This is a genomic window from Polaromonas sp., from assembly GCF_030689685.1.
In the GTDB taxonomy this organism is placed as follows: domain Bacteria; phylum Pseudomonadota; class Gammaproteobacteria; order Burkholderiales; family Burkholderiaceae_C; genus Polaromonas.
Genome location: NZ_JAUYEY010000055.1, coordinates 1 through 56092, shown reverse-complemented (window position 1 = coordinate 56092; position 56092 = coordinate 1). Strand labels below are relative to the sequence as shown.

The 56092-nt window shown below is 62.3% G+C and carries 55 protein-coding genes (1 of these 55 cut by a window edge); 35 read left to right on the top strand and 20 right to left on the bottom strand.

What is annotated here, in order from left to right:
* From Q8O29_RS13775 to Q8O29_RS13760, 4 genes are all read right to left on the bottom strand, one after another.
* Positions 1-673: the 5' portion of an NAD(P)-dependent oxidoreductase gene (locus Q8O29_RS13775; protein ID WP_305563710.1), read on the bottom strand. The gene continues 392 nt to the left of window position 1, outside the view; 673 of the gene's 1065 nt are visible here — the first part of the coding sequence; its start codon is at positions 671-673; its stop codon lies beyond the left edge, outside the window.
* A complete protein-coding gene (locus Q8O29_RS13770; protein ID WP_305563708.1) occupies positions 670-1479 on the bottom strand; it encodes an ABC transporter permease in 810 nt (269 codons plus the stop codon). Before Q8O29_RS13770 ends, Q8O29_RS13775 begins: the two co-directional genes overlap by 4 nt.
* A 114-nt stretch (positions 1480-1593) precedes the next feature.
* Positions 1594-2961 (bottom strand): L-serine ammonia-lyase, encoded by a 1368-nt coding sequence (locus Q8O29_RS13765; RefSeq protein ID WP_305563706.1) that lies wholly within the window; start codon positions 2959-2961, stop codon positions 1594-1596.
* A gap of 37 nt (positions 2962-2998) precedes the next feature.
* Positions 2999-3655, bottom strand: coding sequence for a TetR/AcrR family transcriptional regulator (locus Q8O29_RS13760; RefSeq protein WP_305563704.1), 657 nt, complete (start codon positions 3653-3655; stop codon positions 2999-3001).
* A gap of 81 nt (positions 3656-3736) precedes the next feature.
* On the opposite strand from Q8O29_RS13760, the gene Q8O29_RS13755 reads away from it, so the two are divergent.
* On the top strand, positions 3737-4729 hold the full coding sequence (locus Q8O29_RS13755; RefSeq protein ID WP_305563702.1) for an ABC transporter substrate-binding protein: 993 nt from the start codon (positions 3737-3739) through the stop codon (positions 4727-4729).
* A gap of 71 nt (positions 4730-4800) precedes the next feature.
* Here Q8O29_RS13755 and Q8O29_RS13750 read toward each other — a convergent pair whose 3' ends face one another.
* The gene (locus Q8O29_RS13750; RefSeq protein WP_305563700.1) at positions 4801-7752 is read right to left on the bottom strand and encodes a DNA topoisomerase III; all 2952 of its coding nucleotides are present in this window, start codon (positions 7750-7752) and stop codon (positions 4801-4803) included.
* Positions 7749-8273 (bottom strand): TlpA disulfide reductase family protein, encoded by a 525-nt coding sequence (locus Q8O29_RS13745; protein WP_305563698.1) that lies wholly within the window; start codon positions 8271-8273, stop codon positions 7749-7751. The genes Q8O29_RS13750 and Q8O29_RS13745 overlap by 4 nt, the downstream gene beginning before the upstream one ends.
* An 85-nt stretch (positions 8274-8358) precedes the next feature.
* On the opposite strand from Q8O29_RS13745, the gene Q8O29_RS13740 reads away from it, so the two are divergent.
* The 3 genes from Q8O29_RS13740 to Q8O29_RS13730 all read left to right on the top strand — a co-directional run bounded on the left by Q8O29_RS13740 (position 8359) and on the right by Q8O29_RS13730 (position 10734).
* Positions 8359-9081 (top strand): SET domain-containing protein, encoded by a 723-nt coding sequence (locus Q8O29_RS13740; RefSeq protein WP_305563696.1) that lies wholly within the window; start codon positions 8359-8361, stop codon positions 9079-9081.
* A gap of 124 nt (positions 9082-9205) precedes the next feature.
* Complete coding sequence (locus tag Q8O29_RS13735) at positions 9206-10069, top strand: biotin--[acetyl-CoA-carboxylase] ligase (protein WP_305563694.1); 864 nt, start codon at positions 9206-9208, stop codon at positions 10067-10069.
* A complete protein-coding gene (locus tag Q8O29_RS13730) occupies positions 10063-10734 on the top strand; it encodes an SPOR domain-containing protein (RefSeq protein WP_305563692.1) in 672 nt (223 codons plus the stop codon). Before Q8O29_RS13735 ends, Q8O29_RS13730 begins: the two co-directional genes overlap by 7 nt.
* A gap of 108 nt (positions 10735-10842) precedes the next feature.
* On the opposite strand, the gene Q8O29_RS13725 is transcribed toward Q8O29_RS13730, so the two are convergent.
* Complete coding sequence (locus Q8O29_RS13725; protein ID WP_305563690.1) at positions 10843-11775, bottom strand: LysR family transcriptional regulator; 933 nt, start codon at positions 11773-11775, stop codon at positions 10843-10845.
* Between the two features lie 269 nt (positions 11776-12044).
* Between Q8O29_RS13725 and Q8O29_RS13720 the strand changes: the two genes are divergently transcribed.
* The 17 genes from Q8O29_RS13720 (at position 12045) to Q8O29_RS13640 (ending at position 31194) form a co-directional block, all read left to right on the top strand.
* On the top strand, positions 12045-14240 hold the full coding sequence (locus Q8O29_RS13720; protein WP_305563688.1) for an indolepyruvate ferredoxin oxidoreductase subunit alpha: 2196 nt from the start codon (positions 12045-12047) through the stop codon (positions 14238-14240).
* Positions 14237-15781 carry an indolepyruvate oxidoreductase subunit beta family protein gene (locus Q8O29_RS13715; protein ID WP_305563686.1) on the top strand — a complete coding sequence of 515 codons (1545 nt, stop codon included), beginning with the start codon at positions 14237-14239 and terminating at the stop codon, positions 15779-15781. Before Q8O29_RS13720 ends, Q8O29_RS13715 begins: the two co-directional genes overlap by 4 nt.
* 20 nt (positions 15782-15801) lie before the next feature.
* Positions 15802-17091 carry an aromatic ring-hydroxylating dioxygenase subunit alpha gene (locus Q8O29_RS13710; RefSeq protein ID WP_305563684.1) on the top strand — a complete coding sequence of 430 codons (1290 nt, stop codon included), beginning with the start codon at positions 15802-15804 and terminating at the stop codon, positions 17089-17091.
* A 13-nt stretch (positions 17092-17104) separates the two neighbouring features.
* On the top strand, positions 17105-17806 hold the full coding sequence (locus Q8O29_RS13705; RefSeq protein ID WP_305563682.1) for an aromatic-ring-hydroxylating dioxygenase subunit beta: 702 nt from the start codon (positions 17105-17107) through the stop codon (positions 17804-17806).
* Positions 17807-17836: 30 nt separating this feature from the next.
* Positions 17837-19036 carry an ABC transporter substrate-binding protein gene (locus Q8O29_RS13700; protein WP_305563680.1) on the top strand — a complete coding sequence of 400 codons (1200 nt, stop codon included), beginning with the start codon at positions 17837-17839 and terminating at the stop codon, positions 19034-19036.
* Between the two features lie 24 nt (positions 19037-19060).
* Positions 19061-19978, top strand: coding sequence for a branched-chain amino acid ABC transporter permease (locus tag Q8O29_RS13695; protein WP_305563741.1), 918 nt, complete (start codon positions 19061-19063; stop codon positions 19976-19978).
* A complete protein-coding gene (locus Q8O29_RS13690) occupies positions 19978-20925 on the top strand; it encodes a branched-chain amino acid ABC transporter permease (RefSeq protein WP_305563678.1) in 948 nt (315 codons plus the stop codon). The genes Q8O29_RS13695 and Q8O29_RS13690 overlap by 1 nt, the downstream gene beginning before the upstream one ends.
* Positions 20922-21686, top strand: a complete 765-nt coding sequence (locus Q8O29_RS13685; protein WP_305563676.1) for an ABC transporter ATP-binding protein — start codon at positions 20922-20924, stop codon at positions 21684-21686. Before Q8O29_RS13690 ends, Q8O29_RS13685 begins: the two co-directional genes overlap by 4 nt.
* Before the next feature lie 20 nt (positions 21687-21706).
* The gene (locus Q8O29_RS13680) at positions 21707-22408 is read left to right on the top strand and encodes an ABC transporter ATP-binding protein (protein WP_305563739.1); all 702 of its coding nucleotides are present in this window, start codon (positions 21707-21709) and stop codon (positions 22406-22408) included.
* Positions 22409-22469: 61 nt separating this feature from the next.
* The gene (dctP, locus tag Q8O29_RS13675; protein WP_305563674.1) at positions 22470-23438 is read left to right on the top strand and encodes a TRAP transporter substrate-binding protein DctP; all 969 of its coding nucleotides are present in this window, start codon (positions 22470-22472) and stop codon (positions 23436-23438) included.
* On the top strand, positions 23435-23965 hold the full coding sequence (locus Q8O29_RS13670) for a TRAP transporter small permease (protein ID WP_305563672.1): 531 nt from the start codon (positions 23435-23437) through the stop codon (positions 23963-23965). Before dctP ends, Q8O29_RS13670 begins: the two co-directional genes overlap by 4 nt.
* Positions 23962-25284 (top strand): TRAP transporter large permease subunit, encoded by a 1323-nt coding sequence (locus Q8O29_RS13665; RefSeq protein ID WP_305563670.1) that lies wholly within the window; start codon positions 23962-23964, stop codon positions 25282-25284. The genes Q8O29_RS13670 and Q8O29_RS13665 overlap by 4 nt, the downstream gene beginning before the upstream one ends.
* A gap of 80 nt (positions 25285-25364) precedes the next feature.
* Positions 25365-26609 (top strand): MFS transporter, encoded by a 1245-nt coding sequence (locus Q8O29_RS13660; protein ID WP_305563668.1) that lies wholly within the window; start codon positions 25365-25367, stop codon positions 26607-26609.
* 229 nt (positions 26610-26838) lie between these two features.
* Complete coding sequence (locus Q8O29_RS13655) at positions 26839-27087, top strand: GlsB/YeaQ/YmgE family stress response membrane protein (protein WP_305563666.1); 249 nt, start codon at positions 26839-26841, stop codon at positions 27085-27087.
* Positions 27088-27224: 137 nt separating this feature from the next.
* The gene (locus tag Q8O29_RS13650; protein ID WP_305563664.1) at positions 27225-30014 is read left to right on the top strand and encodes a PAS domain S-box protein; all 2790 of its coding nucleotides are present in this window, start codon (positions 27225-27227) and stop codon (positions 30012-30014) included.
* A gap of 243 nt (positions 30015-30257) precedes the next feature.
* A complete protein-coding gene (locus Q8O29_RS13645; protein WP_305563662.1) occupies positions 30258-30695 on the top strand; it encodes an Hsp20/alpha crystallin family protein in 438 nt (145 codons plus the stop codon).
* Positions 30696-30708: 13 nt separating this feature from the next.
* Positions 30709-31194 carry an Hsp20/alpha crystallin family protein gene (locus Q8O29_RS13640; RefSeq protein WP_305563660.1) on the top strand — a complete coding sequence of 162 codons (486 nt, stop codon included), beginning with the start codon at positions 30709-30711 and terminating at the stop codon, positions 31192-31194.
* A gap of 171 nt (positions 31195-31365) precedes the next feature.
* On the opposite strand, the gene Q8O29_RS13635 is transcribed toward Q8O29_RS13640, so the two are convergent.
* From Q8O29_RS13635 to Q8O29_RS13620, 4 genes are all read right to left on the bottom strand, one after another.
* Positions 31366-32502 carry an FAD-binding oxidoreductase gene (locus tag Q8O29_RS13635; protein WP_305563658.1) on the bottom strand — a complete coding sequence of 379 codons (1137 nt, stop codon included), beginning with the start codon at positions 32500-32502 and terminating at the stop codon, positions 31366-31368.
* A gap of 117 nt (positions 32503-32619) precedes the next feature.
* Positions 32620-33381, bottom strand: a complete 762-nt coding sequence (locus tag Q8O29_RS13630; protein WP_305563656.1) for a class II aldolase/adducin family protein — start codon at positions 33379-33381, stop codon at positions 32620-32622.
* Positions 33382-33460: 79 nt separating this feature from the next.
* Positions 33461-34015, bottom strand: coding sequence for a hypothetical protein (locus Q8O29_RS13625; RefSeq protein WP_305563654.1), 555 nt, complete (start codon positions 34013-34015; stop codon positions 33461-33463).
* A gap of 186 nt (positions 34016-34201) precedes the next feature.
* The gene (locus Q8O29_RS13620; RefSeq protein WP_305563652.1) at positions 34202-35542 is read right to left on the bottom strand and encodes a site-specific DNA-methyltransferase; all 1341 of its coding nucleotides are present in this window, start codon (positions 35540-35542) and stop codon (positions 34202-34204) included.
* A 104-nt stretch (positions 35543-35646) separates the two neighbouring features.
* On the opposite strand from Q8O29_RS13620, the gene Q8O29_RS13615 reads away from it, so the two are divergent.
* The 5 genes from Q8O29_RS13615 to Q8O29_RS13595 all read left to right on the top strand — a co-directional run bounded on the left by Q8O29_RS13615 (position 35647) and on the right by Q8O29_RS13595 (position 39588).
* Positions 35647-36552: a DNA adenine methylase gene (locus Q8O29_RS13615; protein ID WP_305563650.1), complete on the top strand. Its 906-nt coding sequence runs from the start codon at positions 35647-35649 to the stop codon at positions 36550-36552.
* Positions 36552-37904 (top strand): HNH endonuclease, encoded by a 1353-nt coding sequence (locus tag Q8O29_RS13610; protein ID WP_305563648.1) that lies wholly within the window; start codon positions 36552-36554, stop codon positions 37902-37904. Before Q8O29_RS13615 ends, Q8O29_RS13610 begins: the two co-directional genes overlap by 1 nt.
* 111 nt (positions 37905-38015) lie before the next feature.
* Complete coding sequence (locus tag Q8O29_RS13605; protein WP_305563646.1) at positions 38016-38396, top strand: VOC family protein; 381 nt, start codon at positions 38016-38018, stop codon at positions 38394-38396.
* Between the two features lie 37 nt (positions 38397-38433).
* Positions 38434-39207 carry a tRNA-uridine aminocarboxypropyltransferase gene (locus tag Q8O29_RS13600; protein ID WP_305563644.1) on the top strand — a complete coding sequence of 258 codons (774 nt, stop codon included), beginning with the start codon at positions 38434-38436 and terminating at the stop codon, positions 39205-39207.
* A gap of 129 nt (positions 39208-39336) precedes the next feature.
* Complete coding sequence (locus tag Q8O29_RS13595; RefSeq protein WP_305563642.1) at positions 39337-39588, top strand: hypothetical protein; 252 nt, start codon at positions 39337-39339, stop codon at positions 39586-39588.
* Between the two features lie 11 nt (positions 39589-39599).
* Here Q8O29_RS13595 and Q8O29_RS13590 read toward each other — a convergent pair whose 3' ends face one another.
* From Q8O29_RS13590 to Q8O29_RS13580, 3 genes are all read right to left on the bottom strand, one after another.
* Positions 39600-40049, bottom strand: coding sequence for a hypothetical protein (locus Q8O29_RS13590; RefSeq protein ID WP_305563640.1), 450 nt, complete (start codon positions 40047-40049; stop codon positions 39600-39602).
* A gap of 111 nt (positions 40050-40160) precedes the next feature.
* On the bottom strand, positions 40161-40658 hold the full coding sequence (locus Q8O29_RS13585) for a hypothetical protein (RefSeq protein ID WP_305563638.1): 498 nt from the start codon (positions 40656-40658) through the stop codon (positions 40161-40163).
* A gap of 137 nt (positions 40659-40795) precedes the next feature.
* Positions 40796-41107 (bottom strand): hypothetical protein, encoded by a 312-nt coding sequence (locus Q8O29_RS13580; protein ID WP_371134241.1) that lies wholly within the window; start codon positions 41105-41107, stop codon positions 40796-40798.
* 163 nt (positions 41108-41270) lie between these two features.
* Here Q8O29_RS13580 and Q8O29_RS13575 point away from each other — a divergent pair, with 163 nt between their 5' ends.
* From Q8O29_RS13575 to Q8O29_RS13560, 4 genes are all read left to right on the top strand, one after another.
* Positions 41271-41825, top strand: a complete 555-nt coding sequence (locus tag Q8O29_RS13575) for a DUF1439 domain-containing protein (protein ID WP_305563636.1) — start codon at positions 41271-41273, stop codon at positions 41823-41825.
* An 87-nt stretch (positions 41826-41912) separates the two neighbouring features.
* Entirely contained in the window at positions 41913-42011 is a 99-nt protein-coding gene (locus Q8O29_RS13570) for a DUF1579 family protein (RefSeq protein WP_305563736.1), read from the top strand.
* Between the two features lie 93 nt (positions 42012-42104).
* The gene (locus tag Q8O29_RS13565; RefSeq protein WP_305563634.1) at positions 42105-43055 is read left to right on the top strand and encodes an ABC transporter ATP-binding protein; all 951 of its coding nucleotides are present in this window, start codon (positions 42105-42107) and stop codon (positions 43053-43055) included.
* Positions 43052-43813 (top strand): ABC transporter permease, encoded by a 762-nt coding sequence (locus Q8O29_RS13560; protein WP_305563632.1) that lies wholly within the window; start codon positions 43052-43054, stop codon positions 43811-43813. Before Q8O29_RS13565 ends, Q8O29_RS13560 begins: the two co-directional genes overlap by 4 nt.
* A 104-nt stretch (positions 43814-43917) precedes the next feature.
* On the opposite strand, the gene Q8O29_RS13555 is transcribed toward Q8O29_RS13560, so the two are convergent.
* Positions 43918-44262, bottom strand: a complete 345-nt coding sequence (locus tag Q8O29_RS13555; protein WP_305563630.1) for a collagen-like protein — start codon at positions 44260-44262, stop codon at positions 43918-43920.
* A 308-nt stretch (positions 44263-44570) separates the two neighbouring features.
* On the opposite strand from Q8O29_RS13555, the gene Q8O29_RS13550 reads away from it, so the two are divergent.
* The 3 genes from Q8O29_RS13550 to Q8O29_RS13540 all read left to right on the top strand — a co-directional run bounded on the left by Q8O29_RS13550 (position 44571) and on the right by Q8O29_RS13540 (position 46765).
* The gene (locus tag Q8O29_RS13550; RefSeq protein WP_305563628.1) at positions 44571-45638 is read left to right on the top strand and encodes a pirin family protein; all 1068 of its coding nucleotides are present in this window, start codon (positions 44571-44573) and stop codon (positions 45636-45638) included.
* A gap of 126 nt (positions 45639-45764) precedes the next feature.
* A complete protein-coding gene (locus tag Q8O29_RS13545) occupies positions 45765-46169 on the top strand; it encodes a hypothetical protein (RefSeq protein WP_305563626.1) in 405 nt (134 codons plus the stop codon).
* Positions 46169-46765 carry a GNAT family N-acetyltransferase gene (locus tag Q8O29_RS13540; protein WP_305563625.1) on the top strand — a complete coding sequence of 199 codons (597 nt, stop codon included), beginning with the start codon at positions 46169-46171 and terminating at the stop codon, positions 46763-46765. Before Q8O29_RS13545 ends, Q8O29_RS13540 begins: the two co-directional genes overlap by 1 nt.
* Positions 46766-46879: 114 nt before the next feature.
* On the opposite strand, the gene gap is transcribed toward Q8O29_RS13540, so the two are convergent.
* Positions 46880-47878 (bottom strand): type I glyceraldehyde-3-phosphate dehydrogenase, encoded by a 999-nt coding sequence (gap, locus tag Q8O29_RS13535; protein WP_305563623.1) that lies wholly within the window; start codon positions 47876-47878, stop codon positions 46880-46882.
* A 78-nt stretch (positions 47879-47956) separates the two neighbouring features.
* The gene (gene tkt, locus Q8O29_RS13530; protein ID WP_305563621.1) at positions 47957-50005 is read right to left on the bottom strand and encodes a transketolase; all 2049 of its coding nucleotides are present in this window, start codon (positions 50003-50005) and stop codon (positions 47957-47959) included.
* 239 nt (positions 50006-50244) lie between these two features.
* Between tkt and murU the strand changes: the two genes are divergently transcribed.
* Positions 50245-50937: an N-acetylmuramate alpha-1-phosphate uridylyltransferase MurU gene (gene murU, locus Q8O29_RS13525; protein WP_305563619.1), complete on the top strand. Its 693-nt coding sequence runs from the start codon at positions 50245-50247 to the stop codon at positions 50935-50937.
* Between the two features lie 25 nt (positions 50938-50962).
* Positions 50963-52345: an aminopeptidase P N-terminal domain-containing protein gene (locus Q8O29_RS13520; protein ID WP_305563617.1), complete on the top strand. Its 1383-nt coding sequence runs from the start codon at positions 50963-50965 to the stop codon at positions 52343-52345.
* Positions 52346-52352: 7 nt separating this feature from the next.
* On the opposite strand, the gene Q8O29_RS13515 is transcribed toward Q8O29_RS13520, so the two are convergent.
* The 3 genes from Q8O29_RS13515 to Q8O29_RS13505 form a co-directional block, all read right to left on the bottom strand.
* Positions 52353-52961 carry a zeta toxin family protein gene (locus Q8O29_RS13515; RefSeq protein WP_305563615.1) on the bottom strand — a complete coding sequence of 203 codons (609 nt, stop codon included), beginning with the start codon at positions 52959-52961 and terminating at the stop codon, positions 52353-52355.
* A gap of 4 nt (positions 52962-52965) precedes the next feature.
* Positions 52966-53289, bottom strand: coding sequence for a hypothetical protein (locus tag Q8O29_RS13510; protein WP_305563613.1), 324 nt, complete (start codon positions 53287-53289; stop codon positions 52966-52968).
* A 104-nt stretch (positions 53290-53393) separates the two neighbouring features.
* On the bottom strand, positions 53394-56092 hold a 2699-nt coding region (locus Q8O29_RS13505), incomplete at its 5' end, for a YDG domain-containing protein (protein WP_305563611.1).

The window sequence follows — 56092 nt, the reverse complement described above, 5'->3', positions numbered from 1 at the left end:
CCGCCAGCACGCCATAACGCAGGTCAATCGCGTAGCTCAGGCGGAACAGACGGCCCGGCGTGTCATGCATCTGGGAGAAATATTCGAAGATGCGCTCGCGCCCGACACAGGAATTGGCGTACTCACCAGGCGGGCTCAGGGCGGAGTCTTCGGCCGAGCCCTGGCTGATGACCGGCACAAAGGGGTAGACGCAGGCGGTGGAAAACGCCACGATGCGCGAGCTCTTGAACGCCTCGGCGACCAGGGCGGGCACATGCGCGTTCATGGCCCAGGTCAGCGGGTTGTTGGCGTCGGCGCCGAACTTGCGCCCGGCCATGAACACCACGTTCGCGCATTGCGGCAAGCCGGCAACGGCAGCGCGATCGAGCAGGTCGCAGCTGATGGTTTTGATGCCGTGTGTTTCCAGCATCTCCCGCACACCGGCCTCGCTGAAGCGCGCCACCGCGATCACGCGGCGCCCGGGCATGGCGTTGCGCGCCAGACGCGCCAGGGTGGGGCCCATTTTTCCGCCCACCCCCAGAATCATCAGGTCGCCATCGAGGCGCGCCAGATCCCGGACCAGATCCAGCGAGGGCGTGGCCAGGTAGTCCTCCAGGGCCTGTTCGTCGGCAAAACTTTCCGGAAATGGCAGGTCCTCCAGCACGGTGGGGGAGGCATGTGGCGTCTGGATCATTGGATTCTTGCGTCCTGGGTGATGAAGTGCCGCTCCAGCAGGAGGACCAGCAGATAAAGCAGCACACCCAGCCCGGTGATGAGCAGGACGGCCATGAAAACGGCAGGGGTGTCGAGCGAGGCCTGCAGCTGGATCATCAGGTAGCCCAGGCCCTTGTCGGACGCAATGAATTCGCCCACCACAGCACCGGCCACTGCAAGGATGGTGGCGACTTTCATCCCCGAAAACACGTAGGGCAGCGACCCCGGCAGCTGGATGTATCGAAACAGCTGCCAGCGCGAACCCTTGAGCGCGCGCACCAGATCAAGCAGCTCGGGTTCGGTCTCATTGAGCCCGCGGATGGTGGTCAGCAGGATGGGGAAAAAGCACAGGCTGAAGGTGATCAGGATGTTGGTTCCGATGCCGTAGCTGAACCAGACAATGACCAGCGGTCCCAGCGCCACCTTGGGAATCATGTTCAGCGTGACCAGCACCGGAAACACCAGCAGCGTGAGCCGGCGGCTGGTGATGAACAGCAAGGCGCACAGGATGCCCAGCACCAGCCCGAGGACATAGCCGCCGAAAATCTCGATCGCAGTGACAGTGGTGTTGCTGAGCCAGCTCAGGTTGGGGTTGGCCAGGGTCGCCAGCACGCGCGAGGGCGCGGGCAGGATGAAGGCCTGGATGGCGAATATCCGTACCACGGTCTCCCAGAGCAACACGCCAGCCAGATGGATGCCCACAATCGTCCCCCAGCGCCGCCACGGCGGTCCGCTGCCGTCCGGCGCGGGCGCCGCCAACACCATGCCATCGAGGGGAGCCTTCATGTGAATTCCTTCGCGCAAGCAGTCATTCGCGAATCATAGATTTGCCGTAGCCGATTGTCAACCAACTAGTTGAAATAACTCCGGATCAGCGCGCACATCAGAGAACGCGCGGGATCAACACTCGATCACGTTGACCGCCAGCCCGCCGCGCGAGGTCTCCTTGTATTTGGTCTTCATGTCGGCCCCGGTCTCGCGCATGGTCTTGATGACCTGATCCAGCGATACCGAATGGCTGCCATCACCGCGCAGCGCGATGCGCGCGGCATTGATGGCCTTGGTCGCTCCCATGGCGTTGCGCTCGATGCAGGGCACCTGCACCAGGCCACCCACCGGATCGCAGGTCAGGCCCAGGTTGTGTTCCATGCCGATTTCCGCGGCATTCTCCACCTGCGCCGGCGTACCGCCGAGGACCTCGGCCAGCGCGCCGGCGGCCATGGAACAAGCCACGCCCACCTCGCCCTGGCAGCCGACTTCGGCGCCCGAGAGCGAGGCGTTTTCCTTGTACAAAAGGGCGATTGCGGCCGCCGTCAGCAAAAACCGCTCCACGCCTTCGGCATTTGCCCCGTGGATGAAGCGCGTGTAGTAATGCAGCACGGCCGGGATGATGCCGGCCGCACCGTTGGTCGGCGCCGTCACCACGCGCCCGCCCCCGGCGTTTTCCTCGTTGACGGCCAGGGCATACAGGCTCACCCAGTCCAGCACCACCAGCGGATCGGCCAGCCCGGCCTGGGGCTCGCTGTTGAGCTGACGCAGCAGGTCGGGGGCGCGACGCTTCAGGCGCATCGGCCCGGGCAGCACCCCCTCCTGGGCGCATCCGCTGCGTACGCATTCCTGCATCACGGTCCAGATACGCGCCAGCGCGGCCGCAGTCGCACTGGCGGGCCGCAGCGCCGCTTCATTGGCGCGCATCAGCGCGCTGACGGACTGGCCCTGCGCCTGGCACAGGGCCAGGAGCTGGTCACCGGTGGTGAAGGGGTAAGGCACAGGCGCGCCTGGCGCCACCAGTGCCTGGGCGCCGTCATCCACCACAAAGCCGCCGCCCACCGAGTAATAGTCGCGTGTGCACAGCACGGCGCCATCGGGCGCCATGGCAAGAAACCGCATACCGTTGGGGTGAAACGGCAGACTCTTGCGGTAATACAGCACATGTTCGGCTTCAACAAAACGAACGCTGTGCGTACCCTGCAGCCGCAGGCGCTGGTCGCTGCGAATCCGCGCCAGCCGGGCATCCACCGTCGACGTATCGACGCGGTCAGGCTCCTCTCCCATGAGCCCCAGAACCACGGCTTTGCCGCTGCCGTGGCCTTTGCCGGTGGCGCCCAGCGAGCCATAAAGCTCGGTTCGCACCGCGGCGGTTTGCCCGAGCAGTCCGCCCTGCGCCAGGCCGTCTACAAAGCGGGCAGCTGCACGCATGGGGCCCACCGTGTGCGAACTGGACGGGCCGATACCAATCTTGAAAACGTCCAGCACGCTGAGGGTCATCGGCTGGCCCGCTCCGCAGTGTGTGCTTCCATGACCGTCATGGCCTCAGGGCGTTGAGCGCGAAGTCGATCACATGGCGGCGGCGCTGCACCAGGGCACCGCGCGAGTCCAGTGCCTTGCCGAAAATCGCCGACAGCGTGTGATTGTTCGAAAAGAAGAAGTAGGAAATGCCGGCAATGGAAATATAGAGGTTGATCGCGTCGAAGTCGGCGCGGAATACGCCCGCCGTCACGCCGCGCTCAAGGGTCGCCTCCAGCATCCCGATGAACGGCGAGTGCATCTTCTGAAGGCGCTCGGACGCCAGGATGTGGCTGCCCTGGTTGCGGTTCTCGTCAGTCAGCAGTGCAATGAATTCCGGATGCTCCGCCAGGTAATCAAAGGAAAAGCCGACCAGCTGGGCCATGGCGTCCATGGGCTCCAGCGCGCCGAGCGACAGCTTCTGCTCTTTTTCGCGAATTTCGGCATACACCGACTCCAGCGCCACCAGGTAGAGCCCCTGCTTGCTGTCGAAATAGTGGTAGACCAGCTGCTTGTTGACACCCGCGGCAGCCGCGATCTCATCCACACGTGCGCCGGCAAAGCCCTTGCGTGCGAACTCCGCCACGGCGGCGGTAGTAATCAGGGCGGCTCTGGCAACGGAGGCATCGCGCCTGGGCGTCAGTGCGGGTTCAAGGGTTTTTACTAAAGTGGCCATATTTGCTTCTCAACCAAACAGTTGGTAATATAAACTGGAAAGCACCTCATCCGATCAATCATTCATTTTTGGAGTTGACCCATGCGAAGACTAGTGAAATCCGCCGCCACCCTATTGTTGGCGACAAGTGCCTCCTTTGCCATGGCGGCTGACCCCATGAGCCTGATGTTGAACTGGACGCCCACGGCCGATCATTCGCCGATCTACTACGCAAAATCCAAAGGCTGGTACAGCGAGGCCGGGATTGACCTCAAGATCGAGGCGGGCCGCGGCTCTGGCGTGGCGGCGCAACGCGTGGGCTCGGGCGGCGCCGACGTCGGCATTGCCGACTTCCCCACCGCCATGCAGGCCAAGGGCAAGGGTGCAGACCTCAAGGCCGTCATGGTGATTTACGCCAATTCCCCGCAAGGTTTCTACTGGCTGAAGTCTTCAGGGATCACCGGTCCCAAAGACTTCGCCGGCCGCAAGATCGGCAACCCGCCCGGCGATGCCTCGCGCCTGATGTGGCCCGCCTTCGCCAAAAAAACCGGCCTGGCCCCCACCGCCGTGACCTTTGTGAATATCAGCCCGCCGGCCAAGGTTGCCGCGCTGAAAAGCAAGTCAGTGGACATCATCAGCGACTTCTACAACGAACATGACTTGAAGGTCCGCGAATTCGGCGCCGACCTGGGCTTTGTCGCCTGGCGCTCCATCGGCGTGAATGTGTACGGCAATGCGTTTGTGGTGAACGGCGCTTACCTGGCGGCCAATACCGAACGCATCCGGAAGTTCACCGCCGTGACGCAACGCGCCTATGCGGAATGCGTCAAGGACTTTTCACCCTGCCTGCAGGCGCTGACGGCAGATGTCAGCGGCCTGAGCCCGGACAACCAGCGCGACCAGTGGGAACGCATCAAACAGCTGATGCGCGATGACGCCACCACCAAAGTTGCCCTGGGCAGCTTCGACAGCGCCCGCGTGAAGGCCGACTACGAGCTGGTGAAGGAACTGATCGGCATCGACAAGGCCTTCGAACCGGCCACCATGTTCACCAACGAGTTCCTCGACCAGAAACTGCGCATGAGCGCCAACTGATGGCCGTCTGACACACGCCGCTGCCCACCGGCCATCCACGGCCGGCCTTTCGGCGAGCGGATACCTGCGCTTCAGCTCAGGTGCTTCCCAACAATCCCCGCCAGTTCAAACATCGTCACCTGCGGCTTGCCAAAAACAGCCAGCAGCTTGGCGTCGGCGTTGATGGCGCGCTTGTTGGCCGCGTCCTGCAGGCCTTCGGCCTTGATGTAGTCCCAGAGTTTTTTGATGACCTGGGTGCGCGCCACGGGTTCCGAACCAATCACTGCGGCCAGCGCCTCGCTGGGCTTGAGGCCGCTGCCCGGTTTGGCCACGCGCGGGGTTTTGGGCTTGGCCACCTTGGCGGCCGGTGTTTTCTTGGCCGCAACTTTTTTCGCTGCCACCTTCTTGGCGGCAGGGCCCGCACCCTTGGCCGCCACGGTTTTGCCGAACGGCGTTTTCACCGTGCCAGTGCGCGGCGGGCCGGCGGTCTTGCGCGGCGGGAATTTCGACGGCGCAAACTCGAAGTTGACCTTGCCGGCTTCGGCATCCCAGGCCAGCATGGCCTTGAAGGGCCGGCGTGTGCGCATGGAGACAAACTTGTCGAGCAGGTCGGTCTTGCCGCTGGTCAGCAGCTTGACCATCTGCTCGCGCTCCACCGGCTGCTGCAATATCACCTGGCCGGTCTTGAAGTCGCAGCTCGGTGTCGGCTGCGCATTTGTCGGCACGGATTTCTCGCAGACATAATTTTTACCGTGTTCGAACACGCCGGCAGCGCATTTGGGACAGGCGCCCAGCGACTGCTGACCGCTGAAGTCCACGATCTCGCCGGTCTCGCCGTTTTTGTCGTCGCCGAAGTCGAACTCCAGTTTGTAGTTCTTGGTTTCTTCGTCAAACTTGATGACCATCTCGGCGGTGAAGGGCCAGCCGGCCTTGGAGCGAAACCCGTCGAGAGGGCCGATCTTCCTGTCGCGCAAAAATTGCTCGACCTCGGCCACTTCAAAAGTTCGACCGGCCGGAGTTTTGCCGAACGAAAACCCGCAGCCTTCGCCGTTTTTGCCGGTGCAGGTGTAGCGCCGGTAGTTTTCCTTGATCACGCCGCCGCAGTTGGGGCAGGGCGCGCTCAGGGTGGCGTAGTCGCCGGGGATGGTGTCCTTGTCGTAGCCCTTGGCTTTGTCGACCAGATTCTTGGTCATGGCGGCGATCTCGGCCATGAAGGTGTCGCGGCTGAGTTTGCCGTGTTCCATCTGCGCGAGTTTGTGTTCCCACTCGCCGGTCAGGTCGGCACGCGAGAGTTCTTCCACGCCGAGGCCGCGCAGCAGCGTCATGAGCTGGAAGGCCTTGGCGGTCGGGATCAGCTCGCGGCCTTCGCGCAACATGTATTTCTCGTTGATCAGGCCCTCGATGGTCGCGGCGCGTGTGGCCGGTGTGCCCAGGCCTTTTTCCTGCATGGCTTCACGCAGCTCGTCGTCGTCGATCGTCTTGCCCGCGCCTTCCATGGCGCCCAGCAAGGTCGCCTCCGAATAACGCGCCGGCGGCCGTGTCTTCAGGCCTTTGGCCTCGACCACTTCGGCGCGCACCATCTCGCCGGGTTTCACGGCGACCAGGGTCTTGCTGTCTTTCTCGTCGGTGTTTTCGTCTTCGGCTTCCTTGCCGTAAATCGCCAGCCAGCCCGGCTTGACCAGCACCTTGCCCTCGGTTTTGAAGCTGTGGCCGACGGCCTGCGAAATTCGCGTCGTCACCAGGTACTCGGCGCTCGGGAAAAACACCGCCATGAAGCGGCGCACCACCAGGTCGTAGAGTTTTTGTTCGGCGTCGCTCAGGCCGCTGGGTGCCTGCAATGTCGGGATGATCGCAAAGTGATCGCTGACCTTGGCGTTGTCAAAAATGCGTTTGCTGGGCTTGATGTAGTTGCCCTTGAGCGCCGTAGCTGCATGCGCCGCCAGGTGTTTCATGGGGCTCGCGGCCAGCATTTCAAAGGTCTGCTTGACCACCGGCAAATAATCTTCGGGCAGCGCACGCGAATCGGTACGCGGGTAGGTCAGGGCCTTGTGGCGTTCGTACAGGCTTTGCGCAATCGACAGCGTGGTCTTGGCCGAGAAGCCGAACTTGCCGTTGGCCTCGCGCTGTAGGGACGTCAAATCGAACAGCAGGCCTGACGCGGTGGTGGACGGCTTGCTTTCTTCGGTGACGGTAGCGGCCTTGCCGCGCACGGCTTCGGCAATCGCCAGCGCCTCGCGCTCTGACCAGACGCGGTCGGCCCGGAGCTCGGCATCGGGCTCGGCGTTGTCGGCATTGGCCGCCGCCTTCTTCCACTTCGGATCGAACCACTTGGCCGGGTACTCGCCCGCCTCGGCCAGGAAAGAGGCGTGGATTTCCCAGTAGTCGCGGCTCACGAACTTGCGGATTTTTTCTTCGCGCTCGACCACCACCGACAGCGTCGGCGTCTGCACCCGGCCCACGGTCGTCAAGAAGAAGCCGCCGTCGCGCGAGTTGAAGGCCGTCATGGCGCGTGTGCCGTTGATGCCAACCATCCAGTCGGCTTCGGAGCGCGAACGCGCCGCGTCGGCCAGACCCTGCATCTGTTTTTCGGTGCGCAGGCTGTCGAAGCCGTCGCGGATCGCCGCCGGTGTCATCGACTGCAACCACAGCCGCTTGACCGGGTGTTTGCTCTTGGCGTACTGCTGGATCAGCCGGAAGATCAGCTCGCCTTCGCGGCCCGCGTCACAGGCGTTAACGAGCGCGCCCACGTCCTTGCGTTTGGTCAGCTTGACGATGGCATTGAGCCGCGTCTTGGTCTTGTCCATCGGCTTCAGGTCGAAGTAGGGCGGGATCACCGGCAGGTTGGCAAAGCTCCACTTGCCGCGCTTGACGTCGAACTCTTCCGGCGCCTGGATCTCGACCAGGTGGCCCACAGCAGACGTGATCAGCCAGTCATCGCTTTCGAAGTATTCGTCGTGTTTCTCAAACTTGCCCGCCGTCGGCGTGATGGCGCGGACGATGTCCTGCGCCACCGAGGGCTTTTCTGCAATCACAAGGGTTTTCATATGTACTTCTTCAAACCTTCAACATCTTCGGGGAACATTTCCCCGGCTTCTGCAAATACGACTTTGCCGCTGCGCCCGTTGCGCGCGACCTTGAGGACCACCACCACCGGCAGGCCGGCCGGCTTGGGCATTACTTTGGCCACTGCGGGCGTCAACATGCCCGCAGGAAAGCTGTAGCCTTTGCTCTTCATATAGTTGGCGGCGGCTTCGGGCTTGCTGTCAATCGACAGGGCCAGAACCTCCAGCCCCCTGGCCTGGTGGGCCCGCCACAAGGCCTCGATATGGGGCGATTGCACGGCACAAAAAGGGCACCAGCTCGCCCACCAGTACACCACAAGCGTCTTGCCGCCTGCCGCAGCGGGGGTCCAGGCACGCCCGTCCAGCAGGCTCAAGGCAGGCAGCGCCAGCGTGCTGCCGATCTGGGGCAGGGGGCTATTTGACGCCCGCGCCCAGGCCCGCGCAGCCACACCGGGGGCGGCCAGCACGGCCAGGGACTGAATCAGGTTTCTGCGGTTGAACATCGTTGGGCGGTCATGGGTCACAGGTGCGCATCACTACAATAAGGGCCTCGCGCGTACGCACGCGCGCACCCGCACGGGCGCGCACATGCATGAATTAACCATACCAAAAAATCCCGTCGTGTCAAAAACTCAGGTCTTGTCCCCTTCTTCCAGCCCCTCCAGCGCCCCTTCCGCCGGCCCTGCTTCAGCCCCGGGCCGCCGCATCCAGACCCGCACTTCGGGTGTGCACGGCAAGGGGGTTTTTGCGGTCCAGGACCTTGCCGAGGGCGAGACCCTGATCGAGTACATCGGCGAGATCATCAACTGGAAAGAGGCGCTGCGCCGGCATCCGCACGACCCGAAGGACGCCAACCACACCTTCTACTTCCACATCGACAAAAACCATGTGATCGACGCCAAGTACGGTGGCAACTCCTCGCGCTGGATCAACCACAGCTGCAAGCCCAATTGCGAAGCCGACGAGCAGGACGGCCGCGTCTTCATCAAGGCGCTGCGCAACATCGCTGCCGGCCAGGAACTGTTTTACGACTACGGCCTGATCATCGACGCGCCCTATACCAGGAAGCTGCTGGCCGAGTACCCCTGCTGGTGCGGCGCCAAAAACTGCCGCGGCACGCTGCTCGCGCCCAAGGATGACAAGCCCGGCAAAAAAGGGAAAAAGAAGAAGGCCAAAAAAGCGGCCAAGGCCGACAAGCCTGTGAAAGAGGTGAAGTCCAAACAACTCAAGAAAGAGCTCAACAAGGAGCTCAACAAGGTCCTGAAGAAAGCCGGCAAGACCGACAAGCCGGGCATACACAAAAAGGCCTGATTGTCATGGCGGGCCTGACCGGCCATCCATGCCCCGGCTGAGCGACGCAAGCAGTTCGCGGTCATGAATCCCGGATCGCGTTCGGAATGACAGCGCAAAGGCAGCTCCCCACCACAGCGCCACCATGAGCACACCCTCCACCCCTCCCATCCGCTGGCCTGCCGAAGCCATCTGGGAAGCTGTGACGCCGGTGCTGCCCGGTTTCACGGTCGAGGTGTTGCCGACCATTGATTCAAGCAATAGCGAGCTGATGCGGCGCTTTCGTGCGGCCGGCCCGACTGCCGCCGAAGCGGTGCTGCTGGTGGCCGAGCAACAGACCGCCGGGCGGGGCCGCATGGGCCGCCACTGGCAAAGCCGGGCCGGCGACAGTCTGACTTTTTCGCTGGGCATGGCACTGCAACCAGCCGACTGGTCGGGCCTGTCGCTGGCCGTCGGCATCAGCATCGCCGAGAGCCTGCAGCCGGTTGGGCCGCAGGACGGCCAGCCCCGCATCCGCCTGAAATGGCCGAACGACCTGTGGCTCATCGATACGCAGGGTGAGCGCAAGCTGGCCGGCATCCTGGTCGAGACGGCGAGCTGGGGCGAGCTGCGCTACGTGGTCATCGGCGTCGGTCTCAATGTGCGCGCACTGGCGCTGGATGCTGCGCCAGCCGCCGCCGGCCCGCTCCCGGCGCTCCCGCCCGCCGCGCTGCAGGACATCCTACCAGGCGTGGACGTGGCGCAGGCGCTGCAACTTGTCGCCGCGCCGCTGGTGCAGGCGGTGCAGGCTTTTGGCCTGTTCGGTTTTGCACCTTTCCAGGCGCGTTTTGCGGCGCGTGATGCGTTGGACGGACGCGCCGTTCAGCTCTCCGACGGGACCGAAGGCGTGGCCCACGGCGTTGGTGAATACGGCGCGCTGCTGGTGCATACTGCGGCTGGCATGAAAGAAATCACCAGCTCCGAAGTCAGTGTCCGGCCTGTTCTGCAGGCCAGCGGTCGCCCATGCTGAGGCTGCTGGTGCTGCTGCTGGTGCTGGCCAACGCCGGCTACTGGGCCTGGTCGCAAGGCCTGCTGACCGCCTACGGGCTGGCGCCTGGCGTGCAAGCCGAGCCGCAGCGCCTGGCCACACAAATCCAGCCCGAGGCGATTCGCCTGCTGACGGCCGAAGAGGCCCGAAAACTTGAAAATGGCCCTCTCGCCAGCGCGCCCATCGCTGCGTCGGCACCCGAGTGCCTGCAGGCCGGCCTCTTCAACGAGCAACAGACCGCCAATCTGCGCGCCAGCCTGGCGGCCACGCTGCCGCCGGGTAGCTGGCAGTTCGAAAGCAGCGTCGAGTCGGCGCGCTGGATTGTCTATATGGGCAAATTCAACAACCCCGAGAACTTGGCCAAAAAACGCACCGAGTTGCGCCAGCTCGGCTTGCCTTTCCGGGCGGTGAACAACGAGGCCCTGGCGCCCGGCTTGGCGCTGGCCAGCTTCCCGCTGGAGGCCGATGCCGAGAAAGAACTGGCGCGCATTGCCACCAAGGGCGTGCGCACCGCCCGCGTGGCGCAAGAACGCCCCGAAGCACGCGGCCAGATCCTCAAGCTCGCCGCCGTGGACGCCGCCCTGCACGCCCAGCTCGACGCGATCAAACCGCAGCTTGAAGGCAAGGCATTGCTGTCCTGCCCGTGAGCTGAGGTGAACGATTTTGCTATGTTTTTAGTAGCTGCTTGCGCATACTGGGTATGGGCTGAAGGCCATTTTTGTTCTGAATGATTACCCATCCGGCGCTCAGCCGCCTCAGGTGGCCTCCGCCCGAACCGGCCGCTGGAAGAGTTGGCGCACCAGCGCACGCATCCACTGGTGTGCCGGGTCCCGGTCGGTACTGCTGTGCCAGACCAGCCGCACCTCGTAGGCCGGCGCGCCGGTGATACCCCAAACACGAAAGTCGTAGCGCTGGCTCAGGTTGCGCGCATACATCTCCGGCACGATGGACAGCAGATCGGTGGTCAACGCCAGGTCGGGCAAAGCGCCAAAATGCCGCGCCCGCAGCACGATGCGGTCTTGCAGCTTCATGCGCGTCAGCATTTTCTCGACGCTGCCGTGAAAGGTCGCAGTAGGTGATGCCACCACGAACGAGGCTTCGGCGAGCTGGCGCGTGCTGAGCATGCGCCCGCTGCGACCCGAGGCAGGCCGCCATTGCGGCGAAGCCACCGCGACATAGTTCTCACGAAACAGCAACTCCGCGCGGATGCCGCGGTGTTTAGGCAGCAGGATGCCTATGGCCAGATCAATGTCGCGCGCCTCCAGCGCGGCCGCAACCTCGTCGGCCGCGACCGAGATGTTGGACAGTCGCGCGCCTGGCGCCTGGCTGCGCAGGGCCCCGGCCAGGCCCGGCAGGAACAACATCTCGCCCAGGTCCGACAGCGACAGTTGCCAGTGCATGTCGCTGCGCGCCGGCTCGAAGTCCTCATGGCCGGTGACCACGGTTTCCAGGGCCAGCAGTTGCGCCAGCACGGCGGGCGCCAACTCCTCGCACAGGCGGGTCGGCTTCAAGCCCGAGGGCGCACGCACAAAAAGCGCGTCTTCAAAATAGTCGCGCAAGCGTGACAGCGCGTTGCTGGTTGCCGGCTGCGACAGCGACAGGGCTTTGCCGGCCAGCGTGACAGAGCCGGTGCGGTGAATCGCCGCCAGCACACGCAACAAGTTGAGGTCGAGCTGGCGGAAGTTCATACGTGGGGTCTCCTTGGCGGGAACTTCGAGAGGCCTGAGCGTCTGCGGGTTGTCCCTAATTATTCACCATACAGATGTGCTCTATCTGAAAAATCCATTTGCCGTATGCATGGAAGCTGCGTAAATTTCTTTCAGATCAAGTGCCATGCTTTCCGGAAAAACCAGGGATGCGCAGAAAAAACACGCGGCGCCGACGACACACACGATGAAAAACACACGCCCCACGAACGCGACATTGACAAGCAACAGGCCAGCGGCCGGAGGCGGCCATGGCTGAGCGCTCCTTCACGCAGGAAGTCGAGAAGCTGCGCCTGGGCGACGGCGACGAGTTTCGCGGTGAAGGCATCCTGGCCGTCACCAAGGCGCTGCTGCAGGCCGGTGTTTCCTATGTGGCCGGTTACCAGGGTGCACCGATTTCGCATCTGATGGACGTGCTGACCGATGCCAACGACATCCTGGCCGAGCTCGGCGTGCACTTTGAGCACAGCGCCTCGGAAGCCACCGCCACCGCCACGCTGGCCGCGTCCGTCAACTACCCGCTGCGTGGTGCGGTCACCTTCAAGTCCACCGTCGGTACCAACGTGGCATCGGACGCGCTGGCCAATCTGGCCTCGGGCGGCGTCACCGGGGGGGCGCTGCTGATTGTGGGCGAAGACTACGGCGAGGGCTCCAGCATCATGCAGGAGCGCTCACACGCCTTTGCGATGAAGTCCCAGGTCTGGCTGATCGACCCACGTCCCAACCTTGAAAGTATTGTTCGCGCGGTCGAGATGGGTTTTGAGCTGTCGGAAGCCAGCCGCACTCCGGTGATGCTGGAGCTGCGCATCCGCGCCTGCCATGTGCACGGCCGTTTTGCCACCAAGGCCAACAAGCGCCCCGGCTTCACGCTGAAGGACGCGATGGAAAACCCGCAGCGCGACACCAGCCGCGTGGTGCTGCCGCCGGCCAGCTACGCGCAAGAAATCGAAAAGATCACCGAGCGCTGGCCCGCAGCCGTGAAGTTCATCCAGGCGCATCAGGTCAACGAGTTTTTTGCCAACGACGGCGATGATGCGAAGGACTTTGGCATTGTGATGCAAGGCGGCCTCTACAACAGTGTGCTGCGCGCTCTCGAAATGCTGGGCCTGGCCGATGCGTTTGGCCAGTCGCAGGTGCCGCTGTATGTGCTCAACATCACCTACCCGCTGATCGACGGCGAGTTCAGGCGCTTTTGCGGCGGCAAACGCGGCATCCTGCTGGTCGAGGAAGGTCAGCCCGACTTTATCGAACAAAACGTCAACTCGCTGCTGCGCAAGGCCGACATCCAGACCCGGGTGCACGGCAAGGACATGCTGCCGATGGCCGGCGAATACACCGGCGGCGTGGTGCTCAAGGGCGTGGCGCGCTTCATCGAAATGTATGCGCCGCAACGGCTGGAAGGCCGGGACCTGCCGGCCGCTGCGCAAAAAGCCTCCGCCGGGCTGGCGGTGATGGCAGACAACCCGAAGGCGTTTGCCATCCAGGCCGCATCCAATGAGGTGCAGGGCCGTCCGCCCTCGTTTTGCACGGGCTGCCCGGAGCGCCCCATCTTCACTGCCATGAAACTGATCGAGCGCGAACTCGGCAAACACCACATCAGCTGCGACATCGGCTGCCACCTGTTTTCCGTGCTGCCGCCCTTCAACCTCGGCGCAACCACCATGGGGTATGGCCTGGGCTGGGCCGGTGCCTCGGCCTTCAACACCGGAGAAACCCAAAAGCGCACGATCTCCATGATGGGCGACGGCGGCTTCTGGCACAACGGTTTGACCAGCGGCGTCGGCAATGCGGTGTTCAACCAGACCAACAACCTGCTGCTGGTGGTGGACAACGGCTACTCGGCTGCGACGGGCGGGCAGGACGTGCTCTCGTCCAAAGCCGTCAATGCGCTCCGCAGCACCAACAACCCGATTGAAAAAGCCGTGCGCGGTGTCGGCGTGAAGTGGGCCAGGACGGTGACCAACACCTACAGCCTCACGCAGATGCGTGACGTGCTGCGAGAAGCGCTCACCACGAAAGACAAAGGCCCCAAGGTCATCGTCGCGCAAAGCGAGTGCCAGCTCAACCGCCAGCGCCGCATCAAGCCGCAGATCAAAAAACGCATCGCGGGCGGCGAGCGGGTGGTGCGCGAGCGCTTCGGCATCGACCCCGACACCTGCACTGGCGACCATTCGTGCATCCGGCTGTCGGGCTGTCCCTCGCTGACCATCAAGGCCAACCCGGACCCGCTGCGGCGCGACCCGATTGCCACCGTGATCGACAGTTGCGTGGGCTGTGGCCTGTGCGGTGAAGTGGCGCATGCGGCGGTGCTGTGCCCCTCGTTTTATCGCGCCGAGATCATCCACAACCCGACCGCTTGGGACCGCTTCAAGCTGCGCCTGCGCACAAAGGTGATTGGCTGGCTGCAAAACCGCATTGAACGCCGACTGGAGGGGATTGCCGCATGAGCGCCGTTCTGGAGAGCCCTGTTCCTTCACCTTCGGCGCAACAGCCAGCCTCAGTGAGACATGGCATCACCATTGCCATCCTCGCCATGGGCGGCGAAGGTGGCGGCGTGCTGGCCGACTGGCTGGTGGACCTGGCCGAGCAGAACGGCTACTACGCGCAAACCACCTCGGTGCCCGGTGTTGCGCAGCGTACCGGCGCCACCGTGTATTACCTTGAGATGTTCCCCGAGGCCGCCACGCCTGCGGGCCGCATGCCGGTGATGGCGCTGAGCCCGATACCCGGCGACGTAGACATCGTCATCGCCTCTGAACTGATGGAAGCCGGGCGCGCGTTGCAGCGTGGCCTGGTCACCGCCGATCGCACCACCTTTGTCGCGTCTACCCACCGCGTGTATTCGATGACCGAACGCACCGCCATGGGCGACGGCCGTGTCAGCTCGGACAAGCTGCTGGCAGGCGCACACGCCGCAGCACGGCAGTTCATCAGTGCCGACTTTGCCCAACTGGCCGAAGACACCGGCAGCCTGATCAGCCCAAGCCTGTATGGCGCGCTCGCTGCCACGGGCCGGCTGCCCTTCAGCCGCGAGCAGTTTGAGGCCACCATCCGGCGTGGCGGTGTCGGTGTCAACGCCAGCCTGAAGGCTTTTGCTGCAGGTTTTTCGGCCGCGCAGGCGCCCGCTGCAGTGGCCGGGATGCCTACCCCGGCGGCCATGCCAGCGGTCGGCACGCGCCTGGCGGGCCTGGCCGCACGCATTCAACAACACTTTCCACCGGCCTGCCATGTCACGCTGGCCGCCGGCATTGTGCGTCTGGCCGACTATCAGGACGTCGCCTACGCCGGCAGTTACCTGGACCGGCTGCAGCCGCTGCTGGCACGCCTGCCGGACGACGGCACGCTGGCCGCCGATCTGCTGGACGACACCGCGCGCCACCTGGCACTGTGGATGTCTTACGAAGACACCGTGCGGGTAGCCGACCTGAAAACCCGGCGCTCACGTTTTGCGCGGGTCGGCAGTGAAGTACACCTGAGCCAGCAGCAGCACTTGGGCATCAATGAATTTTTGCATCCGCGTGTCGAGGAAATCGCCGACACCCTGCCCGCCGCGCTGGGCCGCTGGCTGCTGGCCACGCCGTGGGCACGGGCCTGTGTGGCGCCGTTCACGCGCAAAGGGCGGGTGGTGCAGACCAGCTCGATACGCGGCTACCTGTTGCTGTACGCGATTGCCGCAATGCGCCCGCTGCGCCCCGGCTCACTGCGGTTTCATATCGAGCAGCAACGCATCAGCGACTGGCTGGCCCGCATAGAACACCTGGCACTGGCGCAGCCTGCACTGGCGCTGGAGGTGGCGCGTGCGCAGCGACTGGTCAAGGGCTATGGTGACACCCATGCGCGCGGATGGCACAGCTTTCAGCGCGTCATGGCCAAGCTGCCGCAACTTCAAACTTCGCCGCAAGGCGCGCAGCAGTTGCGGGATCTGAGCCACGCGGCCCTGGCCGATGACAGCGGTCAAGCGCTCGAGAAACTGTTGTCATTTGTGTAATTTACCAAGAGGATAACGCCATGAAAGTAGAGCAACTTGTTGAACCTGATCGTGTGCACAAACACGTTTATACAGATCAGGCAATATTTGATGCCGAGATGGAGAAAATCTGGGAGCGCACCTGGGTGTATTGCGGACATGAATCACAAGTCAAGGCGCCAGGCGACTATTACGCGGTGACCATAGGTCGTCAGCCGATGATCATGGTGCGCCAGGGCGACGGCAGCGTTCAAGTGCTTTACAACCGTTGCCCGCACCGCGGCGTGCAACTGGTGGGAAACCTGCACGGCAATACCGGCACCTCATTTGTCTGCTCTTACCACGCATGGAGCTTTCACCTGAATGGCACGGTACGCGCGATTCCGCTGGCCAAAGGCTATGAAGGAACGCGCATGACCCGCGACAACCCCGACTGCGGAATGAAGCGGGCAGCGAGGGTGGACAGCTACCGCGGCTTTGTCTTCGCCAGTCTGGTTGATGAAGGCCCATCTCTGACTGAATTCCTGGGCGAAGCCCGCATTGCTTTTGACGATATGTGCGACCGTTCGCCGGGGGGCGAAGTCGAGGTGGTGCCGGTATGTCACCGCGTCATGCAGCATTCGAACTGGAAATTCTTTATGGAAAACCAGCTTGATGCACTGCATCCTTCCGTTACTCACCAGTCCACCGGCATTTCGGCTGGCCGGGTCGAAAAGAGGGTGAAAGCCGAGCGCGGATCTGCCCCCCTGTATTACCACTACCTGTCGACCTTCGCGTCCAGCTTTGAACAGTGGGACGCCGTGCAAACCATCAACTTCCCGCATGGCCACGGCATTCTCAAGGCTTACATGGGATTGCGGCCGCAAGACCCTGACACACTGGAACACGAAGCCCTGCTGATTAAAGCCTACGGCGCGGAGCGGGCCGAAGAATACCTTTCCCGCAGCATCCACCATGTGCTGGTCTACCCCTACCTCTCGGTTCAATCGCCGTTGCAGCAACTGCGCTGCCTGCGGCCCATCGCACCCAATAAAACACAGTCTGAAATCTGGCATTTCCGCCTGAAGGGCGCACCAGAGGCTACATACCGCCGCAGCCTGTGGTACTACAACCTCGTCAATTCGCCAGCGACCATGATCAATGCCGACGACCTGGAGAACTGGACCAAAGGTCAATGGGGACTGCAGTCCAACGGCGGCGACTGGGTCAGCTTTCACCGCTGGTACGGTGACGACCGGGAAGAAAAAGGCGTGACCTATTCAAACCACGGCACCTCCGAAGCAGTCATGCGCAACCAATTTCGCGCATGGTCCCAATACATGTTGGCCTGACTGGAGTCACCTTATGAACAAAAGCCCATGCAGCGCGACTCAGGCTATTCCCAATGCAGGCCCCGACTTCGAGCGACTGCTCGGGCAGGAAGTTGTGATCGAAGCCACGCAAGGCTCTGCACGCACGGGGGCGCAGTCCATCGAGCCTGATCACTCGCCACGCGCATCGCAGGCTGGCACCTCTGCGCAAGTGCGCCAGCTACCTCGCGCAGGCATTCTGCCGCGTACCAGCGCTGAGGCCGATGTGCAGCGGGAGGTCGAGCAGTTTCTGTATCTGCAAGCCGAATTGCTTGACAGCAAGCACTGGCAGGCCTGGATTGATTTGTTTGATGCGCAGGGCGTGTACTGGATGCCCGTCATGCCTGAGCAGACCGAATGGGAAGGATCGCCATCGATTTTTGCCGAAGACAAATTGATGATGGAAATCCGCAAGGGCCGAGTCTCGCACCCCAACGCATGGTCGCAGGCGCCGATGTGGGAAACCAATCACCTGGTGAGCCATGTTGCGCTGGAGTCTGTCAGCGACACAGAGATCTGCGTGCGCTCGCGCTTTCACATGATGGAGCTGCGCAGGGACAGCGTGCGTCACTTTGGCGGCCGCTACCAGCACACATTGATGCGTGGAAATGACGGCGCGCTGCGCATCCGGCTGCAGCGTGTGGATATGTTCAATAGCCAGGCGTCTTTTGACTACGTCTTGCAAATCTGGGTCTGATCTGTCAAATAACCTAAACGGGAGAGCACCATGGATGCCTGCAATAGCCTTCGATACAACGCTTTGAAAAAAATCTTTTCAGGATTGGCGCTGGTTGCGCTGGGCGCTACGGCGCTGGCCGCTGACAAGGTCAAGGTCGGTTTTGTCAGCACCCTTTCCGGGCCGTCGTCCGCGCTGGGTATTGACATTCGTGACGGCTTTCTGCTCGCGGTCAAGCTCAATGGTGGAAAACTCGGCGGCCTGCCAGCAGAAGTACTGATCAGCGATGACCAGTTCAAGCCCGATGTTGCGCGCCAGCTTTTTGAGCGGAACATCAAACGCGACAAAGTTGACTTCATGACGGGCGTGGTGTTTTCCAACATCATGCTGGCCTCCTTGCCCGAAGCGCTCGACAACAAGGTGATCTACATCAGCCCCAATGCCGCGCCGTCATCAATGGCCGGCAAGGATTGCAACCCGCTGTTCTTCGCCGTGTCATGGCCCAACGACGCTTACCACGAGGCAGCGGGCGCGTTCGCCAACCAGCGTGATGTCAAGAGCGTCTATCTGCTTGCGCCCAACTACCAGGCAGGCAAGGATTCGTTGGCTGGTTTCAAGCGCACCTTCAAGGGCCAGGTGGTCGGCGAGAACTACACCAAACTTGGCCAGCTTGACTATGCCGCAGAGCTGGCAGAAATCCGCGCCGCCAAACCGCAAGTTCTCTACATATTCTTGCCGGGCGGCATGGGCATCAACTTCATCAAACAATTTGTGAGCGCCGGGCTGGGCAAGGAAACCATGCTCCTGCTTCCAGGCTTCAGCGCAGACCAGGATGTAATCAACCCGGTGGGCGCTTCAATGGCCGGACTCTTCAACACGGCGCACTGGTCCCCCGACTTCAACAACCCGGCTAATCTGAAGTTCATGGCCGAGTTTCGAAAGGAATACAAGCGTATCCCGACGCTGTACGCTTCTCAGGGCTACGATGCCGCACAGCTGATCAACGCGGCGGTGCGTGACACCAAAGGCAAACTGGACGACCAGGAAGCGCTGCGCAAAGCCCTTCGCAGCGCACGCTTTGAGTCGGTGCGTGGACCCTTCAAGTTCAACACCAACCAGTATCCAATCCAAAACTACTACGTGCGAACCGTGGGCAGCGATGGCCAGGGCGGCCTGATCAACAAATCGTTTAACGAACCGATACTGCGTGACCACGGCGACGCCTACGTTCAGCAGTGCGCAATGCGCTAATGAAACCGGGTGAGCCTGAACCCAATGAGCGGCCTCTTTCTTATTGAGCAGGCCCTTAACGGCCTTCAACTCGGACTCATGCTGTTCCTGCTGGCGGCCGGTTTGACGTTGGTGTTTGGTGTCATGGACATGATCAACCTGGCGCATGGCTCGCTCTACATGATTGGCGCGTTTCTTGCCGCCTGGCTGGTCGGGTTGACCGGCTCGTTTTTGCTCGGTGTGCTGGGTGCGGTGGTCCTGACCGCACTGTTTGGCATGCTGCTGGAGGCGTCGCTGCTGCGCACCCTGTACGCCCGCGATCACCTCACGCAGGTACTCGCCACGTTCGCGCTGATCCTGATCATCAATGACGGTATCAAGATGATTTTTGGCAACGACCTGCTGCTGGCTGCACCACAGGCGTTAAGCGGGCCGGTCGAGTTGCTTCCCGGACTGCAGTATTCGGCTTGGCGCCTGCTGCTTATTGGCGCGGGGTTGGTCGTCGCGGGAGTGCTTTATCTGCTGGTGCAAAAAACGCGCGTCGGTGCCCTTGTGAGGGCCGGCGCCTCCAACCGTGACATGAGCGCAGCGATGGGCGTCAATGTTGCACGACTCTTCACGCTCGTCTTCGGTCTGGGCGCTGCCTTGTGCGCAGTGGCGGGCAGCCTGCTTGCGCCGCTGCTGGCGGTGCAGGTGGGCATGGGCGAGAACATCCTGATTCTGGCTTTTGTAGTTATCGTGATCGGAGGGATTGGCTCGATCCGCGGTGCACTTGTTGGCGCACTGCTGGTGGGCGTGGTCGACACGCTGGGCCGCACGTTGCTGCAACAGCTTCTTCGCGAAGCGTTGCCGCTACAGTGGGCCAGCGCGGCAGGGCCAGCGCTGGCTTCCATCTCGGTTTACCTGCTGATGGCTGTGATGCTGGTGTTTCGTCCGCAAGGCCTGTTTCCGGTGCGCAGTTGATGAGCCCCGCACAATTCGGCGCGGTCGCGGGGATTCTCGTCGCACTGGCATTGCCCTGGGTATTGCAGGCGGCGGGTATCGATTTTTACCTCAGCGTGGCCAGCCGCATCGTTGTCTACGCCATTGCCGCGACCAGCCTGAACCTGCTGATTGGCTACGGCGGAATGGTCTCCCTGGGCCATGCCGCTTTCTTTGGACTCGGGGCTTACAGCACGGGTATTTTGCTCAGCGAAGGCGTGCAGTCCGGCGCAATGCATCTGCTCGTCATCACAGCGGTGGTCGGCGTGGTCGCGCTGGTCATCGGCGCGATTTCATTGCGCACACGCGGTGTGTACTTCATCATGATCACGCTGGCATTTGCGCAAATGCTGTTTTACCTCGCCAACTCCATCAAGGGTTACGGTGGCGACGAGGGCCTTACGGTACGCGTCCGCTCACTGCTGCCTTTCGGATTTGACCTGCGCGATCAAACCACTTTTTATTACGTCGCACTGGCAGTGCTGGCGCTGACACTCATTTTTCTTCAGCGCTTTGTTCATTCGCGCTTCGGGCGCGCTGTGCAGGCGCTGCGCGACGACGAGGTGCGCGCCGAGGCGCTTGGCCTGCCGGTGTTTGCCTGCAAACTGGTACTCTTTGTTGTCGCCGGCATTGTCTGCGGGGTCGCCGGTGGCCTCAGCGTCAACCTCCAGGGTTATGTGAGCCCGAATCTGTTGCACTGGACGCAGTCTGCCACCCTGCTGGTAATGGTAATCCTCGGCGGCGTGGGCACCGTATGGGGTGGTGTGCTGGGCGCAGCCGCCCTGTTGCTGATGCAGGAAGTGCTGTCTGCCTACACACCGTACTTTGAGTTCTGGACCGGCTGGGTGCTGCTCGCCGTGGTGCTGTTTGCGCGCCATGGCCTGACCGGCATGCTGACCTCACTGGCGCAATGGAAGCTGCGCAAATGAGAGGCGCTCCACTACTGGACGTGCGCCAATTGAACAAGCGCTTCGGCGGCGTGGTGGCCACTGATCAGGTTAATTTGCAGGTCATTCACGGTGAAATCCATGCTTTGATCGGCCCTAACGGTGCCGGCAAAACGACCCTGGTGTCTCAACTGTCAGGCCAGTTGGCCAGCGACAGCGGGTCGGTGCATTTTGATGGATCAGACATCACGCAACTTGTCACGCATCAGCGCGCGCGGCGCGGCCTTTCCCGGTCATTTCAGATCACCCGTTTGTTCAAAAGCCTGCCGGTGGCGGACAACATGGCGTTGGCCCTGCAAGCTGCAGAGGGCCGCACCTTTTCAGCCTGGCGGCCAGTCCGCGCAGACAGGGCGCTGTTCGACCGTGCACACGCGCAGCTTGAGCGTCTGGGTTTGACAGCCAAACACAACTGGCGCATCGAGCAGCTGTCGCACGGCGAGCAGCGGGCACTTGAAGTCGGCATGGCGCTGGCCGGAAACCCGAAGCTGGTCTTGCTGGACGAGCCTTTGGCGGGCATGGGCCCGCAGGAGTCTGAGACCATGACCCGACTGATCGACAGCCTGCGCCGCGATTTTGCGGTGCTGCTGATCGAGCATGATGTGGAGGCGGTCTTCCGGCTGGCCGACACGGTATCCGTGCTGGTCAATGGCCGCATCATTGCCACCGGCAAACCTGCCGCTGTGCGCGCAGACCCTGCCGTCGCTGCCGCCTACCTTGGCAGCAACGAGGGAGCGCTGTCATGATTCAGCCCGGTCGTCCCGAGTTGCTCAAGGTGCAAGGGTTGTGCTCGGGTTATGGCTTGGGCCAGGTTCTCTATGACGTTGACTTGCACATCGGCCAGGGCGAAATCCTGGGCGTGCTCGGTCGAAACGGCATGGGCAAGACCACACTGGTGCGGTCCATCATGGGACTCGTCAAGCCCACCCGCGGACAAATCACTTTCGGCGACCTGGTCATATCTGGCATGGCACCGCATCGTATTGCGCAACAGGGCATCGCGCTGGTACCCGAGGGGCGGCAGGTGTTCGGCAACTTGAGCGTGCTCGAACACCTGACAACGTTTTACCGCGCTGGCGCTGATTCCGCGCAAAACTGGACGCCACAACGATTGCTGGAGCTGTTCCCGCGGCTGGCCGAACGCCGCGCGCACATGGGCAACCAGCTGTCTGGCGGCGAGCAGCAAATGCTGGCTATCGCCCGGGCACTGGTGACCAATCCCCGGCTTCTGATTCTGGATGAAGCGACCGAAGGCCTGGCGCCGCTGGTGCGCGAGGAGGTTTGGAATGTGCTCAGCACCTTGCGCAGCGCCGGCCACGCGATGCTGGTGATCGACAAGTACGTGCATCGCCTGATTGACATCGCCGACCGCCACGCCATTATTGAAAAGGGCCTCGTCGCCTGGAGTGGCAGCTCAGCGCAACTGGATGCCGACCGCAGCCTTTGGTCACGGCACCTGGGCCTTTAAGAGCGACGACGCACGCCCTACTGTTTGTTTTTCAACGCAAAGAAAGAAGGAGAAAGTCATCATGAATCCACGTATTTTCAGAATCGTCTCAACCTTGCTACTGGCAACCAGCATGACCACCACGGTCAGGGCGCAGGAAGTCACGCTGCGCCTGGTCAGCGCGTTTGCCGAAAACGGCATCTATGTGCAGCGCTTGCTACCGTGGATCACCAAGGTCAACGCCGAAGGCAAGGGCGTGTTGCAGATCAACTTTCTGGGTGGACCCAAAGCCATCCCGACGTTTGAAGTTGGCAATGCAGTGAAAACCGGGGTGGTGGACATGGCGCTGAGCACCGGCGCCTTCTACACCAACGTCATGCCCGAGGCTGACTTTTTGAAACTCACACAAATCCCGATTGCCGAACAGCGCAAGAACGGTGCGTTTGACGCGATCAACAAGGTCTGGAACGAAAAAGGCAACATGCAGTACCTGGCCCGCATGGTGGAGAACCAGCCGTTTCACATCTACACCAACAAAAAGGTGGACAAGCCCGACCTGAGCGGCCAGAAAATCCGCATCTCGCCGGTGTACCGCGATTTTTTTCAGGCACTCAATGCCAACGTCATCACCACACCACCGGGCGAGGTGTACACCGCGCTGGAGCGGGGTGTGGTCGATGGCTACGGCTGGCCGATTGGTGGCATTTTCGATCTGAACTGGCACGAAAAAACCAAGTTCCGTATTGACCCGGGCTTTTACGATGCCGAGGTCTCGCTGATCATGAACCTGCCTGCCTACAAAAAACTCACCGATGCGCAGCGCAACTACCTGCAAAAGCAGTTGCTCGCGCTGGAAGCAGAAAACACCTTCTGGGGCAAATACGCCACCACCGAAACCGCGCGCCAGCAGGCGGCCGGCATCCAGACCATCAGCTTTGACGCCGCCACCGCCAGCGCCTTCCGCGCCAAGGCCTACGACATCGGCTGGGCGGGTGCCATCAAACAAAGCCCCGAGATTGCACCCCGCTTCAAGGCCCTGTTCGCCAAGTGATTGACCAGCTCTCCAGCGCCTACGGCCGCTTTCTCTCCGGCCTGGCCCTGGTCGGTTGCGCCATCTTGCTGGCCATGATGCTCATCATTGTGGGCGACGTGGCCCTGCGCAACCTGGCCATTCCAGGTTTGCCGCAAGGTCTGGCGTGGAGCAATGAAATCTCGGAGTTGATGCTTTACCTGATCACCATGAGCGTCGCGCCCTGGCTGCTGCGGCAGGGCCAGCACATTCGCGTGGACATTGTGCTGCTGGCCCTTCCGCGCCGCCTCGCCTGGTACCTGGAATGGGTCGGCGACCTGACCGGCCTGGCCTGCTGCGTGGTCATTGCCTGGTTTGGCACGCAGGCCGCCTGGTCCAGCTACATGTCGGGCGCCGTCAACATCAAAACTCTGGTCACCCCCGAGTGGTGGTCGCTGGCGCCCCTGCCGCTGGTTTTTGTGCTTCTTGGAATTGAAATGATCTTTCGCATGGTTCGTCTGCAGGGCGCTGAACGCGGCCCGCGCAAAGACGCGGTGAGCACGGCATGAGTAGCTGGGGTTTTGCTGCGCTGCTGATGCTCGGCGGCTCCATGGTGCTGTTGTTCATCGGCATGCCGGTGGCGCTGACTTTCATCGCCATCAACATCGTCGGCGCCTGGCTCTACATGGGCGGGGAGCCGGGGCTGATGCAACTGGCACGCAGCAGCGTGAGCTCGGTCACGGCGTTTTCGCTGACGCCGATTCCGTTGTTTGTGCTGATGGGGGAGATCCTGTTTCACACCGGCCTGGCGCTCAAGGTGATCGAAGGCGTGGAGCGGCTGATCAAACATGTGCCGGGTCGCCTGGCCGTGGTGGCCGTGGTGGCGGGAACGGTGTTTTCGGCGATCTCGGGCTCGACGATTGCCACCACCGCCATGCTGGGCTCGCTGATGCTGCCCATCATGCTTTCGCGCGGTTACCACCCGACCATCGCGACTGGCCCCATCATGGCGATTGGCGCGGTGGACATGCTGATCCCGCCGTCGGCGCTGACGGTGCTGCTGGGGTCGCTGTCGGGCATCTCGATTTCCAAGCTGCTGATAGGCGGCGTGCTGCCGGGCGTGATCCTGTCGATTGCTTTTGTGCTGTGGATCATCATTCGCGTCAGCATCAGCCCGCACTTGGCGCCGCCCGACGCCGACGACGTGGTGCGGCACCGGGGCTGGGCGCGCTGGCATCCATTTTTTGCCTATGTGCTGCCCACGCTGTCGATTTTTGGCGTGGTGGTCGGCGCGCTGGCGGCCGGCTGGGCCACACCGACCGAATGCGCAGCCCTCGGCGCCTTTGCCACCATGCTGCTGGCCGCGTGTTACCGAGCCTTGACGTGGGACGCGGTACTCAAGGCGCTCAAGGGCACGGCCGGCATCTCGGGCATGATTTTATTCATCATCCTGGGCGCCACCACCTTTGCACAAATCCTGTCGTTCTCGGGCGCCAGCAACGGACTGGTGCAGTTCATCACCGGTCAGGGCTGGTCCACCGACATGATTGTGGTGGGCATGATGCTGATGCTGATCTTCCTCGGCATCTTTGTGGACCAGGTCAGCATGATGATGATCACGCTGCCGATCTTCATGCCCATCGTCCAGGCGTTGGGGATCGATCCAATCTGGTTCGGCGTGATGTTTCTGATCTGCATGCAACTGGGCCTGCTGCTGCCGCCACACGGCCTGCTGCTCATGACCATGCGCGGCGTGGCGCCGCCTTCGGTCACCATGGCCCACATCTTTATTGCGGTGGTGCCTTATGTGGTGATGAGCCTGATCCTGTTGACGGCCGTGTTTTTCATACCGCAAATCGCGACCTGGCTGCCCAAACTGATCGGTTAGGGCCCTGTCCTGTCCTGACTGGGCCTGGCCTGGCAAACACGCGTCATGCCCGGTCTGGTGCGTCGTGTACGCTCAGCAGCATGACCTCCGCTTCCGCGCCATCGCCGGCCCCGGCTTCCAGCCGCGCCACCTGGATCATGCTGCTGGCGCTGACCACGGCGTTTGCACTGAGCCAGGCTTTTCGCAGTGTGGCCGCCATCATGGCCACGCCGCTGCAGGCCGACTTTGGTCTGGATGCCAAAGCGCTGGGCCTGTTTGCCGGGTCTTTTCACTTTGCGTTTGGCGCCATGCAGCTCTTCATGGGCATTGGCATCGACCTGCACGGCGTGCGCCGCACCGTGCTGCTGGCTTTTCCGGTGGCGGTGGCCGGCGCAGCGCTGTCGGCGGCGTCCAGCAGTTTTGGCATGCTGCTGGCCGGCCAGGTGCTGATTGGCATCGGCTGCGCGCCCGCCTTTCTGGTCTGCACCGTGTTCATCGCGCGCAACATGCCGGCCGACCGCTTCGCCGCGATCTCCGGCATCACGCTGGGCCTGGGCGGCATCGGCATGCTGCTGACCGGCACGCCGCTGGCCTGGCTGATCGAGGCCTCGTCCTGGCGCATGGGCTTCTGGGCGCTGGGTGGTCTCGCGGGGCTGGCCTGGCTGCTGATCTGGGCGCTGGTGCATGAGCCAGTGCAGGCCGCGCACAACACGCACCCGAAAGAGTCGGTGCGCCAGGCGCTGGCCGGCTTCGGCGCGCTGTTCACCTTGCCGCACACGCTGGGCATCCTGCTGCTGGCCTGCGTCGGGTATGCCTCTTTCATCGCGCTGCGCGGCCTGTGGCTGGGGCCGCTGCTGATGGAGCGGCACGGTTTTTCGCTGGTGCAGAGCGGCAACGTGGCGCTGGTGATGTCGCTGGCCTCGCTGTTCGGACCGCCGCTGTTCGGGCGGTTTGACCCCGGCCCGAAACACCGGCGCCGCTGGATCACCGGCTTCACGCTGCTGCTGGCCGCGCTGTTTGCCGCGTTTGCGATGACGCACAACACCGTGGTCGACGTGGTCGGTCCGGTGGTGATCGGCCTGCTCTCGGGCTTCATGGTGCTGCAGTACGCCGACGTGCGCTCGGCCTATCCGGCGGCCATGACCGGTCGCGCCATGGCCGTCTTCACCATGGCGATCTTTCTCGGGGTGGCGGCCATGCAGTGGTTCACTGGCCTGGTCGCCTCGCTCGCGGCCAGCTACGGCGCCGAGCCCTACACCGCCGTGCTGGCGGCGATTGCGCTGCTGCTGGCGCTGGGTGCGCTGGCGTTTACCGCGCTGCCCGGCCCGCCCAAAACCCCCAACTGATCCAGGTTATGTTTAAATTGCTATGTTTTTCATAGCTGCTTGCGCCCGTCCCGCATGGGCTGGAGGCTGATTTCGCTCTCAAACGCCAGCCGGGCGGCATGGCTGTACCTCTGGTCCTACAGCAGGCGGGCAGACTTTCCGATAGGCGCTGTCGCGCGCCTTGCGTAGTCTCACGGTTTAGCTGACTGGGTCGGCTTTTCAACCCCCCAACTACTTCTGAAAGACCACCATGGGCATTCTCTGGACCATTCTCATCGGCTTTGTTGTCGGCATTGTTGCCAAGTTTTTGATGCCCGGCCGCGACCCGGCTGGCTTCATCATCACTGTCATCATCGGTATCGTCGGCTCGGTCATTGCCACCTACCTTGGCCGCTTCCTGGGCTTTTACCAGGTCGGTGAGTCGGCGGGCTTCATCGCCGCCGTGCTGGGCGCGATCATTCTGTTGTTCATCTACCGCGCTGTGACCGGCAAGCGCTAGGGATAACCCCGTCAAAAGCCCGCGCTCGCGCGCGGTCAAAGACGGGAAAATCCCAGATACTCGGCCATCGCACTGGCAAGCCGGTGGCCAGCGTCCCGCGAGTGTCGGCCCCTGGCCCGACAATTCACAGGACAAGCATGAAGCAGACGGAGCAGAACCCGCTGAAGGCGCAACGCCTGCAAGACCGCGTGCTGACACTGACCCGCTTGACTGACGACCTGCAGCAGCAGCTGTTGCGGCAAGCGGCCCAGCTCCAGGCCTATGAGTGGGCAGCGCAACAACAGCAAGCGCTGCAAGCCCAGCCCGCTGCCGGCGATGCGGCCAGCGAGCAACAGTTCACCAGCGCCTTCGAGAACGCGGCCATCGGCATGTCGGTGCTCGGCACCGACTCGCGCCGGCTGCGCGTCAACCGGGCGTTTTGCGAGATGTTCGGTTACTCGCAGGCCGAGTTGATGGCCACTGGCGCGCCCGAGGTCACCCACCCGGACGACATGGCCGAGGACATCCTGCAACGCAGCCGCGCGCTGGCCGGCGAGATTGAAACCTACCAGCGTGAAAAGCGCTACCTGCACAAGTCGGGCGGCCTGGTGTGGGCCGCATTGACCTGCTCGCTGGTGCGCGACGCGCAGGGCCGGCCGCTGCACTTCATCTCGCAGTTGCAGGACATCACCGAGCGCAAGCTCGCCGAGCAGCTTTCGCGCGCGAACGAGGAACGCTTTCGCGCGCTGGTCCAGTTGTCCACCGACTGGTTTTGGGAGCAGGATGAAAATTTCCGCTTTGTCCAGATCTCGGGTGAACTGGTTGACTTGGGCCCGCTCACCAGCAACAGCAGCATTGGCAAACTGCGCCGCGAGTTGCCCTATGTGAACATGGACGACAGCCAATGGGCAGCGCACGAGGCGCTGCTTGCAAGGCGCGAGCCGTTTCGTGATTTTGAAGTCACGCGGCTGGACTCCGAAGGCCAGGTGCGCCACCTGAGCATCAGCGGTGTGCCGATTTTTGACGCTGCGGGGCGTTTCACCGGTTACCGGGGCACGGGCCGCGACACGACCTCGATGCGCCGCTCCAGTGACCGGGTGCGCGCCAGCGAGCGCCAGTTACGCGAGATCACCGACGCCGTGCCGGCGCTGATCGCCTATGTGGATGCCGGGCAGCGCTGCCGCTTTCACAACCGCGCCTACCAGGAGGCCTTTGGCCTGCGCAGCGAAGACATTCTGGGCAAAAGCATGCGCGAGCTGATGGAGCCGGCGTTTTACGAGGCGCTGCGCCCCAGGGTCGAAGAAGTGCTGGCCGGCTACCCGGTGGTGTACGAGCGCAAGCAGCGTTCGGCCAACGGCAAGGTGCGGGACTATGTGGTCAATTATTTTCCGCGCTATGGCGACGGCTCGGACGAGGGCAAGGTCATCGGCTTTTATTCGCTGGCCACCGACATCACCGAGCTCAAGCGCATCGACCGCCTGAAAAGCGAGTTTGTCTCTACCGTGAGCCATGAATTGCGCACGCCGCTGACCTCCATCCGCGGCTCGCTGGGCCTGATCTCCGGCGGTATTGCCGGCCCGTTGCCCGACGCCGCGATGAAGCTGGTTGGCATTGCCAAAAACAATTGCGAACGCCTGATCCGGCTCATCAACGATATTCTGGACATCGAAAAAATTGAGTCCGGCAAGATGCGCCTGGACTTGCAGCCGATGGCGCTGATGCCGCTGCTGACGCAGGCGATTGCGGCCAACGAAGGTTACGGTCTGGCCAACCAGGTCAGCCTGGTCCTGCTTGGCGACGAGCCCGAGCTGCAGGTGAATGTCGAAGCCGACCGGCTCACGCAGGTGGTGACCAACCTGCTGTCCAATGCGCTGAAGTTTTCACCCCCCGGTGGCACGGTGGAGGTGCATGTGACGCGCGCCGGGCTGGGCGTGCGGGTCGAGGTGCGCGACCACGGCCCCGGTATTCCGGAGGAGTTTCGCACCCGTATCTTCCAGAAGTTCTCGCAGGCCGACTCGTCCGACTCCCGCCAGAAGGGCGGCACCGGGCTGGGCCTGAACATCTCGCACGCGCTGGTCGAACGCATGGGCGGCAGCATCGGTTTTGCATCCCGGCTCGGCGAAGGCACGACGTTTTTCTTTGAGTTGCCGCTGTGGCGCGGGCCGGCCGAGGCGGCGCCGCTGCCGCCCCGCTCGCGCATCCTGGTGTGCGAAGCCGACGTGGATGTGGCCAGGCTGATTGCCATCATGCTGGACAAGGCGGGGTTTGAATCGGTGCTGGCCCACAGCGCAGAGCAGGCATCGGCGCTGCTGACCACGGGCAACTACGACGCGGTGACGCTGGACCTGCGCCTGCCCGGCCAGACCGGCGGCGCCTTTCTCAACAGTCTGCGCCAAAACGAGGCCACACGCGCGCTGCCCGTCATTGTGATCTCCACGCTGGCCGGCGACGGGCAGCTTCAACTCGACCACAAACCCTCGGCGGTGTCGGACTGGCTGACCAAGCCGATTGACGAGGGGCAGCTTGTTTCGGCCATGCAGCGCGCGGTGGCCGCGCTGCACGGCCGCAAGCCGCGCATTTTGCATGTGGAAGACGATGTGGACATCCAGCACATCGCCGCCGCCATCGCGGCAGATTTTGCGAGCTTTGAATTTGCCAACAACCTGACCGAGGCTCGCGCGCTGCTGCAGGGCAAACCCTTTGACCTGGTGCTGCTGGACCTGGGGCTGGGCAGCGAGTCCGGCTGGGACCTGGTGGAACTGATCGACAGCCTGCAGCCCCGGCCGGCGCTGGTGGTGTTTTCTGCCAGTGAGGTGTTGCCCGACGCCGGCACCCGGCCTGACGCGGTGCTGGTCAAGGCCTCGACCTCCAATGCCGACCTGCTGCAGACGATTCAGCGCGTGCTCAAGATGCCAGGGGACCCGGCTGGGGGCGAGCGCGCCCGTTGATTCAATGCTCTTATTCTGATAGCCGCTTGCGCTTGCCCGTCAGGGGCCAGAGGCCGATTTGACCCTCAAACCGTGTTGGCCGCCACTTGGGCTTACCTGGCCGGCGCCTGACCGACCCGCCCAGGGCCGCAAACCGGGGCCCCGGCCCTCTTGAAATTTTTTTGACGATTCCTACATCCTGATCCGGAACGCCGGAAACGCATTTCCGGCGCTCCGTGTTCAACCTGAATGGAGGAAATCGCCATGTTTCGATCCCTGTTTCCGCACGAAGTGTTTGCTGAGATGGATCGCCTGCAACGCGAGGTTCAGCAGGCGCTTGATCTGTCTCCCAATATCCGCGGTTTTGGCCGCGGTGGCTTTCCCGCCCTGAATGTCGGCGGTACGCCACAAACTGTCGAGGTCTACGCCTTCGCGCCAGGTATCGACCCCAACTCGCTGGAGGTCGACCTGGAGCGCGGCATGCTCACCATCGCCGGCGAGCGCAAGTCCAGCCTGCCCGAGGCGGGCCAGCAGTCCACGCTGCACATCAACGAGCGTTTTGCCGGCTCCTTCCGGCGGGTGATCAACCTGCCTGAGGACGCCGACCCCGACGCCGTACAGGCCCGCGTGAAGGACGGGCTTGTGCACATCACCATCCAGCGGCGCGCGGCTGCCCAGCCACGCCGCATCACCGTTCACTGAATGGAGGAAGGCCATGAATACCCACACCAGCACCACCGCTACCGCCTCCCGCCAGGCTGGCAATGCCAGCGGCAGCGTTTCCCAGGGCAAGGAGCCGGCACCGGAGACCGGCCGTCCATGGGCCGACACGGCGCGCCAGCCAAAGCAGCAGGCGCAGCGCTACGCCCAGACCACGCTGACACCACCGGTCGATGTGGTCGAAGACAGCAACGGCATCACGCTGTATGCCGACCTGCCGGGCGTGCCCAAAGACAACCTCAAGCTGCAGGTTGAGGCCGACACCCTGACCATTGAGGCTGAAGCGGCGTTGAGCGTGCCCGAAGGCTTGCAGTCCAGCCATACCGAAGTGGGTCTGGCGCGGTTTCGCCGTGTGTTCACGCTCAGCAAGGAGCTCGACACCGAGAATGTCAGCGCCGAACTGACGCAGGGCGTGCTGACACTGCGCATTCCCAAGGCCGCCCACGCGCAGCCGCGCCGCATCAAAATCAGCGGGGGCTGAGCGAACGGGGCTGCCGCCGCGCCCGGCACGCCACAGCCACCCAGGCGGTGGCCTGCCGGGTCCGTTCCCGATGCTTCAAGTGCCTCAAGCGCTCCTGTTTTAATAGCTGCTTACGCCTGTTGTATAAGGGCCAGCGGTTGATTTGATGCATAGACCGCACGAAAACGCGCTTCAGCCGTGCTGGCGCAGACGCGCCGGCGAGAGCATGGCTTCGGTCAGGCCGAAGCCGGCAATGTATTCCGGCAGCGGCTGGCCACGCGCCAGCGCGGCGCAGGCCTCACCCATGGCGGCCGAAGTCTGAATGCCGTAACCACCCTGCGCCGCGACCCAGAAGAAACCTGGCGCCTCCGGATCAAAGCCGCCCACCAGGTCGCCGTCCGCCACAAACGAGCGCAGCCCGGCCCAGGTGCGTGTCGGGCGGCGAATGGTGAGCGTGGTCATCTCCTCGATGCGGTGAATCGCCATGGCGATGTCCAGCTCCTCGGGCTGGATGTCTTGCGGCGCCACCGGGTCGGCATTGGCCGGTGAGCCCAGCAGCATGCCAGCGTCGGGCTTGAAGTACCAACCCTCGTCGATGCCGGCCGTCAGCGGCCACGCCGCGCTGTTGATGCCGTCGGGTGGCGCGAAGATAAAGGCCGAGCGGCGGCGCGGCTCCAGGCCAATCGGCAACACGCCGGCCAGCGCCGCTACCACATCGGCCCACGCACCCGCCGCATTGATCACCACCGGTGCTTCGTAGGTTTGACCACCTGCCTGCACTTGCCACTGGTCGCCCTCGCGCATCAGCGCCGTCACCTCGGCATTGCAGATCACCTGACCGCCGGACCGCCGCAGCCCGCGCAGAAAACCCTGGTGGATCGCATCCACGTCCATGTCGGCCGCATCAGGCTCGAGCACCGCACCCAGCACCTTCTCGGGGCGCAGCACCGGCACCAGCGCGCAGGCCTCGGCACTGCCCAGCAAGCGCGCATGCGGCGTCACGCTGCGAAAGACGGCCCACTGTTCGGCCAGCAATGCGTCTTCGCCATGCGTGGCGACCATCATCGCGCCGCGCGGCGAGATCAAGGGGTGTTCGCTGAAGCCTTCAGGCGGGTTGTCAAAAAAAGCCCGGCTCGCCATGGTCAGCGCCCGCACCTGGGCCGTGCCATAACTTTCCATGAACAGTGCGGCTGAGCGCCCGGTGGAGTGGTAACCCGGCTGCGACTCGCGCTCGAGCACAATCACGCGCCCGTGCGGCGCCAGCCAGTAGCCGACCGACGCAGCGGCAATGCCGCCGCCAATGATGATGAAGTCGGCTTGTTCAGACATGGCAGTCCTTCATTGTTGGTTTATGGTGGACTCAAACGCTCTTGTTTTGATAGCTGTTGACGCTTGCTGGATATGGGCTGGAGGCCGATTTGATGCACAAACGCACCAGACTGCGGCTCAGTCCTTGTAGCTGGCGTCGATCCGGTCCAGCTTGCGCAGCAGCGCCGGCCAGATGAAAGCGCCGCCAATGCCGCCGGCGCGCACATAGGCGGCCGAGCTGTCGTTGGCGGTGTAGATCTCCGGGCCGAAATGAATCAGCTCACCGCCGCCCGCTTGCGCGCTGAGCTGGATCTGGCAGGTGCTTTCAAACCGGTACATGCTGGCAAAGGCGTCGGCAATCGTCTTGCCCACCACCAGCAGGCCATGGTTGCGCAGCATCAGGTGCGTGGCCATGCCCAGGTCTTTTTGCAGGCGCGGCTTCTCGTCGTCGCGGAAGGCCACGCCTTCGTAGTCGTGGTAACCCAGCGAAGCCAGGACAAAGGCCGACTGCTGCGAGATCGGCAGGATGCCGCCCTTCTGCGCACTGACCGCCACACCCGCCCGCGTGTGCGTGTGCATCACACACACCGTGTCATGCCGCGCTTCATGCACCGCGCTGTGGATCACAAAGCCGGCCGGGTTGACCGGCCAGGGCGAATCAATCACCTTGTTGCACTGCGCGTCAATCTTGACCAGCGATGAAGCCGTGATCTCGTCAAACATCAGGCCATAGGGATTGATCAGAAAGTGATGCTCAGGCCCCGGCACCCGCGCACTGATGTGCGTGAACACCAGGTCACTCCAGCCATACAGCGCCACCAGCCGGTAAGCCGCAGCCAGGTCCACACGCAGTTGCCATTCTTGGGCGCTGACGACTTCTTTGAGGGAGGCGATGTTCATGGGATGCTTTCAGAAGACGACAAGGCTTGACTTTAAACCGGAGCGGTGGGGCAGGGTCAAGGGGTGATCGCTGAAACCTTCAGGCGGTGGTTTTGAAAGAAAAGTCCGGCTTATCACTCTGATTTTGATAGCGGGTAGCTCCCGCTGGACGGGGGCTTGGGGCCGATTTGATGCATAAACCAGCCCGCCCGGACCATTCTTCCTTGAGCCGCCGGCGCTCGACCGCACGCTTTTTGCGCTGCCTGTCCAGAAACCAGGCCAGGAAAGGCAGCAAAACCATGGACCCCGGAATCGCCCAGATAAACAGGTAAGGGCTGACCGAGGAGGCCGAACGCACCATCGCCTTGAGCTGGACCTTGTCCTCCGGCGTCCAGGTGCCGCCCTTGCGCTGCTTCATCAGCAGCGGCCACGCCCCCTTGATGTGCGCCAGCTCTTCGCGAAAGCGGTGCGTCTCGCGGTGGTTGCTGGCCACAATGGAGACGAACCAGACCGGCGCCCGGCTCATCTTGGCCTGAAAGTGCGCGGTGCTGTTGGGGTCGAAAGCCTGCTGCGTCTCCACCACCGTCACCGTCGTGCCGGGCTCATCCGGAAGGACGATGTCGGGAACAGTGGTGGCGGGCGGCATCTGGATCATGACGCAATTATCGGACCGCGTTGTGACGGGGCTTGTGGGAGAAGGGCTTGTGAATGACTTGCAGGTTACCTGCACGTTTAACTACATTGGAAGAGTCGAACCTCACATCCAAGCACGCGATGTACAAGAACTCCAACGATAAAAATATGTTTCGCGGTATTGACTACCGTCCTACACAGCATCCGCTCAAGCAGCAGTGAAACATGTCCGAGCGCGGATCAAAGGTAGGCGGCGTAAAGCCGCCTGCGCTGCTAAATGCCGCTTAATTAGGTCGATTCCATTCTTGCTGTCTAGCTTCCCAAACCGTGGCGACACATGAACGATCCCAAAGTTACCACCCCCGGCCCAAGAGGTAGATTCAGTAATTCCTCCCGAGTCTGTCCCATCGATCACTCGCTGGAGTCTTGGAAGCAAAAAGTCCAGAACAGTCTGCGCATTGCGTTCGGCAATGACCCATCGTCGGCCCATTTTGTGCGCTACAGCGGCAGTAGTTCCGCTACCGCCAAATATGTCGACTACCAGTTCGCCTTCGTTTGTCGCGATGTGAATAATTCGCTCGAGAAGCGACTCAGGTTTCGGCGTATCGAACACCTCAACGTCCGGAAACATAGCCATCAGGTGGCGCTTCGCGTCGTCGTTTGTTCCAGTGTCGGGCGCACCCCACACGGTGAACGGCACAAGACCCCTGAGCTGATGCGCGAACAGCTTCAACCGCGGCGAGCCATCGCCACCTTTAGGGAACCAAATCCGGCCATCCGCAAGCAAGTCGAGATAGGTTTGTTCAGTGGCGTACCACGAACGGCCGCGTGGGGGCCGCAAAACCTGTCCCGTCGGCGTAACGATGTCGTACTGCTGTGCTTTGCGAAAACCGGGCGCTGTAAAGGGTGCATCCGACCAAGGTCCACGGGGATCATCGTCTCGATTACGCAAAAGCGTCTCGTCTTTGACTAAAAGATTTCGAGATGTCTTCCACCTTTTAGGTCCGCTCGGCGCGTACACCAAGATTGTGTCGTGGTTTGAAGAAAACGCGGCGCGGGAGTCCCGTGTAGTCTTCTTCTGCCATACCACTGAAGCAACGAATGCGTTATCCCCAAAAACTTCATCCATCACTGCTCGAGCTCGATGCACTTCCGAATCGTCAAGATGCACCCAAACGCTCGCATCCTCTGCGAGAAGTGGGCGCAAGGCAGCAAGCCGGTCGCGCATCATGCTTAGCCACATTGGCCGCTGCATAGTGTCGTTGTACTGACGAAAGTTCACTTGGGTATTAAAAGGCGGGTCGATGTAAACGAGCCGAATTCCATCTTCCAAAACGTTCGTCTGTAATGTCAGCGCTTCTAAAACATCTAGCCCATCGCCGATAGCCAGCACATTCGCAGGGACATCTAACAGACTCGCCGTCAGATTCTCAAACTCCAGCGGTATAGACATGCGCCGGTCCATTGGTTGCACCCACTCAAAGCTGGCCACCCCCGCAGCCCGAAGCGGCAGATCCTTATTTGGCCATATCAATTGAATATCTGACATATAAATCTCTCGAAACTGGAGGAGCGGGGCCCAGCCTCGACACTGGTTATTTTTACAGTATACTGCCGCTCGCAACGTACTTGCAACGACGAAGTAGAAAAAACATGACGCATCCCGCTTTGGACAGGCCATACAGTGCCGCGCTCGTTGAGAAAGCCGATGCGAAGCCAATTAAACCCTTCATTCGGTGGGTAGGAGGGAAGTCGCGTCTTCTTCCGCGCATTCTTCCCCATGTACCCGCAAGCATAAAGAACTACTACGAGCCCTTTCTTGGTGGTGGCGCAGTATTCCTCGCTTGTACATCACGCGTATCCGGCCGCTCGCGGCTTGCGGACCTCAATGAGCATCTCGTTGCGGCTTGGGTGGCGATGAGAGACCATCAAACGGAATTGCGTCCACTGCTTAATGGATACTTGGCGAACGACTCCAAAGAGTTCTACTACGAAGTTAGGTCGGCTACACCCCTTGGGCTCGTCGAAAAGGCAGCACGCTTCCTTTACCTGAACGCAGTTTCGTGGAACCACCTGTGGCGAGAAAACTCGCGAACCGGAGGCATGAATGCGCCTTGGGGAGATCGCAGTTTTAAGGTTATGGAAGAGGCCATGATGAAGAACATTGCGAAGGTTCTGGCTCGGACGGACATCTATGCCGCCGACTTCCGGGAGATTCTTGGCGGTGCCAAACGCGGAGATTTCGTCTATCTCGACCCCCCGTACTTGCCTGTATTCACACAGCCGGGCGTTGAAAAGGAGGCCACTGCGAAGTTTAACAAGTACACGGCAAAAACCTTTGAGATGTCCGACCTCACTGAGCTTGCCCAAATCTGTTCTGATTTGTCTCGGCGAGGCGTACGATGGGTAATGTCCAACCGCGACACTGCATCAGTTCGTGATTTATTCCCAAACGCTGAAATCATCCGATTTACCGCTCATCGCGCGCTAGCGGCACAAAGTCGACGAGAAGTCGAGCCCCACTTGTCGCCCGAAGCGATCATCATTGGGAGGATCTGATGGTTGCTCAGCCGGTTGAATGGGTGTTGGTGATCTACTATGGCCCGTCGGCGCACCGCGCAACTTATGGGCGTTTGGACGGAACCAAATACACGAAGGACTACCTTCAACTCTCCAAGAAGGCTGAATTTCTCGACGCCGTCAGACACCTTTTCCCCGTGAGTATTAGTGATGCCGGGTCGGTGCCGCTGACCTACCAGTGGCCAACGGGGACGACACCTGGGGCGCTAGTCTTTAACTCCGCAGACCGTCCTCACCTGAAATGGGAAACCAGCCTCGGTGCGCCGAAGGCATGGAGGATGTCGCTCACGCCCAGCGAAGCTACGGCCGAGACAATCCCGGGAAATCCGTCTCATCTTAATTTTGCCGATGCCGAGAACGAGCTCGCGCTACTTGCGGCCTGCGGTGCCGGACAACCATACCTGATAGCAATCAAGCTCCGTGACGAAGCGAGGACATTGCACCTACGGGCTTACCTCAAGGACCCAAGCGAAGACTATGAGTGGGCCGACTTAAAGCTCGTCCCGCAGGAAATCCAAGCTCTTGCTGAGAAGACTTCTCGGCAATCTGCGCTCGCATGGGCGCTTCTTCATAGCGCCGGGACAGCTCCGACCGCAGAGATTGACTATGCAATATCGCAGCTCGTTAATTCGGAAAATCGAAAAGCAGTAATCGACGCACTTGGAATTGATGCCGGTCGAGCCTTAGCTAGCTACCTTAGAGCCCCAGGTCACGGGCTGTTTTTTGATCCCGCTCTGAATCATGACGCGTGGGTCAAGCCCGAGCCTCTTGCCACGGCTATCGCCGCGTCTATCGATGACTTCTTGCATGCGCTGCAGGCGCGTTTCCCTGAAGTCTCGCAAAGCGACGCGTCTGCGGAGGCACTGGAATCCGACCCCGAAGAGGTCGAGGTCTTTCGACAAAAAATCGAGCAAAAAAACTACGAGATCGCCGATTCGACTGCAACGGTAAAGACCAGAGGCAGCGCGCAGAAGGTGTTCGCTGTTGCAGTCAAGAATAACTATGCATATCGCTGTGCGATTACGGGGATCGGGACTAAAGATTTTCTCGTCGCATCGCACATCGTTCCGTGGAGCGAAGATCAAACCATCCGACTCGACCCGTCAAACGGCATCTGCCTTTCCTTGCTCGTAGATCGCGCATTCGAGAAAGGACAACTATTAATTGAAGACGATTTCACCATTCGCATCAACTTGGACAAAGTTGGAGATGACCATGCACTTCGGAGTCAACTTGAGCCGTACGACGGTCGGAAATTGAGCATGCCAGAAAAAGAGGCGCCGCAGGTAAAGTATCTACAGCGTCGGCGGTCACTCGTTGAATGCAAATGAGTTCTAGTGTCCTGCTTGCATTGCTTTAGCTTGTTCTGGGGCAGCGTGATAGAACGTAATTCCAGCACATAACGGCCCACGCCCACCCGGGCAACCACGGAGACAAAATCAATGTTCAGTCACATCATGGTCGGCGTCAACGACCTCGAAGCCTCAAAGAATTTTTACGACGCGCTGCTGGGCACGCTGGGCATCGCTCCCGGCGTTGCCAACAAGAACAGGTACTTCTACCGCAGCAAGACGGGCACCTTCGCGATCAGCACGGCCATCAATGGCGAGCCGGCCTGCCATGGCAATGGCAGCACGATCGGGTTCAAGGCGGAGTCGCCGGAGCAGGCGGACGCCTGGCATGCGGCAGGCATCAACAGCGGCGGCACCACCTGTGAAGAACCACCGGGCTTTCGCGATGGCGCTGTGGGCAAGCTCTACCTGGCCTACCTGCGCGACCCGGACGGCAACAAGCTGTGTGTGCTGCACCGGCCTGCCGCCTGATCCGCTACACCGCGCGGGCGGGCCACACGGCCGTCGAATGAACATGCCCTCGCCTTCAGGCCCTCACGCCGTCAGCCGCCTGCGCAGCGCCCGCCTGGCACGCAGCTCCAAGCCTTTTCTGGCCCGTGGCGGCCCGCGCGGCGAGCGCTGTGCCGGTTGCCGTCTTGTGCCCAGCCATTGCCTCTGTGCCTTGCGCCCGCTGCTGCCTGTGCGTGCAGGCGTGTGCCTGCTCATGGCCGACATCGAGCCGCTCAAGCCCAGCAACACGGGCTGGGTGGTGGCCGAGGTGGTGGCCGACACTTTTGCTTTTGGCTGGGCGCGCACCGAGGTGGACCCTGCGCTGCTGGCGCTGCTGGCGGACCCGCAGTGGCAGCCTTACCTGGTCTTTCCCGGTGAGTTTGTCGACGCTGAGCGGGTGGTCAGCGACGTGCAGCCCCTGGAGACCAACACTGGAAAACGCCCGCTGTTTGTGCTGCTCGATGCGACCTGGCCTGAGGCGCGCAAGATGTTTCGCAAAAGCCCCTACCTCGACAAGCTGCCGGTGCTGAGCCTGCAGAGTGAGCAGCTCTCCAGCTACAAGCTGCGCCGCTCGCAGCGCGATGCGCACTTCTGCACCTCGGAAGTGGCGGCCTTGTGCCTGGCGCTGGCTGGTGAGGTACACGCGGCCGAGACGCTGGCCGCTTACCTCGACGTGTTCACCGACCACTACCTGCGGGCCAAGCAGCAGTTGCCGGTGGACGGGGACGACGCGGCGCACCAGCGGCTGCGTGCATTGGCACACTCGCAACACTCCTGTTTTGATAGCTGCTAGCGCTTGCCGGGTATGGGCTGGGGGTTGATTTGGCTCCAAACTTTGAGCCAAACCCCCAAGGCGCGACAATGGAGGCCATCACGCCCAGCCCGTAGCGGGCCCGCGTCACCCCACACCAAGAGCACCACCATGACCGACGACATCAACCGCCAGAGCGAACTGAAAAAAATGGCGCTGTGCGACTCCTGCGCCGGCATCCAGCGCAACTGGCGCAAGGCGCCCGGCCACCCGGAGCTGGTGCAGGGCAACAACCGGCAAGAGCGGCGCGGCGGGGCGCTGGTCACCGTCACCAAGTACCGGTGCGACCGCTGCGGCACCGCGTGGGAGTACGAGAACGACAAGGCCAACCTCAAGGCGGGCTGGTCGGTGGTGGGGCGCTGAGGAAGCGTTGCCTACTTCTGCGCGGCGGCGCTGCCCTTGCTACCGCCAGTGCCGCTGCTGATCTGACGCGTGCAGTCAACCCGAAGTTGCTGCAGTTTGGTTTTCTCGGCATGGAAGACCTTGTTGTCCAGCGTGCTGACGGCCTTCATTGCCGAGAGCCCGGCCACATCAGACGCTTTTTCAAGCGCATTTTTGCAGGCGCGATAACTGTCCCAAGGATCGGGCCCGGTGCGCACGGTGGGCCACTGCTTTCGCTGCCCATCCAACGCGGCCTGGGTCAGACGCAAACGCTGGGCGTACTTCATGGCCTCGGGCTCGATGGCGCCGATCACGTATTCATTGAGCACGGCTTGCGAGCGCACCGCCAGGGCCAGCGCGTCTTGCGGGTTGCTGGATGTTGCTGTCTGCGCGCCAGCCAAGGTGGCAGTGGTGAACAGCACAAGGGTGAAAAAGATTCGCATGCGCCGACCATACAGGAGTTGCGGCGCAGCCATGGGCGCACAAAAAAAGACAGGCCTTGGCCTGTCTTTCAAAAGGTGTCACAGGATGAGCCTGTAACCCCCTTGGAGCATTTACTTGCTGCCGGCGGCTTTCACGTCGGCCTTGGCTTCTGCCTTGACGCCAGTGGTTTCCGCGCTGGCGGTGGCTTTGTCAGCGGCGGCCTTGATGCGCACGGTGTCGACCTTGGTATCGGCCTTGATCACAGCCTTGTCGGCTTTGAGGTCGGCCTTGGCATCGGTTTTTTCCGCTTTGGCCATGGCGCTGGTCTTGTCTTCAGCATCGGCCTTGACGACTTTTGCGTCGGCCTTGGCTTTGGTGGTGGCAGATTTGGTCAGGGCCTTGGATTTCTTTTCGGCGGCGCTGGCTTCTGCCTTTTCAACCTTGGTGTCGGCCTTGGCATCGACCTTGGCTTCGCTTTTCACAGCGGCAGCGACGGACTTCTCGGCTTTGGCCTCGGCCCTGACCACGGCAGGCGTGGCAGGCACGGCAGGCGCAACCGGTGCTGGGGTTTGCGCAAATGCGGCGCCGGCGATCAAGGTGGTCATCAGGGCGGCGAGTAATTTGTTCATGGAAGTCCTTTGAAAACGGTTTGTGTCCATCAGGTTGATGTCACATGGCCAAGTGTTCAACGGAGCAGCCGGGTGCGCTGTTGACCTTGCTCACACACCGTTGCACCTTGCACACCGGCTTTACATGCGGTTTGCACTCAGTGGTGATGGCGACCCGGCCTGTGCAGGTGCGGACGCGGTGGCGCATGCGGACGCAGATGCGAATGGTGCCCGTGGGGATGCTCAGGCGGTCGGCTGTAGCCGCGCTGGTGACCGAAGTGCATCGCCCCGCCGATGAGCACCGGCGCCGGCGCCACATAAACAGGGGCCGGCTCATAGACCTCGCCGTAAGGCGTGGCGGGGTAGACGGCGCAACCCGTCAGGCCTGCGGCGGTAATCAGCAGCAGGTTGTCTTGATCGTCATGGCGTGTCTCCCGCGTGGACGGCCAAATGCAGCCGCATGAGTTCATTAAGCGGCGCGATGGTAATGCCCATGTGTAGTCATGTGCGCGGCAGATGTCTTTGCGTTACTAGCTGTGGGCTAGCGCGCATCCGGGAAGAAACCGCACAGACGCGCAGGGAACGATGAGGCACAGTTATCGTCTGACACACTTGTTCCTTGGAAGGAAACCCATGAAACGCAGACAGTGGCTGTTGTCACTCCCGACCGCACTTGTGTTGGCCGCAGCATCGGTGCACGCACAGCCGAGCTACACCGTGACCAGCGCGCAACTGCAGCAGGCGGTGGCCGAGAAGTTTCCGATGCGTTACCCGGTGGGCGGGCTGCTGGAGCTGACGCTGCAGCCACCGCGCCTGCGCCTGCTGCCCGAGCAGAACCGGTTGGGCACCGTGATGGTGGTCGATGCCGCCGGCCCGGCGCTGTCACGCAGCGGCACCGGCAACTTCGACGTGGACTTTGCGCTGCGTTACGAAGCCAGCGACCAGTCGATACGCGCGCACAAACTGAAGGTGAACACGCTGAGCCTGTCCGGCCTGCCGCCGGGGCCCGCCGCGCTGCTGCAGGCCTACGGCCCGTCGCTGGCCGAGCAGTCCTTGCTCGAAGTGGTGCTGCACAAGCTACAGCCCAAGGACCTGATGCTCGCCGACGGCCTGGGCATGGAGCCTGGCGCCATCACCGTCACGGCCCGCGGGTTGGTGATTGGGTTTGTGCCCAAAAAGACGCTGTGAAAAAAGGCTCTCCCGGACCCGATGCTCCTGATTTAATAGCTACTAGCCCACGGCCTGCATGGGCTGATGCCCGATTTTGCATAAACCATCAACAGCAAAGACGAGCGGACGCTACACTCACAAATCCTACAAGCCGACGGCACCTGGAAACGCTTCGTGACGGCGACTTACCGGCGCGTGAAGTAGCTGCGGCCCCGGCGGCCTTCAGGTGCTCCTACTTTGATAGCTAAAGGCGCCCGCAACCTATGGGCCAGACGCCTTTTTGACCATGAGGCCGCCGTGCCAGCCATTATTTCCATCAATCAGCTCAGCAAGGTTTATGCCTCGGGCTTCCAGGCCCTCAAGTCGGTGGACCTGGACATCCAGCGCGGCGAGATTTTCGCGCTCTTGGGCCCCAACGGCGCCGGCAAAACCACGCTGATCAACATCGTCTGCGGCATCGTCCGGCCCAGCTCGGGCCGCGTCATGGCCGACGGACACGACATCGTGCGCGACTACCGTGCGGCGCGCGCCAAGATCGGCCTGGTACCGCAGGAGCTGTCCACCGATGCGTTTGAAACCGTCTGGTCCACCGTGAGCTTCAGCCGCGGCCTGTTTGGCAAGCCGCCGAATCCGGCGCACATTGAAAAGGTGTTGCGCGACCTGTCGCTGTGGGACAAGAAAGACAGCAAGATCATGACGCTGTCGGGCGGCATGAAGCGCCGGGTGCTGATTGCCAAGGCGCTGTCGCACGAGCCGCAGATTCTTTTTCTGGACGAGCCGACCGCCGGGGTGGACGTCGAACTGCGCCAGGGCATGTGGCAAATGGTGCGCCGCCTGCAGGACAGCGGTGTGACCATCATCCTGACCACGCACTACATCGAGGAGGCCGAAGAAATGGCCGACCGCATTGGTGTCATCAACAAGGGCGAGCTGATCGTGGTGGAAGACAAGGCGGTGTTGATGCGCAAGCTGGGCAAGAAGCAGTTGACACTGAACCTGCGCGCGCCGCTGGCGCGCCTGCCGGACGCGCTGGCCGGGCTGCCGCTAGAGCTGACCGAGGGCGGCCAGGCACTGGTCTACACCTTTGACACGCAGCAGGAGGAAACCGGCATTGCGGACCTGCTCAAACAGCTGGCGGCGCAGGGCATCGACTTCAAGGATCTGCACTCGAGCGAAAGCTCGCTGGAAGAAATTTTTGTCAGCCTCGTGCATTCGGGCAAACCGGCGCAAGCCCTGGAGGCCGCATGAACTGGCACGCGATCCGCGCGATTTACCGCTTTGAAATGGCGCGCACCTTTCGCACGTTGACGCAGTCGATTGCCTCGCCGGTGCTGTCTACCTCGCTGTATTTTGTGGTGTTTGGTGCGGCCATCGGCTCGCGCATGGGCGATATTGACGGCATTGGCTATGGGGCTTTCATCATCCCGGGCCTGATCATGCTGGCGCTGCTCAACGAAAGCATCTCGAATGCGGCTTTCGGCATCTACATGCCCAAGTGGTCGGGCACGATTTACGAGCTGCTGTCGGCGCCGGTTTCGGCCATGGAGGTGGTCATGGGTTATGTCGGCGCGGCGGCCAGCAAGTCGGTGTTGCTGGGGCTGTTGATCCTGGCGACGGCGCGGCTGTTTGTGCCCTACAGCATTGCGCACCCGTTCTGGATGTTGTGTTTTCTGCTGCTCACGGCCATCACCTTCAGTCTGTTCGGTTTCATCATCGGACTCTGGGCCGACAACTTTCAGAAGCTGCAGATTGTCCCGCTGATGGTGGTGACGCCGCTGACCTTTCTGGGTGGGGCGTTTTATTCGATCAACATGCTGCCGCCGGTGTGGCAAAAAATTGCGCTGTTCAACCCGGTGGTGTACTTGATCAGTGGCTTTCGCTGGAGCTTTTACGACGTGGCCGATGTCAACGTGGGTATCAGCGTGGCGGCCATCCTGGGTTTTCTGGCGCTGTGCCTGACCGCAGTGTGGTGGATTTTCCGCACTGGCTGGAAGCTCAAGGCCTGAAAACCTGCGCACCCAAAGAAAAAGCGCCAGTCACGTCCGTGGCTGGCGCTTTTTTGAGAGGGCTGCAAGTGCTGGACAACAGCAGCGGCAGGCCTGCTCTCCGCTTACTTTTGCGGAACGAGGATCACGGTGTCGCCGGTCGTACCTTTGGCGCCAGTGGCACCGGTCGAGCCAGTCGAGCCCGTAGCACCGGTCGAACCCGTGGCACCTGTGGCACCGGTAGCGCCCGTGGCGCCGCCGCTAGGGCCGGTTGCGCCCGTCGAGCCAGTGGAACCGGTAGCGCCTGTGTAACCGGTGGATCCGGTAGAACCTGTGGAGCCGGTTGCGCCGGCAGGACCGGCGGGGCCTGGAACCGTCACAACAGCCGGAGTGGGTGTCACCACGGTGCGTTCGCAGGCGGTCAGGCCCAGGGTGGCCACCAAAGCGGCCAGCAGTAGGGTGTATTTCATAAAAGTCCTTTAGAGTGTGCGGAAAATGCGCGCGGGTGTGTGCGCAGACAGTTTTCCCTGCCTCGACCATGAACTGCCTAAAATTATTTCTGGGTAGATACAAAGGACGAGGCTTGAACTTAGCCCCTGCGTTAATGCACCACTGTAGGACGCCCGCACCAGTCCACGTCCCGAATCGGCGGGTCGGCCTGGCCCCGCAAGCGAGGGAAGGCCCTTGAAACCCATGCTTGCAGGCTTCAAGTCTGTGGCTTGACCTCACCCAAACCGATCCGCCGTCTCCGCCACTGCTTCACGCGAGAAAGACCACCATGTCCACCGTCTCCACAAGCCCCATTCTTCAGGTCAAGGCGCTGGGGTCCCCCTGGGAAACCATAGACCCGTTTTTGTTCTGCGCCTACCACGACGACGCCTACCCCGCAGGCAACGCACAGATGGGACCGGCGGCAGCGCTGACCGGTCGCACCATCGGCCAGGACTTCAGCCGCAAGGACGGCTGGAGCATGTACCACGGTGAAAAAGTGCCCGGCTTTCCGCCGCACCCGCACCGCGGTTTCGAAACCGTCACCATTGTGCGCAAGGGGCTGATTGACCACTCCGACTCACTGGGCGCCACCGCCCGTTTTGGCCGCGGCGATGTGCAATGGCTGACTGCCGGCAAAGGCATCGTGCACGCCGAGATGTTTCCGCTGCTCGACGAGAAAAATGACAACCCGCTGGAGCTGTTCCAGATCTGGCTGAACCTGCCGGCGGCAGCCAAGATGAGCGATCCGCACTTCACGATGTTCTGGTCGCAGGATATTCCGCGCGTGACCGCCACGGATGATGAAGGGCGCACCACCGATATCGCGGTGATTGCCGGTCGGCTACAGGACGCAGATGCGCCTGCGACCCCACTCGCGCCACCGCCCGACTCCTGGGCCGCGCAGGCGGATGCCGACGTGGCGATCTGGACCATCCGCATGGCGCCTGGCGCGCGCTGGTCCTTGCCGGCCGCAGCAGGCGCCGCCACGCGCCGCCAGCTCTATTTCTTCAAGGGCAGTTCGGTAAACATTGCCGGCCAGGACATCAGCAGCCCGTCGGCCATCGAGATACGCGCCGATGTTGCTGTGGAGCTGGTCAACGGCGATGCCGAAGGCGAATTTTTGCTGCTGCAGGGCAAACCGATTGCCGAACCAGTGGCGCAGTACGGCCCTTTCGTGATGAACACACAGGCCGAGATCGCGCAAGCCATGGCCGACTACCGGCGCACCCAGTTCGGCGGCTGGTTGTTTGACAGCGAGGCGCCGGTACACGGAAGCGACCCGGCACGGTTTGCCCGGCATCCGGGCGGGCGCGAGGAGCGCCCGTTAAAAACGCTGGCATCCACCAGTGCCTGAGACAAGACCCTGCCTGCGGCGCTGCGGATGCTGCCGGCGCAGTGATCCGGGCAAGTAAACTGGTGACGCCCCTGCGGGCGGGCGGCGATGACAATCACCGGCGCCACATTTCACAAGAGGTGGTTTATGGCGATTGGCTGGCTGGCGGTGTTGCAGATGGTTCCCTGGTCGGACGTGATCAAAAACGCGCCCAAGGTCGCCGACGGCGCCAAAAAACTCTGGAATACCGTCGGCAAAAAAGCGCCGCCGCCAGCCCCAATCGCAGACACCGCCACCGGCGTGCAGCTGACACCAGAAGGCCAGGCCATCGCCGCGCTGCAAGCCCATGTGCTGGCGCTGGAAAGCGCCACCCAGGACCTGCACGAGCAGATGCTCGCATCGTCCGAACTGATCGAAGCGCTGGCCGAGCAAAACACCCAGCTGATCCGGCGCGCCGAGGTCAACCGGATGCGGCTGCTGGCACTGGCCGCCATCACGGCGCTGGTGGCTGTCACTGCCGTGGTCGGCTTGACACTGGCCCTGGTGCGCTGATGAACGGGTCTTTGGCCAAACTCCAGCCCATCACCCTTGCGGGAACCGTTGTCCGCCTGGAGCCGCTGGCGCTGGCGCATGTGGCTGCCCTGGCGGAGGTCGGCCTGCACCCCGAGCTGTGGCGCCTTCAGCCCGCGCCCATCGCCACCCCGGATGACATGCAGGCCTATGTGGCCCATGCGCTGGACGAACAGCGGCGTGGCGCCAGCCTGCCGTTTGTGATCGTCAACCATGCGAATGGCCAGGTGATCGGTAGCACGCGTTATATGGACATTGCGCTGGCGCACCGCCGCCTCGAGATCGGCGCCACCTGGCTGTCCCCCGCCTGCCAGCGCACCGGCGCCAACACCGAGGCCAAATGCCTGCTGCTGGCGCACGCGTTTGAAACGCTCCAGGTGGTCCGCGTGGTGTTCAAGACGGAAGTGCTCAACGAGCCGTCACGCAAGGCGCTGGCGCGCATAGGTGCGGTCGAGGAGGGCACCTTCCGCAAGCACCTGATGGCCGCCTCAGGACGCATGCGCGACATGGTTTATTTTTCCATCCTCGACACCGAATGGCCGGCGGTCAAAGCCGGGCTGCTGGGCCGGTTGCGCTGATATTGCCACCGCGTGTTGCTTGATTGACAGCTGTTTGCGACCGTCGCATAGGGGCTTGCAGGCTCAATAAAAAAAGCACCCGACGGTGCTTTTTTTACTAGCGTCGGGACGGAATTACTTCGCGACCACGCGCACCATCTCCAGGCACTTGTTCGAGTAACCCCACTCGTTGTCGTACCAGGCGATGACCTTGATGAAGGTACCGTCCAGCGCAATGCTGGCGTCGGCGTCAAAAATCGAGGTGCGGGCATCACCGCGAAAGTCGGTGGCAACCACCTTGTCTTCGGTGTAACCAAGAATGCCTTTGAGGGCGCCTTCGCTTTGCGCTTTCATCTCGGCGCAGATTTCCTTGAGGGTGGCTTCCTTGTTGAGTTCGCAGGTCAAATCAACCACCGACACGTCGGAAGTCGGCACGCGGAAGGACATGCCGGTCAGCTTCTTGTTGAGTTCGGGGATCACCACACCAACCGCCTTGGCGGCGCCGGTGCTGGAGGGGATGATGTTTTCAAGAATGCCGCGTCCGCCGCGCCAGTCTTTGTTGCTCGGGCCGTCCACGGTTTTTTGCGTGGCAGTGGCGGCGTGCACCGTGGTCATCAGGCCGCGCTTGATGCCCCACTTGTCGTTGAGCACCTTGGCAATCGGGGCGAGGCAGTTGGTGGTGCAGCTGGCGTTGGAGATGATGGCTTGGCCGGCGTAGGTCTTGTGGTTGACGCCATAGACAAACATCGGGGTGTCGTCTTTGGACGGGGCCGAGAAGATGACTTTTTTGGCACCAGCGGCCAGGTGTTTTTCGCCAGAGGCTTTGTCGAGGAAAAGGCCGGTGGCCTCCAGCACGATGTCGGCGCCAATCTCATTCCACTTCAGGGCGGCGGGGTCGCGCTCTTGCGTCAGGCGGATCTTTTTGCCGTTGACGATCAGGGTGTTGCCCTCGACCGAGACCTCGCCCTTGAAGCGGCCATGCACCGAGTCGTACTGCAACATGTATTTGAGGTAATCGGGCTCGAGCAGGTCGTTGATGCCGACGATCTCGATGTCGCTGAAATTCTGCACGGCTGCGCGCAAGACGTTGCGGCCGATGCGGCCGAAGCCGTTGATACCTAGTTTGATCGTCATCTGCTTTTACTCCTGGAAGTTGAAATTTCTGGGATTGTCATTGCGGACCCCGGATCAAGCCCGGGATGACAGCTTTGTCTATTTCTTCAATACCTTGCGAACGGTGTCGGCCACGTTCTCTGGCGTGAAGCCAAAGTGTTTGAACAGCACCGGTGCAGGCGCCGACTCGCCATAGGTATCGATGCCAACCACCGCCGCACAGCCGTATTTCCACCAGCCGGAGGTAGAACCCATCTCGACCGCGATGCGCGGAATGCCTTCGGGCAGCACCGACGATTTATAAGCTGTCGCCTGCTTGTCAAAGGTGGTATTGCTGGGCATGGAGACGACACGGACAGCTATCTTTTTGGAAGCAAGCAGCTCCTGCGCTTTGAGCGCCAGCTGCACTTCGGAGCCAGTGGCAATAATCACGGCCTGTGCCTTTTTATTCAGCCCGACTTCGATCGGCTCGGACAGCACGTAAGCGCCGCGGCTGATCTCGCCAAGATCGTTCTTGGGTGCATACGGCAGATTCTGGCGGCTTAGCAACAGGGCTGTGGGTTTGTTTTTGTTCTGCAGGGCCACGGCCCAGGCCACGGCGGTTTCGGCCGTGTCGCCCGGACGCCAGACGTCGAGATTGGGAATCAGGCGCAGGCTGGCGGCGTGCTCAATCGACTGGTGCGTCGGCCCGTCTTCGCCGAGGCCGATGGAGTCATGCGTGAACACATGCACCACGCGAATCTTCATCAGCGCCGCCATGCGGATGGCGTTGCGGCTGTAGTCGCTGAAGGTCAGGAAGGTGCCGCCGTAGGGGATGTAACCACCATGCAACGCGATGCCGTTCATGATGGCGGCCATGCCGAACTCGCGCACGCCGTAGTTGATGTGGCGGCCGATGACCTTGCTGCCGTCGGGCGTTTCGTTCATCACCACATCGCCGGCCAGGTCAAAGCGCAGGGCGGGCGTGCTTTTGGTGTTGGTCAGATTCGAGCCGGTCAGGTCGGCCGAGCCACCCAGCATTTCGGGCAGGCCGGCGGTGAAATCTTCCAGCGCGATCTGCGAGGCCTTGCGCGAGGCGACGGTTTCAGCCTTGGTGTGCGCGCCGACCACGGTGTCCACCGCAATCTGCGAAAACGCACGCGGCAGATCGCCCTTCATGCGGCGCGTAAATTCTGCGGCCAGCTCGGGGTGCGCCACTTTGTAGGCGGCAAATCTGGCGTCCCACGCGGCTTCCAGCGCCAGGCCTTTGGCCTTGGCGTCCCAGGCCTCGTAAGCCTCTTTCGGCATATCAAAGGGGGCATGGGTCCAGCCGAGTGCTGCGCGCGTGAGTTTGATTTCCTCAAAGCCCAGCGGCTCGCCGTGGGCCTTAGCGGTGTTGGCGCGGTTTGGCGAGCCTTTGCCGATGTGGGTTTTGCAGACGATCAGCGTGGGTTTGTCGGCGCTGTTTTTGGCATCGACCAGGGCGCGTGCCACCGCCTCGACATCGTGGCCGTCGATCGGGCCAATCACGTTCCAGCCGTAGGCGGCAAAACGCAGCGGCGTGTTGTCGATGAACCAGGGGGTCACCTGACCGTCGATCGAAATACCGTTGTCGTCGTACAGCGCAATCAGTTTGTTGAGCTTCCAGGCGCCGGCCAATGCGCAAGCCTCGTGGCTGATGCCTTCCATCAGGCAGCCGTCGCCCATGAAGACATAGGTGTGGTGATCAACGATAGCGTGGTCAGGCTGGTTGAATTCAGCCGCCAGCAGTTTCTCGGCCAGCGCCATGCCGACGGCGTTGCTGATGCCCTGGCCCAGCGGGCCGGTGGTGGTCTCGATACCGGGGGTGTAGCCAACCTCGGGGTGGCCTGGCGTTTTGCTGTGCAGCTGGCGAAAGTGTTTCAGTTCGTTCATCGGCAGCGCGTACCCGGTCAGGTGCAGCAGTGCGTAAATCAACATGGAGCCGTGGCCGTTGGACAGCACAAAACGATCACGGTTGAACCAGTTCGGGTTGTGCGGGCTGTGCTTGAGGTGGCGGCCCCAAAGGGCAACCGCCATGTCGGCCATGCCCATGGGCGCGCCCGGGTGGCCGGAGTTGGCTTGTTGCACGGCATCCATGGCCAGCGCGCGGATCGAATTGGCCATGAGGGATGAGATGTTGTCAGCCATTGCGTGGGGTCCAGGTGGGTGGTGAGGCGTGGGGCAGCTCCCGCGTCCGGCTGGCGATGGAACAATGCCGGCGAACACGGGAAAACCCCAGATTTTACGGGATGCGCTGCGCCGCAGCCGACCGCCCGCTGGTACTCGCCGGGTGTCTCGCGAACGCTATGAATTCAATAGCTGCTTGCGCCCGTCACGCATGGGCCAGAGGCCGATTTGATGCATAAAAGGAGATAATCCACGGCAACATGACCCTCCAAGCCCTGATTCTGGCCGCTGGCCGCGGCGAACGCATGCGCCCGCTGACCGACCACAGCCCCAAACCCCTGCTAAAGGTTCAGGGCAAGGCACTGATCGTCTGGCACCTCGAAGGCCTGGCGCGCGCCGGCGTCACAGACGTGGTGATCAACACCGCCTGGCTGGAAGCGCAGTTTCCTGCGACGCTGGGCGATGGCCGTGCCTTCGGCTTGCGCATTCATTACTCGCACGAAGGCGCGCAGTTTGGCGGCGCGCTGGAAACGGCGGGAGGCATTGCGACCGCGCTGCCACTGCTGCAGGACGCACCGTTCTGGCTGGTCGCGGGCGATGTGTTCATGCCGGAGTTCAGCTTTCCGATGTCCGACGCGCACCGGTTTGCCGCCTCCAGCGCGCTGGCCCATATCTACCTGGTGCCGAATCCGCCGCACAACCCCAACGGCGACTTCGGCATCAGCGAAGACGGCCTGGCATTGTCACGCGCCACCGAACAGTTCACCTACAGCACTGTCGGCCTGTACCACCCCGCGCTGTTCAGAGACACGCCGGCCGGGCAAAAAGCCGCACTGGCACCGCTGCTGCGCCAGGCCATGCAGGACGGGCAGGTCACGGCGGCGCTATATTCAGGCCCATGGACCGACGTGGGCACGCCCGAACGCCTGGCCAAGCTGAACACAACACGCTGACAGGAAAAAGGAAGGCGCTTCATCCATGACCATTTACGAAAAACGCCGGGCCGCTGTTGCACGCGCCCTGAAGGCCGCCGGTGGCGGCATCGCCCTGTTGCCCACCGCGCCCGAGACAGCGCGCAACCGCGACAGCGACTTTGCCTACCGCCACGACAGCTATTTTTATTACCTGACCGGTTTCAGCGAGCCCGGCGCCTGGCTGGTGATTGAGGCTAGCGGCCGCAGTACGCTGTTTTGCCGGCCCAAAGAATCGGAGCGCGAGATCTGGGACGGCATCCGGCTGGGCCCGAAAGCCGCACCCGCTGCGCTGGGGGTTGATACGGCCTTCAGTGCTGACGCGCTTGAAGAAAAAATGCCGGCCTTGCTGTCCAACCAGAACGCCGTGTGGTTCCCCTTTGCGACGCACAAGGGGCTGGAAACGCAGGTGGACGGCTGGCTCAACAAGGTGCGGGCCCGCGTGCGCTTTGGCGCGGAGTGTCCGCAAAGCCAGCACGACCTGTGCCGGGTGCTGGACGAGATGCGGCTGATCAAGGACGCCAGCGAGATCGCGATTTTGCGGCGTGCCGGAAAAATCTCTGCCGGTGCGCATGTGCGTGCCATGCAGACCTCGGTGGCCATGCTGCGTGCGGGCGTGAAAGGCGGGCTGCGCGAGTACCACCTGGAGGCCGAGCTGCTGCACGAGTTTCGCCGCCACGGCTCCCAATACCCGGCCTACGCCAGCATCGTCGCCGCCGGTGCCAACGCCTGTGTGCTGCATTACCGCGCCGGCGATGCCGAGCTCAAGGCCGGTGATTTGTGTCTGATTGACGCGGGCTGCGAGCTTGACGGGTATGCCAGCGACATTACCCGCACCTTTCCGGCTGACGGCAAGTTCACCCCGGCGCAGCGCACGCTGTACGACATCGTGCTGGCCGCGCAGGATGCCGCCGTCAAGGCGACCAAACCCGGCAAACGCTTTATGGACCCGCACAACGCAGCCACCCGCGTGCTGATCGAAGGCATGCTGGAAACCGGTCTGCTGGCGAAAAACAAACACGGCAAGGTCGATGACGTTTTGGAATCGGGCGTCTACCGCCAGTTTTACATGCACCGCACCGGTCACTGGATGGGCATGGATGTGCACGACTGCGGCGACTACACCGAGCCCGGCAGCAAACCGCGCGAAGAGCGCGATGCGCTGGGTCAGACCGTGATGCGCAAGCCGTCCCGCATTTTGCGGCCCGGCATGGTGACCACCATCGAACCCGGCATCTACGTGCGTCCGGCCAAGGGTGTGCCCAAGGAGTTCTGGAACATCGGCATCCGGATTGAAGATGACGCGCTGGTCACTGACAAGGGCTGCGAGCTATTGACGCGCGACGTGCCGGTGAAGGCCGATGAGATTGAGGCGCTGATGCGGGCTTAAACCGGCATCAGTCGGTCTGGATGTCGGCCTGGCCCAACACCGTTTGGGCCCAGCGCGGCAGGTTGTCGGCGAAGGTGGTCACCTTGGCTCCCTCGCACATCGCGACCATGAACGGTCCGCCGTCCTCCAGGTCACGCGCTTCATACAGATACGCCACCGTCGCCAGACCGACTGCGTGGGACAGATTGCTCAAGGTGCGGGGATAACGCGCGAGAATTTTGTCAGGCGGCACAAAATGCCCGCCCTCCTGCACCCGGCGCCGCACCCGCGTCAGCAGGCGCTGAGGGTCGTCCAGTGCCACAACATACAGAGCCACCACATACCCTTGCGCAAGCGCCTCGCTGATCAGGGCCAGCTTGGACTCATGGGAAAAAACCGTTTCGCTGACGAACGACTCGTCACCGGCAAGTTTGATCGCGCGTTGCGCGTCGGCCCAGTCTCTGGCGGCTTGTGAACGCTGCTCAGGATCGGCGATGTGTTGCAGGTGCTCGCGCTCGAAAAGATCGGCGTTAACAAACGCCAGGTCGGCGCTGAGAATGCCATCGCGCACCAAGGCGCTGTAAAGAGAGGACTTGCCCGCGCCATTGGGGCCCGCCAACAGATGAAAAACCGGCATGCAGCTAACTAGCGAGTTTGCGGTTTTCTTCCACCACTTCCCGTACCCGTTGTGCCAGCGAGCCGCTTACTTCCGCCGCAAGCAAGCGGCTGGTCAGGTCTGCGACGGCGCGCGTTTGTTGAGCCTTGCGCGCAGCAGTTTCATACCCCTCGATGGCGGTCTGCGCCTCTTGAACCGTCAGGCCCGAATGCTCCACCACCCGGCCCAGCGTGGCCCAGTACTCGATTTGGCCTGCAGCTGATCGGCGCAGCGGTTGGGCCGCTTCACGGGCCTGTTCGACGAGGCTAAGCGGGAGCTTGACGGATGCGAAGTTGCTGGGGGTGGACATGAGTGACTCCTTTATGGCGCATTTTGCGCCATAAAGGCTCAGCTTGCAACCCGTTCGGTGGTGCCAAAGTCCCCTGGACCGCCCAGCCCAGGCGCGCGTCAGGGTCAGCCCGGACTGTTGGCTGGCACGGGGTCCCGGTGCTCAACCAGCACGCCACGCGACGGCCCGCCGACTTGCGCCTCGGAGATAGTCAGTACCACCGCGCGGTCCCCGACGCTGATCCGAATCTGCATCGGCAGTGCACCTGTAGGCGCGCCACTGGCTACAAACGACCGGCTATTCGGATCAAAGCGCAGCCACTCGGGCAGCGGGCCACCCGTTGACGTGGTGGCCTGGAGGGGGCCACCACCTCCGAGGAAGTCCGCAGGCAGCGAGAACCGGAAACCGCTGCCCGATCCATCCTGTGTGCTGGTCACAGTGACAGAGGCGCTGCCTTCTTCCCCTCCGGCCGGCTCACGCAACATCGTGAACTGCGCTCTGCTGCCACCGGACGCCGTCGGGGCATTCTCCAACAAGGCGTTGGCAGCCGCTACCGTCAGGCCAGACGTGGCAAAGGCCTTGGGCAGCACTGGCAAAAGCGACGGCACGGGAAACAGGGCCCCCGTGAAAGACGACAAGTCCCTGATGCTGGCTGTTGTTCTGGCTGTGCTGTCCAGCAGCGTGTAATTGTCTGAGGAGTCACCCCCCAGGGTGATGCCGGAGATGAAGACGGTCTTGTTGCTGCCCACGGCATTGCTGCCAAAATTGCCGGTCGCCGTGGCTACATTCAGCGCATCGCCCATGACCATGTTGGAAAAACCCGCAGCGCCGGAATTGAGGGCGGCGCTGGTATTGCCATCAACTCTCTTGTCGAAGGCCACAATACCCGTCACACCGGTGATGCCGCGGCGGGTAATGGTGAGCAGGCCATTGTTCAGCACCAGCGCGTAGTTTTCATTGTTGGTGGCGCCTGGTGTGATGGCTATTGGACCGGCGGCCACTGGCGTATTGAACACTGCCGATGTGCTGCGGAAAACGCCAACGCTGGCGTCCGTGTCGCCGTCAATAAGGCCGGTCGTTGGGCCCGTGAACGCGGGGTTGACATCACCATAAACACGGGTGGCGTTGTCGGTGTTGATCGTCAAGGTGGGCGCAATCCGGTACAGGAACATGTTGGCGCTGCCGCCCGGGGTGAAGCTCGATGACGTGTTGTAGCGCTTGTTGTAGCCCGTCACGCCTTCCGTCGTGGTGGCCGGGTTGCCGCTGTACACCAAGTAGCGGCCCGCCGACGCGGCGATGCTGCCACCGATACCCATGATGAACTGCCCCCCCGTGCTGGTTCCGGCCGCGTTGCTGCTGCCCGCCTTGAGCACAATGGCGTCGCCCGTGCCGTTTGAAGTCACGGCATTGGCCAGCGTGAGATCCGACGCAGCGCCGGTGGTTTCAATTTTGGCGGCAACGGCTGTGGTGACACCCACCACCCCTGCCACGGTGCCTACGGTCAGCGCACCCGCCTGGCTGTAATCAATACTGCCGGTATTGGCCGCCAGCGTGGTCACCGCATTGCCGGTGTGACGCAAGGTGTGGTTGCCGCCAGTGCCAGTCAGCGCCAGTCCCGATGCGCTGATTGCGCCCGATTGGGTCACCGCGCCGCCGGCCGAGAGGGTGGCATTGCCGGTAGTGGCCACGGCGGCAACATCAAAGCCATTGGTGTCCGTGTACTGGATGGCACCGCCTGCGTTGACAGCATCGGCCAGGTTTCTGGACTGCACATTGACTGCGCCCACGTTGTTGCCACTGTTGGTCAGCGTGATTGCGGCACCGGCATTGACCAGGGTCTTGACCTGAAGGGTTCCGGCCGTGACATTGCCGGTCGTCGCCGTCTGGGTAACCGCTCCGGTGGCGGTGAGGTCAAGCGTGCCGCTTCCAAGGTTTGAGCCGCCGGTGCCCACACCCAGATTGACCGCGCCTGTACGCACAAACGCGTTGGCATTGCCTGTGGTGTTGACGCTGAGATTGATTGCCGCAATGTCGATGCCGTTGGCGCTGCCCGTGCCTATCTGGCCATTGGCATTGAGCGTGACATTGGTGGCGGTGAGGGTTTGTGTGCCAGTGTCTGTCATCGACCCCGCATTGAGTGTCAGGGTTTTGCCCGCCAGACTGACCGGGGCGCCTATCGTCAAGACGCCAGTGCTGGCGGTATCTCCTATGATGATCGGGCCAGCGACACCCGTGGCAAAACGGGCCATCTCCAGCGCCGTCAGGTCAAAGGCGGCGGCGCCGGCCAGCGACATGGCCTGCCCGGCAGTTTTTGGCTTGAGTGTCAGCGTGCCCGAAGTGCTGAAAGCGTTGTTGCCGGTGTTGGTGGTATTGATGGCCACTGTGTCGGCAATCACGCTGATTGCCCCGGTCCCTGCCACAACATCAATATTGGCGTTTTGTGTGTAACCACCGGTGCCCGCATCAATCAACACAGCATTGTTGGTGGTCGTGATATTGCCCGCAACTGTGACGCTGTTGTTTCCGTTGTTGAGCGTAAAACCACCCGGTGTCGTGATGGTGTTGAGGGTGGTGATCTGGTTACCCGCATTGCCCAGCACGAGGGCGCTGGTCCCGCCGGTCAGCGTCGCCGCCAATGAGGCTGTCCTGACCACATGGTTGTTGACCGCCATGGCATTGGCATTGACCGTCAAGGCCGACAGCGCGCTGGCAGCGCCGATGGCGCCGCTGAGCGTCACATCGCCCGTGCCAGCCGTCACGCTCAGGGCGCGTGCGCCGCCCGTGCTGTTGACAGCGCCATCGAGCTGCACGTTGCCGCCCGCAC

Coding starts and splice junctions, on each gene's coding strand:
- Q8O29_RS13770 (WP_305563708.1), bottom strand. CDS start 1,479: ATGAAGGCTCCCCTCGATGGCATGGTGTTGGCGGCGCCCGCGCCGGAC.
- Q8O29_RS13765 (WP_305563706.1), bottom strand. CDS start 2,961: ATGACCCTCAGCGTGCTGGACGTTTTCAAGATTGGTATCGGCCCGTCC.
- Q8O29_RS13760 (WP_305563704.1), bottom strand. CDS start 3,655: ATGGCCACTTTAGTAAAAACCCTTGAACCCGCACTGACGCCCAGGCGC.
- Q8O29_RS13755 (WP_305563702.1), top strand. CDS start 3,737: ATGCGAAGACTAGTGAAATCCGCCGCCACCCTATTGTTGGCGACAAGT.
- Q8O29_RS13750 (WP_305563700.1), bottom strand. CDS start 7,752: ATGAAAACCCTTGTGATTGCAGAAAAGCCCTCGGTGGCGCAGGACATC.
- Q8O29_RS13745 (WP_305563698.1), bottom strand. CDS start 8,273: ATGTTCAACCGCAGAAACCTGATTCAGTCCCTGGCCGTGCTGGCCGCC.
- Q8O29_RS13740 (WP_305563696.1), top strand. CDS start 8,359: ATGCATGAATTAACCATACCAAAAAATCCCGTCGTGTCAAAAACTCAG.
- Q8O29_RS13735 (WP_305563694.1), top strand. CDS start 9,206: ATGAGCACACCCTCCACCCCTCCCATCCGCTGGCCTGCCGAAGCCATC.
- Q8O29_RS13730 (WP_305563692.1), top strand. CDS start 10,063: ATGCTGAGGCTGCTGGTGCTGCTGCTGGTGCTGGCCAACGCCGGCTAC.
- Q8O29_RS13725 (WP_305563690.1), bottom strand. CDS start 11,775: ATGAACTTCCGCCAGCTCGACCTCAACTTGTTGCGTGTGCTGGCGGCG.
- Q8O29_RS13720 (WP_305563688.1), top strand. CDS start 12,045: ATGGCTGAGCGCTCCTTCACGCAGGAAGTCGAGAAGCTGCGCCTGGGC.
- Q8O29_RS13715 (WP_305563686.1), top strand. CDS start 14,237: ATGAGCGCCGTTCTGGAGAGCCCTGTTCCTTCACCTTCGGCGCAACAG.
- Q8O29_RS13710 (WP_305563684.1), top strand. CDS start 15,802: ATGAAAGTAGAGCAACTTGTTGAACCTGATCGTGTGCACAAACACGTT.
- Q8O29_RS13705 (WP_305563682.1), top strand. CDS start 17,105: ATGAACAAAAGCCCATGCAGCGCGACTCAGGCTATTCCCAATGCAGGC.
- Q8O29_RS13700 (WP_305563680.1), top strand. CDS start 17,837: ATGGATGCCTGCAATAGCCTTCGATACAACGCTTTGAAAAAAATCTTT.
- Q8O29_RS13695 (WP_305563741.1), top strand. CDS start 19,061: ATGAGCGGCCTCTTTCTTATTGAGCAGGCCCTTAACGGCCTTCAACTC.
- Q8O29_RS13690 (WP_305563678.1), top strand. CDS start 19,978: ATGAGCCCCGCACAATTCGGCGCGGTCGCGGGGATTCTCGTCGCACTG.
- Q8O29_RS13685 (WP_305563676.1), top strand. CDS start 20,922: ATGAGAGGCGCTCCACTACTGGACGTGCGCCAATTGAACAAGCGCTTC.
- dctP (WP_305563674.1), top strand. CDS start 22,470: ATGAATCCACGTATTTTCAGAATCGTCTCAACCTTGCTACTGGCAACC.
- Q8O29_RS13665 (WP_305563670.1), top strand. CDS start 23,962: ATGAGTAGCTGGGGTTTTGCTGCGCTGCTGATGCTCGGCGGCTCCATG.
- Q8O29_RS13660 (WP_305563668.1), top strand. CDS start 25,365: ATGACCTCCGCTTCCGCGCCATCGCCGGCCCCGGCTTCCAGCCGCGCC.
- Q8O29_RS13655 (WP_305563666.1), top strand. CDS start 26,839: ATGGGCATTCTCTGGACCATTCTCATCGGCTTTGTTGTCGGCATTGTT.
- Q8O29_RS13650 (WP_305563664.1), top strand. CDS start 27,225: ATGAAGCAGACGGAGCAGAACCCGCTGAAGGCGCAACGCCTGCAAGAC.
- Q8O29_RS13645 (WP_305563662.1), top strand. CDS start 30,258: ATGTTTCGATCCCTGTTTCCGCACGAAGTGTTTGCTGAGATGGATCGC.
- Q8O29_RS13640 (WP_305563660.1), top strand. CDS start 30,709: ATGAATACCCACACCAGCACCACCGCTACCGCCTCCCGCCAGGCTGGC.
- Q8O29_RS13635 (WP_305563658.1), bottom strand. CDS start 32,502: ATGTCTGAACAAGCCGACTTCATCATCATTGGCGGCGGCATTGCCGCT.
- Q8O29_RS13630 (WP_305563656.1), bottom strand. CDS start 33,381: ATGAACATCGCCTCCCTCAAAGAAGTCGTCAGCGCCCAAGAATGGCAA.
- Q8O29_RS13625 (WP_305563654.1), bottom strand. CDS start 34,015: ATGATCCAGATGCCGCCCGCCACCACTGTTCCCGACATCGTCCTTCCG.
- Q8O29_RS13620 (WP_305563652.1), bottom strand. CDS start 35,542: ATGTCAGATATTCAATTGATATGGCCAAATAAGGATCTGCCGCTTCGG.
- Q8O29_RS13615 (WP_305563650.1), top strand. CDS start 35,647: ATGACGCATCCCGCTTTGGACAGGCCATACAGTGCCGCGCTCGTTGAG.
- Q8O29_RS13610 (WP_305563648.1), top strand. CDS start 36,552: ATGGTTGCTCAGCCGGTTGAATGGGTGTTGGTGATCTACTATGGCCCG.
- Q8O29_RS13605 (WP_305563646.1), top strand. CDS start 38,016: ATGTTCAGTCACATCATGGTCGGCGTCAACGACCTCGAAGCCTCAAAG.
- Q8O29_RS13600 (WP_305563644.1), top strand. CDS start 38,434: ATGAACATGCCCTCGCCTTCAGGCCCTCACGCCGTCAGCCGCCTGCGC.
- Q8O29_RS13595 (WP_305563642.1), top strand. CDS start 39,337: ATGACCGACGACATCAACCGCCAGAGCGAACTGAAAAAAATGGCGCTG.
- Q8O29_RS13590 (WP_305563640.1), bottom strand. CDS start 40,049: ATGCGAATCTTTTTCACCCTTGTGCTGTTCACCACTGCCACCTTGGCT.
- Q8O29_RS13585 (WP_305563638.1), bottom strand. CDS start 40,658: ATGAACAAATTACTCGCCGCCCTGATGACCACCTTGATCGCCGGCGCC.
- Q8O29_RS13580 (WP_371134241.1), bottom strand. CDS start 41,107: ATGAACTCATGCGGCTGCATTTGGCCGTCCACGCGGGAGACACGCCAT.
- Q8O29_RS13575 (WP_305563636.1), top strand. CDS start 41,271: ATGAAACGCAGACAGTGGCTGTTGTCACTCCCGACCGCACTTGTGTTG.
- Q8O29_RS13560 (WP_305563632.1), top strand. CDS start 43,052: ATGAACTGGCACGCGATCCGCGCGATTTACCGCTTTGAAATGGCGCGC.
- Q8O29_RS13555 (WP_305563630.1), bottom strand. CDS start 44,262: ATGAAATACACCCTACTGCTGGCCGCTTTGGTGGCCACCCTGGGCCTG.
- Q8O29_RS13550 (WP_305563628.1), top strand. CDS start 44,571: ATGTCCACCGTCTCCACAAGCCCCATTCTTCAGGTCAAGGCGCTGGGG.
- Q8O29_RS13545 (WP_305563626.1), top strand. CDS start 45,765: ATGGCGATTGGCTGGCTGGCGGTGTTGCAGATGGTTCCCTGGTCGGAC.
- Q8O29_RS13540 (WP_305563625.1), top strand. CDS start 46,169: ATGAACGGGTCTTTGGCCAAACTCCAGCCCATCACCCTTGCGGGAACC.
- gap (WP_305563623.1), bottom strand. CDS start 47,878: ATGACGATCAAACTAGGTATCAACGGCTTCGGCCGCATCGGCCGCAAC.
- tkt (WP_305563621.1), bottom strand. CDS start 50,005: ATGGCTGACAACATCTCATCCCTCATGGCCAATTCGATCCGCGCGCTG.
- murU (WP_305563619.1), top strand. CDS start 50,245: ATGACCCTCCAAGCCCTGATTCTGGCCGCTGGCCGCGGCGAACGCATG.
- Q8O29_RS13520 (WP_305563617.1), top strand. CDS start 50,963: ATGACCATTTACGAAAAACGCCGGGCCGCTGTTGCACGCGCCCTGAAG.
- Q8O29_RS13515 (WP_305563615.1), bottom strand. CDS start 52,961: ATGCCGGTTTTTCATCTGTTGGCGGGCCCCAATGGCGCGGGCAAGTCC.
- Q8O29_RS13510 (WP_305563613.1), bottom strand. CDS start 53,289: ATGTCCACCCCCAGCAACTTCGCATCCGTCAAGCTCCCGCTTAGCCTC.